The organism is Streptomyces sp. SID13666 (genome assembly GCF_010548325.1).
Lineage (GTDB): Bacteria > Actinomycetota > Actinomycetes > Streptomycetales > Streptomycetaceae > Actinacidiphila > Actinacidiphila fildesensis.
Genome location: NZ_JAAGLX010000032.1, coordinates 1 through 56,205 on the forward strand (window position 1 = coordinate 1; position 56,205 = coordinate 56,205).

Genomic DNA, 56,205 nt, shown 5'->3' on the forward strand with positions numbered 1-56,205 from the left:
CGGGTGCCGCGGGCGCTCCGGGCCCGGCCGGTGCCGATGGCGCTCCGGGTGCCGCTGGTGCTCCGGGCGCCCCGGGTGCCGCTGGTGCCCCGGGTGCTCCGGGCCCGGCCGGCCCCGCCGGGCCGGTCACCAGTCACCAGGTCGTCGGCACGCCGGTGAACACCCTGCTGGGCTCGGTCACCGCGACCGCGACCTGCCCGGCGGGCACGGTGCTGCTGGGCGGCGGGTACCGCATCGGCGGCCTGGTCACGCTGCAGGTCCTCGACAACAGCCGCGACGCGACCAACACCAACCAGTGGAACGTCACCGCCTTCGGCGCTCTCGGTGACACCATCACGGCCGTCGCGGAGTGCGCTCCGTAACGCCGGATCACGGTGTGAACGGCCCTTGAGGCCCATTCGCCGGCCCAGGTCACGAAGCCTCCGCGCTTGGTGACCCGGGCCGGCTTCGCTGTGCGGCGGGCGGTCGTCCGCGACGGCGGAGAACGCGAGGAGAACGCGAAAGGCCGCGCCGCCCGCCCGGGGAATCGGGAACGGACGGCGCGGCCTGTCACAGGGTGCGGGCAGAACGGGACCCAGGGCGGGTCCCTGGCGTCAGAACGCCTCTTCCGGCAGGTCCATCACGTCGAGCGTGACGGTCTCGGCCAGCGACCGCTGGACGCCGACGTTCGGCAGGATGTTGGCGGCGAAGAACTTCGCGGCCGCGATCTTGCCGGTGTAGAAGGCGGTGTCCTTCGCGCCGGCGGACGGCAGCTTCTCGGCGGCCACGGCGGCACCGCGCAGCAGCAGGTAGCCGATGACGACGTCGCCGGAGGCGAGCAGCAGGCGGGTGGAGTTCAGTCCGACCTTGTAGATGGACCGGACGTCCTTCTCGGTGCCGGCCAGGTCGGTCAGCATGGTGCCGACGATGGCCTCGAGGTCCACGGCGGACGTGGCGAGCTGCTCGCGGGCGGCGGCCAGCTCCTCGCCGCCGACGGCCTCGGCGAGGAACTTCTTGATCTCCTCGGACAGGGTGGTCAGCGCCTGGCCCTGGTCGCGGACGATCTTGCGGAAGAAGTAGTCCTGGCCCTGGATCGCGGTGGTGCCCTCGTAGAGGGTGTCGATCTTGGCGTCCCGGATGTACTGCTCGATCGGGTACTCCTGCAGGTAGCCGGAGCCACCGAAGGTCTGCAGGGACTGGGCGAGCTGCTCGTAGGACTTCTCGGAGCCGTAGCCCTTGACGATCGGCAGCAGCAGGTCATTGAGGCCGATGAGCGCCTTGGCGTCCTCGCCCGCCGCCTCCTGGACCGCGATCTGGTCCTGGACGGAGGCGGTGTAGAGCACCAGGGCGCGCATGCCCTCGGCGTACGCCTTCTGCGTCATGAGCGAGCGGCGCACGTCCGGGTGGTGCGTGATGGTGACCTTCGGCGCGGTCTTGTCCATGAACTGCGCGAGGTCCGGGCCCTGCACGCGCTCCTTGGCGTACTCCAGCGCGTTCAGGTAGCCGGTGGAGAGGGTCGCGATGGCCTTCGTGCCGACCATCATGCGGGCGAACTCGATGATGCGGAACATCTGGCGGATGCCGTCGTGCTTGTCACCGAGCAGCCAGCCCTTGGCGGGGTGCTGGTCGCCGAAGGTCATCTCGCAGGTGTTGGAGGCCTTGAGGCCCATCTTGTGCTCGACGTTCGTGGCGTAGGCGCCGTTGCGCTCGCCCAGCTCGCCGGTCTCCCAGTCGAAGTCGTACTTCGGCACGATGAAGAGCGACAGGCCCTTGGTGCCGGGGCCGGCGCCCTCGGGGCGGGCCAGCACCAGGTGGATGATGTTCTCGGACATGTCGTGCTCGCCCGAGGTGATGAAGCGCTTGACGCCCTCGATGTGCCAGGAGCCGTCCTCCTGCTCGACGGCCTTCGTGCGGCCCGCGCCGACGTCGGAACCCGCGTCGGGCTCGGTCAGCACCATCGTGGCGCCCCACTGGCGGTCCACCATGAGCTTGGCGACCTTGGCCTGCTCCTCGGTGCCCTCCTCGAAGACGACGCCGGCGAACGCCGGGCCGGAGGAGTACATCCAGATGGCCGGGTTGGAGCCGAGAATCAGCTCCGCGTACGACCAGATGAGGGAGGCGGGGGTCTTGGTGCCGCCGATCTCCTCGGGGATGCCCAGACGCCAGTACTCGGAGTCCATGTACGCCTGGTAGCTCTTCTTGAAGGTGTCCGGCACCGGCGCGGTGTTGTCCGACGGGTCGAAGACCGGCGGGTTGCGGTCGGCGTCGGTGAAGGACGCGGCCAGCTCGTTCTCCGCGAGGCGCGAGACCTCGCTGAGGATGGTCCTTGCGGTCTCCACGTCCATCTCGGCGAACGGGCCGGTGCCGTAGAGCTTGTCGCGGCCGAGCACCTCGAAGAGGTTGAACTCGATGTCGCGGAGGTTGGACTTGTAGTGGCCCATGACGACGGCTCCGTATCGCACTCGATCAGTTACGTGGCAGTACTACAGCAAGCAGTAATACAGAATGATGCTACCCGCCGGTAATAAGAAGCAACCCCTTCCCGCCCGGATGTGACGGGACACTCGCTAGTCTTGGGTACGTGTACGGCTACGACCAGACCTCGCATCCCGGCCCACCGCCCGGCGCTGCCCCGATGCCGGGGGTGTACCCCGAGCCGTCCCCACCCTCGCTCGCGGACGCCGTACGGGCCTTCACCACGGGTTCGCTCTCCGCCGAGGACTTCCAGGCGATCTTCTCGACGTCGAAGGTCTACTGCCCGCGCGGCGAGAACCCCGGATTCCTCGCGCTGCACGACACGCAGCAGCCGGTGATCCCGATGTTCACCTCGCTCAAGGAGCTGCGGCGGTACGCGGGCAAGGAGTCCAAGTACTTCGTCATCACCGGCGCCGAGGTGCTCGACCTGCTGCCGACCGGCTACGGCTTCGTGCTCGACATCGACGGCCAGCACCGGATGGTCTTCGACGCCAAGGCCGTCGAACAGATGGTCGAATTCACGATGCGCCGGATGTATGGCTGACGCGAGCTGATCCCACCCCGCTGAGCAGGGGGAATATCGCACGCCTTGCCGAATGTTCAGTATTCAACTAAGTTGGATCCAGAACACGAGGAGGACCGCCATGCCCGCCGTGACCGTCGAGAACCCGTTGACCCTGCCGCGCGTCTCCGCGCCCGCCGGTGCGGTGCCGCGTCCGGCGCTGGCCGTGTCCACCGCGCCGAGCGGTTTCGAGGGCGAGGGCTTCCCCGTCCGCCGCGCGTTCGCGGGCATCGACTACAAGAACCTCGACCCGTTCATCATGATGGACCAGATGGGTGAGGTGGAGTACGCGCCGGGCGAGGCGAAGGGCACCCCGTGGCACCCGCACCGCGGCTTCGAAACCGTCACCTACCTGATCGACGGCACCTTCGTGCACCAGGACTCGCACGGTGGCGGCGGCGTGATCAACGGCGGCGACACCCAGTGGATGACGGCGGGCAGCGGCCTGCTGCACATCGAGGCGCCGCCGGAGGAGCTGGTCGTCACCGGCGGGCTCTTCCACGGGCTGCAGCTGTGGGTCAACCTGCCGAAGAGCGACAAGATGATGCCGCCCAAGTACCAGGACATCGGCGGCGGCCAGGTCCGGCTGCTGACGTCCGCCGACGGCGGCGCGCTCATCCGGCTGATCGCGGGCGACCTCGACGGCCACGCCGGTCCCGGGGCGACCCACACCCCGATCACGATGATGCACGTCTCGCTGAACCCGGGCGCCGAGGTGACGCTGCCCTGGCGGCCGGACTTCAACGCCCTCGCCTACGCCCTCGCCGGGCGTGGCACCGCCGGCCCGTCGGGCCGCCCGTTCAGCACCGGGCAGACGGTCGTGTTCGGCAAGGGCGACTCGCTCACGATCAAGGCGGACGAGAAGCAGGAGTCGCGCAGCCCGAACTTCGAGTTCGTGCTGCTCGGCGGACAGCCGATCCGCGAGCCGATGATGCAGTACGGGCCGTTCGTGATGAACACCCACGCCGAACTGGCGCAGGCCTTCGACGACTTCCAGGCCGGCCGCCTCGGCCGGATCCCGGCGGGGGCCTGACCCCGGACCGGTGACCGCGAACCGGTGACGGCGGCCGGCCGACTACGGCCGGCCGTCTGACGCCGCGGCCTCGTGGATCTCGAACCAGATCGCCTTGCCGTCGCCCCGGGGATCGACACCCCAGGCGTCCGCCAGCTCCTCGATCAGCAGCAGACCGCGCCCCGACGAGGCCATCTCGCCGGGGCTGCGGCGATGCGGCATGTCGTCGCTGCGGTCGCCCACGTCGATGCGCAGCCGGCGCTTGGCGGGCACCCCCATCAGGCGCGCGGTCAGCACCGCGTCCTCGTCGGTGTGCACCAGCACATTGGTGATCAGCTCCGAGACCAGCAGCACCGCCGCGTCCACCTGGTCCGGGACGGTCCAGTCGTGCAGCAGCGCGCGGATCTCGTGGCGGGCCTCGCGGATCTGCCGCGGCGCGCTCTGCGAGATGGTCAGCACCGTCCGGCGCACCGGAACGTCGCAGCTCGGCCCGTCCAGGTCGCGGCGCAGCAGCATCAGCGCGATGTCGTCCTCGCGGCGGTCGGCGAGCGGCCCGGTGGTGTGGTGCGACGCCGGCCCGTGCACCGCCCGCACCAGATGGTCGGCGAGCGCCTCCAGATCGTCCGACGGCCCGGTCTCCAGGGCGGCGCGCAGCCGCTGCCAGCCGGTGTCCAGGTCGTGGCCGCCGGTCTCGATCAGCCCGTCGGTGCAGATCAGCAGTACTTCGCCGGGTTCCAGCACCAGCCGGGTCGTGGGGTAGTCGCTGTCGGGGGCGATGCCCAGCGGGAGGCCGCCCGCGGTGCGGCGGATGATCGTGGTGCCGTCGCCCATCCGGATGGCGGGCTCCGGGTGCCCGGCCCTGACCACGTCCAGGGTGCCGGTCGCCGGGTCCGCCTCCAGGTACAGGCAGGTCGCGAACCGGTCGTCGTCGCCGTGGTCGGGGTCGCTGAGCCCGGCGAGGAACCGTGAGGTGCGCGACAGCACCGCGTCCGGGTGGTGGCCCTCGGCGGCGTAGGCGCGCAGCGCGATCCGCAGCTGGCCCATGAGGCCTGCGGCGCGTACGTCATGGCCCTGCACATCGCCGATGACCAGCGCGGTGCGGCCGGACGGCAGATCGATCGCGTCGTACCAGTCGCCGCCGACCTGCAGCCCGCCGCCGGTGGGCACGTAGCGGGCGGCGACCGTCATGCCCTCGATGCCGGGACCCCGGGTGGGGAGCATGGTGCGCTGCAGGCCGTCGGAGAGCTCCCGCTCGGATTCGTGCAGGTGGGCGCGGGAGAGCGCCTGGGCGAGCATCCGGGCGACGGTGGTGAGGACGGAGCGCTCGTCGGGGGTGAAGGCGACCGGTTCACGGAAGGCCGCCATCCATGCGCCGATCGTGTTGCCCGCGACCACCAGCGGCAGAAAGGCCCAGGAGGAGCGGCCGAAGGGCTTGGCGAGCGGCCAGGTCGCCGGGAAGCGCTGTTCGTACGCCTCGGGGGTCGGCAGATAGACGGCCCGGCCGGTGCGGACCACCAGCGTGGCCGGGTAGTCGGTGGCCATCGGCATGTCCGTGAACGGGCCGTCGGTGCCGACGGAGTGGCCGTGGTGCCCGATGATCGCCAGCCGGTCGCCCCGGACGCCGAAGACGGCCAGTCCGTCGGGTGAGAACCCCGGCATCGACAGCGTCGCGGCGACCCGCAGCACCTCGGCCGTGCTGTCCGCCTCCGCCAGCGCCCGTCCGGCGTCCAGCAGGAAGGCCTCCCGGGCCCGCCGCCAGTCCCCGGAGTGCACCGCACCGCCCGAGGTCGCGGCGCGCGCCTCGTGCAGCGTCCCGGCCATCGTGAGCCGGCCGGTCGGCCGCATCCGGATGCGTACGGTCCGCAGGATGCTGCCGTCGTCGCCGATCACCCGCATCAGGGACTCCACCACGGTGCCCTCGGCGCGGGCGAGGGCGAGCCCGCCGTTCAGCGCCACGAAGTCCTCGGCGTGCAGGCACGCGCGCACGGCGGACGACCGGGACGTGACCGGGTCCGCGGGAAGCCCCAGCAGCGCCGCCGCCGTCGCGTTCATCGCCACGGTGCCGGCGGTCTCGTCCCAGTGCCACAGCCCCGTGCCGACGGCTGCCAGAACGTCCTCGGTGCGCATTCGGACATTTTATGAGGGTTTGGCCGACTCATACGAATGGGGGTGGACGTCCTGGCGCCGGTAGGCTGTGACGGGCCCCTTCCGGGCTCCTTCACCGAAATCCGACGACTTGGATGAACGATGCATCGGTACCGGTCCCACACCTGCGGCGAGCTGCGCGCCACCGACGTCGACACCGACGTCCGCCTGTCCGGGTGGCTGCACAATCGCCGCGATCTGGGCGGCGTACTCTTCGTCGACCTCCGGGACCACTACGGCTTCGTCCAGCTGGTCGTCCGGCCGGGTTCGCCCGCGTACGAGCAGCTCAGCAGCCAGTCCAAGGAATCCGTCGTCCGCGTCGACGGCCGGGTGCTCGCGCGCAGCGCGGAGAACGTGAACCCGGACCTGCCGACCGGCGGGATCGAGATCGACGTCACCTCCTTCGAGGTGCTCGGCGCCGCGGACCCGCTGCCCTTCCCGGTCTTCCCGGAGGACAACGCCAACGAGGAGGCGCGGCTCACCAACCGCTTCCTGGATCTGCGCCGGCAGCGCATGCACAAGAACATCATGCTGCGCTCGGACGTCATCTCCTTCCTCCGCAAGGAGATGACCGCGCTCGGCTTCAACGAACTGGCCACCCCGATCCTGTCGGCGACCTCCCCCGAGGGCGCCCGCGACTTCCTGGTGCCCTCGCGCGTGCACGCCGGCAAGTTCTACGCGCTCCCGCAAGCCCCGCAGCAGTTCAAGCAGCTGCTGATGATCGCCGGCTTCGACCGCTACTTCCAGATCGCGCCGTGCTTCCGCGACGAGGACTCCCGGGCCGACCGCTCGCCCGGCGAGTTCTACCAGCTCGACATCGAGATGAGCTTCGTCGAGCAGGAGGACGTCTTCGGCGTCATCGAGAAGGTCATGACCGACCTCTTCACCCAGTACGGCGGCGGCCGTGAGGTCACCTCGCCGTTCCCGCGCATCCCGCTGCGCGAGTCGATGCTCAAGTACGGCAACGACAAGCCGGACCTGCGCGCCAAGCTCGAACTCGTCGACGTCTCGGACGTCTTCGCCGGCTCCGGCTTCAAGGCCTTCGCCGACAAGCACGTCCGCGCGCTGGCCGTGCCGGACACCGCGGCCCAGCCGCGCAAGTTCTTCGACCAGATGGGCGAGTACGCGGTCGAGCAGGGCGCCAAGGGCCTGGCCTGGGTCCGCGTCGGCGAGGACAACGCCCTCACCGGCCCGATCGCCAAGTTCCTGACCGAGGACGACGTCAAGGCGCTGCTGGCCGCCGTCGACGCCAAGCCCGGCCACGCGATCTTCTTCGGCGCCGGCGAGTTCGCCGAGGTCTCCAAGATCATGGCGGCCGTCCGCGTCGAGGCCGCCAAGCGCGCCGGCCACTTCGAGGAGAACGTCTTCCGGTTCTGCTGGGTCGTCGACTTCCCGATGTTCGAGAAGAACGAGGACACCGGCGCGATCGAGTTCTCCCACAACCCGTTCTCCATGCCGCAGGGCGGCCTGGAGGCGCTGGAGACCAAGGACCCGCTCGACATCCTCGCCTGGCAGTACGACATCGTCTGCAACGGCATCGAGCTGTCGTCCGGCGCGATCCGGAACCACGAGCCCGCGGTCATGTACAAGGCGTTCGAGATCGCCGGCTACGACCAGGCGACCGTGGAGAAGGAATTCGGCGGCATGCTCCGCGCCTTCCACTTCGGCGCCCCGCCGCACGGCGGCATCGCCCCGGGCGTGGACCGCATGGTCATGCTGCTCGCGGACGAGCCGAACATCCGCGAGACGATCGCCTTCCCGCTCAACCAGCACGCCCAGGACCTGCTCATGGGCGCGCCGAGCGAGGTCGAGGAGAGCCGGCTGCGCGAGCTGCACATCCAGCTCCGCAAGCCGCAGCCGAAGGTCTGACCGGCGGCCCCCGGTCCCGGACGCGTTCCGTCCGGGACCGGGAGCAACCCGGAAGGAGTGCCATCGCGTTCCACTGATGTGGAAGGGCCACGATGGCGAGCAGACGATGCTGACGCCCCCGGACTCCGAGGAGTTCGTGGCGGCGCGCGGCCCGAGGCCGCTGCGCGTCGCCTGGCTGCTGACCGGCGACGCCCATCTCGCGGAAGACCTGCTGCACGCGCCGACGGCGATGGGCGCAGCCGTGGGCGGAGGAGCCGGGTATCGCGCGTCCGCTCCCGGGAACTCCCCGACCGGGCGGCCGGGCGGGACTACAGCGCCAGCTGACGGCGGAGGGCGTCGTCCAGCGATTTCAACGTCACGGACGGCACCGGTCCGCGACGTCGTACCAGCCGCTCCACGGCCACGGTCCGTACCTGCTCGCACTGGGCCTTGGCGTCCTTGACGAGTCCGGACCGCCCGGCATCCAGGAAGACTTGGAAGGCGTAGACCCGGTCGGTGTTGGAGGTGACCGGGACCACCGTGATCACGCCGCGGCCCTGGGTCTCCACGGACCGGTTCGCGGCGTCGTTGGAGACGATCACAGCGGGCCGAGCCTTGATCGCCTCGCTGCCGCGGACCGGATCCAGGTCCACGAGGAAGATGTCACCGCGCCTCATGGACCACCCCGTCGGCCGTGGCCGCCTCCCAGAGTCCGGCGTCCTCCGAGCCGTCCCACTCGTCCCAGGCGGCGGCCTATTCGTCTTCGAGGCGTGCCGTGCGCAGCATCTCGATCGCTGCGTGTATCACAGCGGACCGCGATTCGGCGGCGGTCGCCGACGCATACGCATCGACGAACGCCACATCTGCCTCGGGCAGGCTGACACTGATCTTCATGACCATCGGTACTACTCGGCGGTGTCCGGGTTGCCGCCGAAGCGCTCGCGGTAGGTGTCGAGGTCCTCATCGGTGATCTTGGCGAAGAGCACCGGCGGGACGGTGAACGGGATGCCGGGCGCCAGGAAGGAGAGGGACTTGGCCTCGTCCTGGCTGACCCAGGTCCGGTTGTCGTCCGGAAGGGCGAAGGCGCTGCGCATCGCGGCGGACGAGGACGGGATGAATGGCTCGGAGACCACCGCGTACAGGTGGATGAGGTTCATCGCGGTGCGCAGGGTGAGCGCCGCGCCGTCCGGGTCCGTCTTGATCTCCATCCAGGGGGCCTTCTCCTCCAGGTAGGAGTTGCCCGCGCTCCACAGGGCGCGCAGCGCGGCCGCGGCCTTGCGGAACTGGAGGGTGTCCAGGTGGCCCTCGTACTCGGCCAGCAGCCCGGCGATCTGCTCACCGAGCTTCGCCTCGGCCTCGCCGGCCGCGCTGCCCGCCGGCACGTCGTCACCGAAGCGCTTGCGGGAGAAGGACAGGACGCGGTTGACGAAGTTGCCCAGGGTGTCGGCGAGGTCCTTGTTCACGGAGGAGGAGAAGACCTCCCAGGTGAACGACGTGTCGTCGGACTCCGGGGCGTTGGCGATCAGGAAGTAGCGCCAGTAGTCGGCCGGCAGCAGGTCCAGCGCGGCATCGGTGAAGATGCCCCGGCGCTGGCTGGTGGAGAACTTCCCGCCGTAGTACGTCAGCCAGTTGAAGGCCTTGACGTAGTCGACCTTCTTCCACGGCTCGCGGGTGCCCAGCTGGGTGGCCGGGAACATCACCGTGTGGAACGGGACGTTGTCCTTGGCCATGAACTCGGTGTACCGGACGTCGTCCGCCTCGTACCACCAGGACTTCCAGTCCCGGGTCTCCCCGTCGGGAGCGGCGTCCGCCCATTCCTTGGTGGAACCGATGTACTCGATCGGGGCGTCGAACCAGACGTAGAAGACCTTGCCGTCCGCGGCCAGCTCCGGCCAGGTGTCGGCCGGGACCGGAACGCCCCACTCCAGGTCGCGGGTGATCGCGCGGTCCTGGAGGCCCTCGGTGAGCCACTTGCGGGCGATGGAGGAGGCGAGGGTGGGCCATTCGCCGCCCACCTCGTCGATCCACGCCTCGACCTCGCCGGCCAGCTTCGACTGCAGGAGGAACAGGTGCTTGGTCTCGCGGACCTCCAGCGCGCTGCTGCCGCTGATCGCGGAGCGCGGGTCGATCAGGTCCGTGGGGTCCAGCACCCGGGTGCAGTTCTCGCACTGGTCGCCGCGGGCCTTGTCGTAACCGCAGTGCGGGCACGTGCCGACGATGTAGCGGTCGGGCAGGAAGCGCTCGTCGGCGAGCGAGTAGACCTGGCGGATCGCGCGTTCCTCGATGAAGCCGTTGGCCTGGAGGCGGCGCGCGAAGTGCTGGGTCAGGTCGCGGTTCTCCGGGGAGGAGCTGCGGCCGAAGTAGTCGAAGCGCAGCGCGAAGCCGTCGTAGATCGCCTTCTGCGCCAGATGCTGCTCGGAGCAGAAGGTGTCGACCGGCAGCCCGGCTTCCTTGGCGGCGAGTTCGGCGGGGGTGCCGTGCTCGTCGGTGGCGCAGATGTAGAGGACGTCGTGCCCGGTCTGGCGCAGGTAGCGGGCGTAGACGTCGGCCGGGAGCATCGACCCCACCATGTTGCCCAGGTGCTTGATCCCGTTGATATAGGGCAGGGCGCTGGTGATGAGGTGTCGAGCCATTGCAGGCTGCTCCCAATTCGTTACGCGGGGTGAGTGATTGATCTACGGACCGTCAATATCGTATCCGACCCCCCGGGCACCCCTTCTTGTTTTCCTCTGGGGGCGGCATCGGGCGGGCAGGCGGCAGGCGCAGCCCGGGAGTACCGCGCGGGGGGACGGCCCGGAACATGCGGGGCCGGCGCCCCGTTGTTGATCACGGTGGGTGACTGCACGTGCGCATGCACGTGCACATGCACGTGCTGGTGCAACCGGTTATCATCTGGCTTACCCAGTAGGGCAGTTACGGGGAATTTGGGGAGCGTCTTATGAGCCGGACACACAATGGCATGGCCTCGACAGATCTCCAGGGAGTCGTCTGGCAGAAGAGTTTGCACAGCAACGCGAACGGCACGTGCGTTGAGCTGGCGCAGCTGCCCGGCGGTGAGGTGGCAGTACGCAATTCACGCTTTCCGGACGGACCGGCGTTGATATATACGCGGGCCGAGATCGAATCACTGATTCTCGGGGTCAAGGATGGCGAGTTCGACCACCTCATGTGACCGTATATGAACCTATAGCGACGGGTCTTCGGCCATTCCGATCGGTGAATGGAAGAGGGCCCAGACGACTTTTCCCGCCCCGGTGAGCGGATGCCAGCCCCAGGTCTCGCTGTAGGACTCCACCAGGTGCAGCCCCCGTCCGGACTCCGCGACGAAGTCGGGCGTCCTGGCCACCGGACCGATGGCGCTGGGGTCGCGTACGGCGCAGACCACCCGTGAGGTCCAGCGCACCAGACTGAGATGGACCGGGGCACCGCCGGTGCCGGGGGGCACGCCGTAACGCAGCGCGTTGGTGACGAGTTCCGAGGCGACCAGCTCGATGCTCTCGAAGAGTGGTGCCAGATCCCAGCGCTGAAGTGTCGACCGGGTGAATCTCCGGGCGTCGCGGACGGCTTCGAAGCGTCCCGGCAGCTCGCACGTGGCGCCGCTGGACGCGGCCAAGCCCCCGGGGGCGAGCACTCCATCCCATAACGGCTCAAGCACAGTTGCGGCCTCAGTCCTCATGCGCGCCCACTGGGTATCTGCACGAACCCCATGGTCCCCAACGCCCACACGGTATGCAAGGGCGAATGCACGTGCAGATGCAAGGAATGATGCACGTGATGTTGCTGTGTGACCGGGTGAGTACTCAACGCAGCGCAACCGTGGCAGACTGCTGACGACCTAGGGGCGGAGCGTGACGTAAATGACCACAGGGCAGCCGGGAGGCGGGTCCATCGTGCGACGTATTCTGCTGGGAGCTCAGCTGCGGCGGCTTCGCGAAGCGGGAGGAATCACCCGTGAGGCCGCCGGTTATTCGATCCGCGCGTCCGAATCGAAGATCAGCCGCATGGAGTTGGGACGCGTGAGCTTCAAGGAACGGGATGTTGCCGACCTCCTGACCCTCTACAACGTGGTCGACGACGAGGACCGCGCGGCCCTCCTCGGGCTCGTACGCGAGGCGAACGTGGCCGGCTGGTGGCACGGGTACGGGGACGTCCTCCCGGCCTGGTTCCAGACGTATGTGGGTCTCGAGGAATCCGCCTCACTGATCCGGACCTTCGAAGTGCAGTTCATCCACGGCCTGTTGCAGACCGAGGACTACTCCCGTGCGGTCGTCGAGCTCGGCCACCCCGGCGCGGCAAAGTCCGAGATCGAACGCCGGGTCGGCCTGCGGATGGAGCGGCAGAAGCTGCTGGTCTCGGAGCGGGCACCGCACTTCGTCGCCGTCATGGACGAGGGCGCGCTGTACCGGCCGTTCGGCGGACGGGACGTCATGCGCGGGCAGTTGAGCCATCTGATGGAAGTCGCGCAGCAGCCGAATGTGACGGTCCACGTCCTGCCGTTCGAAATCGGCGGCCATGCGGCGGGTGGCGGTGCGTTCACCCTGCTGCGATTCCCGGAGTCCGACCTGTCGGACCTCGTCTATCTGGAACAGCTCACCAGCGCGCTGTACATCGACAAGCGTGAGGAAGTGGACTTCTACGACAAGACCATGGAAAGGCTCTGCGTGGACAGTCTTTCCGCCGAGCGTTCGCTCGAGCGACTCCGCAAGATCCATCAACAGGCTTGATACGAAGGTAATATGACGCCGCATCACTAACGCGTGCCGCATCGGCCACCGCGAAAGGGATAAAGTGTCGTACTTCTCCGAGTTGGCTCTTCAGTACATCGACGGTGAGTGGCGCTCCGGCTCCGGCTCCTGGGACATCGTCGATTTCAATCCCTACAACGGGGACAAACTCGCCTCGATCACGGTGGCGACGAAGGCCGAGGTGGACCAGGCGTACCGGGCTGCGGAACGCGCTCAGACCGCCTGGGCCGAGACCAACCCGTACGCCCGCCGGCTGGTCTTCGAGCGCGCGCTGAAGGTCATCGAGGAGCGCGAGGCGGAGATCACCGAGGCGATCATCGCCGAGCTGGGCGGCACGTATCTCAAGGCCGGCTTCGAGCTCGCCCTCACCAAGGACATGCTGCGGCAGTCGATGCAGCTCGCGCTGCACCCCGAGGGGCGGATCCTGGCGTCCCCGGTGGACGGCAAGGAGAACCGCCTCTACCGGAAGCCGGTCGGCGTCGTCGGGGTGATCAGCCCGTTCAACTTCCCGCTCTTCCTCGGTCTGAAGTCCATAGCCCCGGCGCTGGCGCTCGGCAACGCCGTGGTGCTCAAGCCGCACCAGAACACCCCGGTGGTCGGCGGCACGCTGATCGCGAAGATATTCGAGGAGGCGGGCCTGCCGGCCGGTCTCTTCAACGTCGTCATCACGGACATCGCCGAGATCGGCGACAGCTTCATCGAGCACCCGGTGCCCAAGGTCATCTCCTTCACCGGTTCCGACCACGTGGGCCGGCACGTGGCCACGGTCGCCGCCTCGCACTTCAAGCGGACGGTGCTGGAGATGGGCGGCAACAGCGCGCTCGTCGTCCTGGACGACGCCGACCTGGACTACGCGGTCGACGCCGCGGTCTTCAGCCGCTTCGCCCACCAGGGCCAGGTGTGCATGGCGGCCAACCGGGTGCTGGTGGACCGCTCGGTGGAGCAGGAGTTCACCCGGAAGTTCGTCGCGAAGACCGCCTCGCTGATCGTCGGCGACCCGGCCGACCCGGCCACCCAGATCGGCCCGCTGATCAACACCCTCCAGGCCGAGCGCATCACGGCCGAGGTCGCACAGGCCGTCGAGGCGGGCGCCACGGCGCTGCTGCTCGGTGAGGCCGACGGCGCCGTCGTGTCACCGACCGTGCTCGGCGACATCCCCGCGGACGCCGCGATCCTGCGCCGTGAGCTGTTCGGCCCCGTGGTCCTGGTGGTGCCCTTCGATGGTGAGGAGGAGGCGGTCCGGATCGCCAACGACACCCCGTTCGGGCTCAGCGGCGCCGTCCACACCCGGGACATCGAGCGTGGTGTGCGCTTCGCCCAGCGCATCGACACCGGCATGATGCACGTCAACGACGGCACCATCGCGGACGAGCCGATCGTGCCCTTCGGCGGCGAGAAGGCGTCCGGTGTGGGGCGGCTCAACGGCGATGCCACCGTGGACGCGTTCACGACCGTGAAGTGGATCTCCATCCAGCACGGACGCAGCCGGTTCCCGTTCTGACCCGCGCTCCGATGGCTTTCTGACCAGCACTCCGACGTCCGGTAGCCCGGCTCATCACGGTCGTCAGATCGATCTTCACTCCAACGGGTGAAGATACGTATCTGTTCCGGGCTACCGCCTCCCGTGTGCGAATTCCCGCCGGATACGGTGACCGTAGGTCACCCAGGCCCCGGTGGTCGCTCGCACGGTCGACCGCGGGAGGGGACACCGGTGCAGGATGATGCCCGCAGTGATCCGCCGATCGGCCCGCCGAATCTGGTCCCCCCGGCCAATCGGTATGCGCGCACCTACCGGATCGACGCGTTCACCGTCGTGGAGCTGCGCGGTGAACTGGACATCGACACCGCGCGGTTCGTGGCTCCGCATCTGGATCTCGTCTCCGGCGGTCCGCCCCCGCTCCGGGTCGTCGTCGATCTGTGCCCGCTGGAATTCGTCGACTGCTACGGCCTGTCCCTGCTCTGCCGTGCCCGCCGCCGTGTCCAGGTCCGGGGCGGGGAGCTGAGAACGGTCTGCGACCGCCCGTCGACGCTGCGGCTGCTGCGGTTGACCGGACTGGCCGAGGCCTTCCACCCGGTGCCGAACCTCGCGCGCGCCATGGGGGGTTGAGCGCAGCTCGCCCCGGTAGCGGGTCCTGAGGAATGGTGTTTGCCTGAGATGGTCCGAATTGGACACCTTTCAGGAGGAAATGGCCATGTCCAAGCACACAGCCCGCAGCGCCCACTCCAAGGGCATGAGGCATACCGAGCAAGTGGACGCCGCGCAGGCGAAGCACCGCGCCAACGAGGTGCGGGAGAACCTGGACGCTTTCGAGTACACCGAGAGCCCCGAGGCGGAACGGCAGCACGCGCACGAGCCCCAGGAGTAGCGGCCGGTGCGTGAGGGGCGGGCCCGCGACAGGGCCCGCCCCTCATCCGGTCGGCGGACATCCGAGTGCGGGAGCGGACAAACCGGGTGATCCTGTGCCGGACAGCTCAGCGGGCGATCGGAGGGTCATCAGCATGGCGTCGATGGATGTTCCGGCCGGCGGGAGAGACGCGGCGAAAGCCGCTTCGCCGGCCACCAGCGCGGCGCGGGTGCCCGGCAAGCAGTACATGTCGTGGCTGACGCTGGCGTTCATGACCACCAGTTCGGTGGCGAGCCTGCGCGCGGCGCCGTCCATGGCCGTCTACGGCCTCGCCGCGGTCTTCCTCTACGTCGTGCCCGCGATCGTCTTCCTGATCCCGACGGCGCTGGTCTCGGCCGAGTTGGCGTCGGGCTGGAACGGCGGTGTGTACCGCTGGGTGAGCGAGGGGCTGTCGAAGCCGATGGGCTTCCTGGCGGTGTGGTGCCAGTTCGCGATGACGATCTTCTACTACCCGAGCCTGCTGGCCTATGTGGCGAGCACCTTCGCGTACATCATCGATCCGCGGCTGGCGAGCAACGGCCTCTATGTGGCCATCGTGATCGTGGTGCTGTTCTGGACCGGTGTCTGGGTCTCCTCGCGCGGCACGAAAGCCGTGGCGGGCCTGGCGAGCGGCGGCCTGATCATCGGCACCCTCATCCCGGGTGCGGTACTGGTGATCCTCGGCTTCGTCTTCCTCGGCCAGGGCAATCCCTCGGCCGCGCCGATGGACGCCTCGCACATCCTGCCGCAGTGGACCGGACTGGCGAGCCTCGTGCTGATCGTCAACAACTTCCTGTCGTACTCCGGCATGGAGATGAACGCGGTGCACGTCTCCTCGCTGCGGAACCCGGACAAGGAGTTCCCGAAGTCGATGTTCACCGCGATGGGCCTGGTCCTGCTGATCTTCATCCTGCCGGCCCTGGCGGTCAGCTGGGTCGTCCCGGCCCATGACCTGAGCCTGACGGCGGGGGTCATCCAGGCCTTCGACGCCTTCTTCTCCTACTTCAACGTCGGCTGGCTCACGCCGGTGTTCGGCGTGATGCTCGTCGCGGCGGCGCTCGGCGGCATGCTGACCTGGCTCGCCGGACCGTCCAAGGGGCTGCTGCTGATCTCCCGGCAGGAGGGCTATCTGCCGCCGTTCCTGCAGCAGCTCAACAGGTTCGGCGTCCAGCAGAACATCCTCGTCGCGCAGGGCCTGATCACCACCGTCATCGCGCTGCTCTACGCGTTCATCCCCAACGTGTCCAGCGCGTACTGGATCTTCTCCGTCATCACCACGCAGATCTACCTGATCGTCTATCTGCTGATGTTCGCGGCGGCGATCCGCTTGCGGAAGACCCAGCCGGACCATCCACGCGGCTACCGGGCGCCCGCGCTGCACGTGCTGTGCGTCGTCGGCCTGCTGTCGTCGCTCGCGGCGCTCGTCATCGGCTTCGTGCCCTCCTCGCAGTTCGGCGGCGGCAGCGTCCTCGCCTACGTGGGCATCGTCACGTCCGGGCTCCTCCTGCTGGGGCTGCTGGTGCCGTACCTGTTCTACACACTGCGCAAGCCCAGTTGGCGCCAGCACGTGGACGAGAACCCGGCAGAGGCGGGAGTCGACGCATGAAGGGCACCGCGGGGAACATGAAGCGCACCCTGATGGCGTCCGAGCACCGGTGGATCTACATCGGCTCGATCGTGCTGCTGGTGGTGTTCGCCGTCATCGGGATCATCCAGTACACGACCCTGCGCGAGACGGCCAAGGCCAACGACAAGGCCGACCAGCTCTCCAAGCAGCTCGCCGACGCCGGCTATCCGGTGCCCGACCACGACCTGATCGTCCGGACCCTGGGCGACGACGGCGCGTCGCTGTGCAGGGACCCGGGCAACGCCCTGGTCAAGGCCCAGGCGAAGGCGGCCCTCGTCAACGGCGCGAGCGGTCCCGGTACGCGCCCGGTCATCGCCGACAGCGAGGCGATCAGCGCGGCCTCGCTGGCCGTCTCCGTCTACTGCCCGGACAAGCTCGGTGAGTTCGAGAAGGCGTACGGCGGCCTCAAGTACGACGACACCGTCAAGAAGTGACCGCCGCCGCAACCCCGCACCCTCCAGGAGCCGTGTGATGTCCGACGACCTCAAACAGCGCATCAGCGGCCTGATGCCCCGCGCCAAGGCCGATCTGACGGAGCTGGTCGCCATGACCTCGGTGGCCGACCCCCGCCAGTACCCGGTGGAGGAGTGCCACCGCACCGCGCAGTGGGTAGCGGACGCCTTCACCGAGCTGGGCTTCACCGACATGCGGCTGGCCGACACCATCGACGGCAGCAAGGCCGTGCTCGGCCACCGGCCGGGCCCGCCCGGCGCGCCGACCGTGCTGCTCTACTGCCACTACGACGTGCAGCCGCCGCTCGACGACGCCGCCTGGACCAGCCCGCCCTTCCGGCTCACCGAGCGCGACGGGCGCTGGTACGGGCGCGGCACCGCGGACTGCAAGGGCAACATCGCCATGCACCTCACGGCGCTGCGGGCGCTCGGCGACGACATCCCCGTCACGCTGAAGTTCATCGCCGAGGGGTCGGAGGAGCAGGGCACCGGGGGCCTGGAGGACTTCGTCCCCAAGAACGCCGAGGAGCTGCGCGCCGACGCGATCCTGGTCTGCGACACGGGCAACGCGGCCGTCGGCGTCCCCGCCGCGACCGTCACGCTGCGCGGGCTCGCGAACGTCGTGGTCACCGTCACCGCGCTGGACTCCGAGATGCACTCCGGGATGTTCGGCGGGCCCGCCCCCGACGCGCTCGCCGCGCTCATCCACATGCTGGCGTCGCTGCGCGACAGCCGGGGCAACACCACCGTCGACGGCCTGGACAACACCAGGACGTGGACCGGCGAGGGGTACGACCCGGAGCAGTTCCGCACCGACGCGCACATGGTGGAGGGCACCGAGCTGCTCGGTGACGGCACCGTCTCCGACATGCTGTGGGCCCGCCCGGCCCTCACCGTCCTCGGTATCGACTGCCCGCCCGTCGTCGGCTCCTCCGCCGCGATCCAGGCCACCGCCGCCGCCCGCCTCAATCTGCGGGTGCCGCCGGGCACCGACCCGCGCACGGCGCAGGACGCGCTCGCCGCGCACCTGGAGAAGGCCGCGCCCTGGGGGGTGCGGGTGGAGATCGAGCGGGAGTCGTCCGGTGCCCCCTTCGAGGCCGTCACGACGGGGCCGGCCTACGCCGCGCTGGGCGCGGCCATGGAGGAGGCGTACGGCAAGCCCATGACGACCCTCGGGCAGGGCGGCTCGATCCCGCTGTGCAACGTCTTCGCGGACACCTACCCCGATGCCGAGATCATCCTGATGGGCGTCGAGGAACCGCTGTGCCTCATCCACGCGCCGAACGAGAGCGTCGACCCGACCGAGATCGCGAACATGGCGCTGTCCGAGGCGCTGTTCCTGCGGAGCTTCGGGAAGAAGGAGTAGCCGCGGCGGGAACGGATCACGCCGCGGAGCCGGCCACGGTCGGCGGTACCGGCGGGGCCGGGGTGCCCAGCCGGCGGGCCACCGGCTCCTCCTGCGCGATCACATGGCCGACGCAGATACCGATCGTGATGACGGTGAAGAGCACGATCAGCCAGGACAGCAGGACGAAGAGCGACCCGAACGGGCCGAACTGCCGCAGGCTGCGGTCGACGGCCCCCGGCATGTAGATCGCCGACCACGCGACGACCCCCAGGACGCCCGCCGACACCAGCATCGCCCCCGGCAGCAGCGGCAGCCAGGGGATCCGGGAGCCCAGCAGGAAACGCTGGGTCCACCACCACAGGAGCGTCCCGGAGAGGAGCTGCAGCGGGACGCCGAGGGCCGTGCCCACGCCGAAGCCGTCGTGCAGCGGGCCCTGGAGCAGCAGGTCGACGAGCCAGACCGCGAGCCAGACCACCCACCGCCACGCGACCAGCCGGGCGCCGGCCCTGGGCATCCGCCAGGCCCGTTCGCAGGTCCGCTGCAGGGCGCGGCTGCAGGCCGTCGCCGAGAGGAGGGTGACGATGATGCCGATGATGCCGATGGAGTTGGTCTCGGTGGTGTCGTCGGCCGCGTAGACCTGCCGGACCTGGTCCAGCGCGTCGTGGTGCAGCCCGAGGACGGAGTGCAGCGAGGAGACGAGCTGGTCGCGGACGCCCTGGGGCGCGAACGCGGCGATCACGAAGAGAGCGGGCAGGGCCCCCAGGAAGGCCTGGGCGGCCAGCCGGGTGGCGCAGTCCAGGACGTTCACCGCGGTGAACTCGTGGACGAGCCGCCCGATGAAGGGGGCCCTGCGCAGTACCCGGTCGAGCACGGTCACGGGCGAGGGGGGTCCTCGTAGTACCGCTGCTCGTAGACGCGCTCGGATTCGTAGCGGCGGTCGGTACGCCGGCGGCGGCCGAAGGCCAGCAGCATGCCGATGAGAAGGCTCGCGGCTCCGCCGAGCATGCAGATGGTGCCCAGGACGCCGATGTCGATCCACCGGGTCTGCCAGGTGATCGCGTATCTCAGGATCGCCCCGATGATGATGAGGGCGAGCCCACCGGCTGCGGTCATGTCGAGGTCCCTTCCGGGGCATGGACGGCGTCGGTCGTCACCGGCTCTCCGCCCAGCCTGCGGGGCCCGGCCTCCGCTGTCCTGTCGGGAGCCGTCACGTTGGGCCGTTGGGGGACCGGAATGTCATAGTCTGAATGCAGACAAATACTCCCAAAGTTATGCTGGCGATCCGATTCCGGTAGCGGACTCGGACACCGCACCCAGGAGAGGACGGACCGTGGGAATCGGACCCGTCGAATACCTTGTCGTCGCATTTCCCGGCAGCCGGTTCACCGGCCGCATCGCACCCGCGCTCGCCGACATCGTCGCGTCCCGCACCGTACGGATCCTCGACATCACCTTCGTCCGGCGGGAGGAGGACGGGACGATCGAGTGTGTGGAGCTCCAGGACCTCGACCCCGACGACCTGGTCGCCTACGACCCGGTGGAGGGCACCATCGCCGGGCTCTTCAACGACGCGGACATCCAGGCGCTCGCCCGGAGCGTGCCGCCGGGCAGCTCGGCGGCGCTCATCGTCTGGGAGGACCTGTGGGCGGTACCGCTCACCGATGCCGTCCGCGGTGCCGGCGGGATCACCGTGGCCCACGAGCAGATCCCGGCGGAGATCGCGGAGCGGGCTCTCGCGGAGGCCCGCTGACCGTCCGCCCGCCGGTCCGACGACTCGGAAAGGACGTCCTGACATGCCGTTTCGCAGAGGAGCCATGAACCGCAGGGGGCCCGGGCTGCTGGGTGCCGTCGCGCGCACCGCCGTGGTGGCCGGCACCGCATCCGCCGTCAGCGGCCGGGTGCGGCAGCACCAGCAGGAGAAGTTCGCCGGGCAGGAGGCCGAGCAGGCCGCGCAGGCCCAGGCGGCGCAGCAGCAGCCCGCCGCGCCGGCGGCGCCCGCCGACGACACCATCAGCCGTCTGGAGCGGCTGGCGGGACTGAAGACCCAGGGAATCCTCACGGAAGAGGAGTTCGCCGCCGAGAAGGCGAAGATCCTGTCGGGTTGACCGGCGGGAAACGCGACACCCCGGAGTACGGATATGCCCGAACAGGACCGGCCGCCCGACGGCGGCGAGCTCCCGGGCACCGGCACGCCCCGTACCGGTCTGGCCGAACGCCTCGCCCTGAACCACATGGGCAGTTTCGACTGGGACCTCAGGATCGGCACCCTGGAGCTGGACCCGGCCGCCCTGGAGGTCTTCGACCTGCGGCCGGAGGAGTTCAACGGCCGGCCCAACTCCCTGTACAGCCGGGTGACGCCCGAGGACGGCGCCCGGCTCGACGCGGTACTCAACCGGGCCCTGCACGAGCGGGCGTCGTCGTACGGCATGTACTTCCAGGCGTTCCTCCGGGACGGCACACCGCGCTGGACGCACACCCAGGGCCGCATCCTGCGCGACGAGGACGGCAAGGCCGTGCGCGTCATCGGCATCGTCCGTGACGCCACCGCCGAACTCACGCACTCCACCTTGCTGCGGACCCTGGAGGAGGACCGCAAACGCCAGACGTCCATGGTGGAACGGACCACGCAGGCCCTGTCGCGCGCCGTCACCGTCGACGACGTCACCGCCGCGCTGACCGGCAGCGGCGGGCTGGAGCGGTTCGGGGCCGACGGCCTCGCGCTGGGGCTGGTCGACGGCAGCATGCTCAAGATCATCGCGCTCACCGGCCGGTCGATGGAGGTCCTGTCCGACCTGCGGCTCACCCGGATCGACGACGACCTCCCGCTGTCCGAAGCGATCCTGAAACAGCGCCCGCGGTTCGTCAGCTCGCTGTCGGAACTCGCCGACCGCTACCCCCGGCTGCGGCCCTACACAGGGGAGATGGAGATCGAGGCGGCGGCCTACCTGCCGCTGGTGGCCCAGGCGCGCTCCATCGGCGGCCTCTGCCTGTTCTACCGGGACCGCACCCACTTCACCGCCGAGGACCGCAACCTCTGCCTCGCCCTCGCGGGCATCGTCGCCCAGTCGCTGCAGCGCGCCATGCTCTTCGACCAGGAGCGCGAGTTCGCCACCGGGCTGCAGGCCTCGATGCTGCCGCGGCGGATCCCCGAGGTCACCGGTGGGGAGATCGCCGTGCGCTACCACGCGGCCTGGAGCGGCCGGGAGGTCGGCGGCGACTGGTACGACGTCATCCCGCTGCCGCAGGGCCGCATCGGTGTCGTCGTCGGCGACGTCGAGGGCCACGACACCCACGCCGCGGCCATGATGGGCCAGCTCCGGATCGTGCTGCGCGCCTACGCCGCCGAGGGCCACGCCCCTTCCACGGTGCTCGCGCGTGCCTCGCAGTTCCTCGCCGAGCTCGACACCGAACGCTTCGCCACCTGCACCTACGCCCAGGTCGACCTGGCCACCGGCGACGTACGCGTGGTGCGGGCCGGCCACCTCGGGCCGCTGATCCGGCACACCGACGGGCGGACCGGCTGGCCCAACGTCCGCGGCGGACTGCCGCTCGGCCTGGCCACCCACTTCGAGGACCACGAGTACCCGGAGACCCGGCTGGACCTGGTGCCGGGGGAGACCCTGCTGCTGTGCACCGACGGGCTCGTCGAGCAGCCGGGCAAGGACATCGGCGAGGGCATGGACGAGCTCGCCGACGCCGTACGGCACGGACCGAACGGCGCGGCCGCGCTCGCCGACCATCTCTCGGACGGCCTGTGGGCCCGGCCGGGCGCGGAGGACGACATGGCGCTGCTCCTGCTGCGCCGGGCGCCCGACCCGGGCACCGCCAAGGCCCCGCGCATCCACCAGTACGTCCACCAGGCCGACCCGGAGGGGTTGGCCGAAGCCCGCGCGGTGCTGCGCCAGGCGCTGTTGGACTGGGGTGCGGGCGAACTGGTCGACGATGTCGAGCTGGTGGCCGGCGAACTCCTCACCAACGTCCTGCTGCACACCGAGGGTGGTGCCGTGATGACGCTGGAGATCGTCCCCTCGGTACGGATCAAGGGGCCCCACCGGGTGCGGCTGGCCGTCCAGGACCGTTCCAGCGTCTGGCCGCGCCGCAGGACCCCGGGCGAGGCCGCGACCTCGGGCCGCGGTCTGCTGCTCATCGACTCCCTCGCCACCCGCTGGGGCGTGGAGCCGCGCGGGGAGGGCAAGTCGGTGTGGGCCGAGTTCCGGTGGCTCCCGGCGGAGGACCGGGGGGAGACGGGTTCCCCGGCACCCTGACCCCGGCGCGGTGGTTCCCGGCTGTCGGCGTCAGAAGGCCGTCGGCGTCAGAAGGGTTCGTGCACGCCGGGCGGCAGGCCCGGCAGTCCCGACGGGCCCGCCCGCTCCTGGAGGTACAGGGCGCGGAGCACGATCTCGGTCGCGAACCGGGCGTCGGGATCGGAGAGTTGGTCGCCGAAGGCACGGTCGAGGATCCGCATGCGGTAGCGCACGGTCTGCGGGTGCACTTCGAGGAGTTCGGCCATCTGGGCGGCGGTGCCGCGGGTGGTGAGCCACGTGCGCAGGGTGTCGACGAGCCGGGTGCGCTGGGTGGGGGTGAGGCCGACGAGCGGGCCGAGGTGCTTCTTGCTGAGCTGGTTGATCAGGGCGGGGTCTCCGAGGAGCCATAACGGCAATAAGTGGTCCTCGCACAGCACCACCGGCCGGTCGTCGATGATCCCGGCGTCGGCCAGTGCGAGGGTCTGCCGCGCCCAGCGCAGCGAGTCCGCCGCGTCCCCGAGCGGGGTGGTCAGCCCGACCGCCGCCCGGCTGCCGGTCAGCGCGGTGTCGAGGGCCGCGCGCCGGACGTCGTCGAGCGGGCCGGGGACCAGCAGATGGGGTTCGGGTCCCGACAGGTCGACGAGGATGTCGCGGTCCAGGGCCGCCCGCGTCAGCTTGGACTCCGGGCCCAGGGCGACGAGCGTCACCTCGTCCGGCAGCGGCCACGCGGCGTGCTCGGCGAGTTCGGCGATCGCGGCGAGCGAGACGGACGGGGTGGCCAGAATCAGCCGCAGCACCCGGCGGCGGCGGTTGTCCGGTTTCTCACCCAGCTCGGCCATGGCTTCCAGATAGCCCTCGCGGGAGAGCGACGCGAGCTCGCCGACATAGGCGAACAGCGAGTCGGCGAAGGTCATCATGACGGAGGGCGGGAGCTTGTAGCGCTCGGAGACCTTCATCGCCCGGCGCAGCCCGACCCGGGCGCCGATCCGGTACGCGGCCTGCAGGCTGTCCAGGCTGCGGCCCTCGTACGCCTCGAAGCGGCCGAACCTGCGGCACATGTCGTCGCGGAGCGTGGAGGTCGTGGAGGGGGCGGCGATCTGGTCGACGAAGGTGGCGATGTTCTGCTCGATCCCGATGCGTATCGCCTGCCCGTAGGGCCCATCCAGAATGTGGGAGTACTCCGGTAACGCCCCGATGATCTCGGCGGACATCTCCTGGAAGAGGCTGGGCAGTTCGGGCCACATGATCGCCGCGAGCTCCTGCGGGATCGGTCGCAGCGGCTCGGCCGGTCCCGCGGCCCGTCTCGCTCCGGACACGCTCGTCCCCCCTCAACTAGGCGGCGCAGGGTGGGGCATCGGACATGCCGGGAGTGACGTACGACACGTCGTAGCTCGTCGAAACATAGACCAACGGCGGCCGGAGCGCAGCACCCAGGGGCCGTAAACGTGCACGGGGCATGTGACCGGCGGCCGGTCCCCGGGGTGCGTGCGTGCTCACTTCCGGACAGTTCTCAGCCGGAATTTATTGCTCCAGAGATAAGAAAATACTCGGGAGTAAGGTCGTTCTCCCAATCTCTGACTGGAGTATTGCGCCACCCTGTTACCGATGCGTAACGTGCCCATTCGCAAGGGCAGCCGAATTCATTCGGTGCCGCGTTCCAGGTATTGAGCCGCAGTCGCAATCCCCGCCTGAACAGCGTGGATCGCGGTTAATCAGGTACGCCAACTCCTTGAAAGGATCAGCCCGTGCGCAAGCTGACCAAGAGCACCATCGTCGTCGGTGCGGCCCTCGCCGCCGCCGTCGGATTCTCCACCTCTCCCGCCTCCGCGGCCGGCACCTGGACCGTGACCGGCGGTGGCTCGTTCACAGCGGTGGCGACCAGCCCGATCCTGACGGACACCAACACCGGCACCCAGCTCAAGTGCACCAAGTCCAACGCCGCCGGCAGCGCCGCGAACGGCACCGGGCTCTCCGGTACCGCCATCGCGAGCATCTCCTCCGTCACCTGGACCAGTTGCTCGGGTCCCGCCGGCATCTCCTTCACCGTCACCGCCCAGGGCCTGCCCTGGAAGCTCAACGCCGCGACGTACTCCGCGGGCGTCACCACCGGCACCATCACCGGCGTCAAGGCCCACATCAGCGGTCTGTGCAACGCGGACTTCAACGGCCCGACGGCCGGCAGCACCGCCACCCTCACCGGCAAGTACACCAACTCCACCCATGTGCTGACGGTCAGCGGCGGGAACCTGAAGGCGTACAACGTCTCGGGCATCTGCCTCGGTCTGATCAACAACGGCGACAGCGCCGTCTACAGCGCCAACTACGTCCTGAGCCCCGCCACCCTGCAGATCACCTCCCCGTGAGCCAACCCGCTGTGCGGACCCCGGCCCGGAGCCACGGGCCGGGGTCCGCGCCGCGGAGCGCGCCCCAGCGGCGCCCGGCTGCTCACCGGTACTCAATGGAATACAAAGCTCCGCTCCGCATTTATCACTCAGTGACAAGAAATCCGATGGCCGCGAGATCGCGGAACATTCCTGTGTTCGATCACTTGTCCTCGTTATTACCCGCACGTAGTGTCCTGCGTCCCGACCGAGTTCGTGATTCCCCGCAGGTATGCGCCGAGCCAGTCCGAGGAGTGCCGCAATGAGGGGTGCAGGTGTTCCACGCCGTACGGTGCGGCTGGCGGGCCTCGCGGCGGCGGCGCTCGTGGCGGGGCTGTTGTCCGGATCCGGCTCCGCGGCGGCCGGACGGGACGGACCGCTGACGATGGCCTACCAGTGCGCCTTCCCCGGCGGCGATCAGCCGGTGCACGTCGTCCTGACCCAGCTCTTCCCGGACACCGGGGCGGTCAACAGGCCGATCCAGCCCGGTGATCCGACCATGGCGGTGACGGTGCCCCGCGCCGCCGTCGACGGGCTCGTGCCGGACACCACCGGAACGCTGGCCGGCACCGGAAGTCTCACCGCCCGTGTCACCCAGGGCACTTCGGCCGCCGACGCCCCCTGGCCGGGACTGCGGGCCCCCGCCGTTGCGGTGGCCGGCAAGGACGACCTGGTGCTGACGTTCAAGGGCGAGGTGCCGCCGGTGACCGTCACCGCGGCGGGCGAGGTGAGCTTCGGCGCGGGTGCGCTGGCCCTGGAGCTCACACCGGGCAAGGCCGCCGCGACGGACGCGACGCCGTCGCCCGTACCGGCCACCGCCGCCCCCGTGAAGGTGGCGTGCACTCCGGAGGCCGGGCAGAACACGCTGCTGGGCGCGGTGCCGGTGCCCGTTCCGGACCCCACCCCGTCAGGCTCCCCTTCATCCTCACCCTCTTCATCGGCACCGGCCTCACCGTCCTCCCCCACGACGCCTTCCGCCCCCGGTACGTCACCGGGTACGTCGGCGGGTACCTCACCGGGTGCGTCGCCCAAGCCGGGCGCGCCGCACAACAGCACCATCAAGGTCGAACCGCCGGTGCATTCCGGCACGTACGACTGCGACGTACTGCCCAAGGGGAAGCTGGACTTCGATCACATTCCGCTGAAGGACGAGCAGGATGCCGGCGCGACGGTCACCGAGACCACGTTCGATCTCGGCTCGTGCGCCTACGCGACCGGATTCTCCAACGTCCACAAGCTCAGCGGCGCCGCCGTCATCAATGACGCGCACAGCGCCAAGGGCCCGTCCCTGACCTACATCAACATGAACGTGCGGATGGCGGTACAGCCGAATCCCCCGCAGTACTACGAGTTCGACTCGCTCGGTTCGATGACGCTGCCGGTCGCCGATTCCACGTTCCTGACCTACGGATTCGTGCCCACGACGGCGAAGATGGCGCTCACGCCCGATCCGGTGAAACCGCTGCTGACCATCGTCACGACGGGTACCAACTTCGTCGAGCAGAACGTCATCACCACGATCCACGGATATCAGTGGCTCCGGCTCTACGACGTCAGGATCAACGGCACACCGCTCGATGTGGGACCCAACTGCCGCACCAGGGCGCCGATCCAGCTGGCGCTCGTCGGGCTGCAGGACGCGCACATGCCCGGCGGCGGTGACGGCAAGCCGGACTACACCATTCTCGACGGCGGGCCGCTGCACCAGGAGAACCTGACGATCCCCGCCTTCACCGGCTGCGGCACCCACGGCGAGAACCTCGACGCGCTCTTCACCGCGGCGGTGTCCGGGCCGGGGAACTCGCTCAACCTCAACCAAGGCACGCTCTGCGCGCCCTGGGCCGGACTCGGCTGCGACGCCTCGACCGGTACCGAGATCCAGATCCCGCCGCTGCCGCACCGCTGACCAGTCCGCCACCGGCGCCGCGGACGGCGCCGGCCAACCATCCCGGGAGGTGCAATGGGAATCGAAGTGGTCGTCGAAGGCCTCACCAAGTCGTTCGGCAGTCAGACCGTCTGGCAGGACGTGACGCTCACTCTGCCGCCCGGTGAGGTCAGCGTGATGCTGGGCCCCTCGGGTACCGGAAAGACCGTGTTCCTGAAGTCGGTGATCGGGCTGCTCAAGCCCGAGCGCGGGCGGGTCATGGTCAACGGCGTCGACATGGTGAACAGCCCGGAACGCGATGTGTACGAGGCGCGCAAGCTCTTCGGCCTGATGTTCCAGGACGGCGCGCTGTTCGGGTCGATGTCCCTCTTCGACAACATCGCCTTTCCGCTCCGCGAACACACCAAGAAGAAGGAATCCGAGATCCGCCGCGTCGTGATGGAGCGGATGGACATGGTCGGACTCCTGGGCGCCGAGGGGAAGTTACCCGGCGAGATATCCGGCGGCATGCGCAAGCGCGCCGGACTGGCCCGCGCGCTGGTGCTCGATCCGCAGATCATTCTCTGCGACGAGCCGGACTCCGGGCTCGATCCGGTCCGCACCGCGTACATCTCGCAGCTGCTCATCGATCTGAACGCGCAGCTCGACGCGACGATGCTGATCGTCACGCACAACATCGACATCGCCTCCACCGTGCCGGACAACATGGGCATGCTCTTCCGCCGCCGGCTCGTCGCCTTCGGCCCGCGCGAGGTGCTGCTGACCAGCCAGGAACCGGTGGTGGCGCAGTTCCTCGGCGGGCACCGGGCCGGTCCGATCGGGATGTCGGAGGAGAAGGACGAGGCCACGATGGCCCTGGAGGAGCGGCACGGCGTCACCGGGAGCAGTTCGGTGCCCCGCACCATCGAGCCACAGCTGGAGCCGACCCCCGGGCTGCCGGTCCGGCGGGCGGTACTGCGCCGCAGGGAGCGGGTGCTCGGTCTGCTGGACACGCTGCCGCCGGCCGCGCGGCACGCGATCGAGTCCAGCTTCGACCGCACCGGGCACGTCGTCGCCGGGCAGGCCGCACCCGCCGGCCGCGCGGGCGGAGGGCCGTCATGACGGCTCCCCCGCTGGATCCGCCCCTGGATCCCGCACCCGCGCCGCAGCCGGCGGCGCCTCCCGTGCGGCGGCCGGTCCCGGGGCTGGGCGCGCTGCGCGAGACCGGCCGGCTCTTCTCGCTCGCCGTGTCGACGGTCGGTGCGATGTTCCGCAGACCGTTCCAGGTCCGGGAGCTGATCGAGCAGTTCTGGTTCATCGCGAGCGTGACGATCCTGCCCGCCGCCCTCGTGTCGATCCCGTTCGGCGCGGTGATCGCGCTCCAGGTCGGGTCGCTGACCCAGCAGCTCGGCGCCCAGTCGTTCACCGGCGGCGCCAGCGTGCTCGCCATCATCCAGCAGGCGAGCCCGCTGATCGTCGCCCTGCTGATCGCGGGCGCGGGCGGTTCCGCGATCTGCGCGGACCTCGGGTCGCGCAAGATCCGCGAGGAACTGGACGCGATGGAGGTCATGGGCGTCTCGCCGGTGCAGCGCCTCGTCGTCCCCCGGGTGCTGGCCGCGATGTTCGTGGCGGTGCTGCTCAACGGACTGGTCTCGGTCGTCGGCACGCTCGGCGGCTACTTCTTCAACGTGATCATGCAGCACGGCACGCCGGGCGCGTATCTCGCCAGCTTCTCGGCCCTCGCCCAGCTCCCCGACCTCTACATCAGCGAGCTGAAGGCGCTGATCTTCGGCTTCATCGCGGGCATCGTCGCCGCCTACCGGGGCCTCAATCCGCGCGGCGGTCCGAAGGGCGTCGGCGACGCGGTGAACCAGTCGGTGGTCATCACCTTCCTGCTGCTGTTCTTCGTGAACATGGTGCTCACGGGGATCTATCTGCAGATCGTCCCCGCGAAGGGATCCTGACCGATGGCCCTTCTCGACAAGGACGCGCCGCAGGACGCCCCCGTCCCGCCGGACCGGAGCGGACCGGCCGCGTACCGCCCCGGCGCCCGGTCCGACCGCTGGTTCGGCTGGCTGGACCGGCTCGGCGACCATCTGATCTTCCACATCACCGCGCTGCTGTGGATCCCCAAGACCCTGCGCCGCTACCTCAAGGAGATCCAGCGGCTGCTGGCCGAAGTGGCGTTCGGCAGCGGCGGGCTCGGGGTCATCGGCGGCACCGTCGGCGTGATGATCGCGATGACGCTCTTCACCGGCACGGTCGTCGGACTCCAGGGCCACGCGGCGCTCAACCAGGTCGGCGCCGCCGCGTTCACCGGCTTCGTCTCGGCGTACTTCAACACCCGGGAGATCGCACCCCTGGTGGCGGGCCTCGCGCTCTCGGCCACCGTGGGCGCCGGCTTCACCGCGCAGCTCGGCGCGATGCGCATCAACGAGGAGGTCGACGCCCTGGAGGGGATGGGCATCCGCAGCATGCCGTACCTGGTGACGACCCGGATCATCGCGGGCGTCGTCGCGATCATCCCGCTCTACGGCATCGGCCTGGTCAGCTCGTACCTCGCCTCACGGCTGGTCACGGTCTTCGTGAGCGGCCAGTCGTCGGGCACCTACGACCACTACTTCCACACGTTCCTGTCGCCCGACGACGTCCTGCTGTCGTTCCTCAAGGTGATCGTCTTCAGCGTGACGGTGATCCTCGCGCACTGCTACTACGGCTTCCACGCCGAGGGCGGCCCCGCCGGGGTCGGGGTGGCCGTCGGCCGGTCGGTGCGGAACGCGATCGTGGTGATCAGCGTGACCGACTTCTTCCTGAGCCTGGCCATCTGGGGCACCACGACGACGGTGCGGGTGGCCGGATGAACGCCCTCACCGTGCGACGCCGCTTCGCGGGAGTGGTCTTCCTGCTGGTGCCCGCGCTGCTCATCTGGCTCTCGGTGGCGATCTACGACAAGGAGTTCTCCGACGACGCGACGGTGACCGTCAGGACCGGCAGCGTCGGCAACGCGATGCACCTCTACGCGGACGTGAAGCTGCGCGGGGTGGTCGTCGGCCAGGTGCGCGGCATCACCGCCGACGGCGACGGCGCCCGCGTCACGCTGGCCATCCAGCGGGACAAGCTGAAGGGCATACCGGCCGACGTCACCGTGCAGATGCTGCCGACGACGCTGTTCGGGGAGCGGTTCGTGGCCCTCGTACCGCCGGCGCGGACCGCCTCGGGCCCGAAGCTGCTGGCCGGCAGCACCATCGCGCAGGACCGCTCCAGCAACGCCATCGAGCTGGAGCAGGTGCTCGACAACGTGCTGCCGCTGCTGACCGCGGTGCAGCCGGAGAAGCTCTCCGCCACCCTCAGTGCCGTCTCGCAGGCCCTGCAGGGCCGCGGTACCAAGCTGGGCGACAGCTTCGTCACCCTCGACGCCTATCTGGCGAAGCTCAACCCGAACCTGCCGACGCTCAACCGGGACATCCAGGAGTTGGTGAAGGTCAGCCGCGTCTACGGCGACGCCGCCCCCGACATCCTGCAGGCGCTCACCGACTTCACGACGACCAGCGGCACCATCGCCGAGCAGCGCGCCAACCTCAGCACCCTGTACGGGTCGACGACCAGCACCTCCCAGGACCTGACAGCGTTCCTGCGGCAGAACCAGGACACCATCATCCGGCTGTCGGCGGACAGCAGGGGAACGCTCCAGCTGCTCGGCGAGTACGCGCCCTCGTTCCCCTGCACCCTGCGCACGCTGGCCAACTTCGTGCCGGCGATGGACAAGGCGCTCGGCAAGGGCACGAGTGAGCCCGGACTGCATGTCACCGTGCGGACCGTGCCCTCCCGGGGCAAGTACCTGCCCGGCAAGGACAAGCCGTCGTTCACGGCGAGCACCGGGCCCAACTGCTACCCGGTGCCGTACCTCGGCCGGCCGACCCGGACGGACGACACGGTGGCGCCGGGGCTCACGGGCCCGACGGCCACGGCGCCCCCGACAGCCACGACGGGCCTCACCGTGACCGGTGCGGGGAGCGGGAACGGCGGTCTGGGGCTGCCCAACTCGCCGCAGGAGAACGAACTCGTCAACGAACTGCTGGCACCGGCGATGAACGCCTCGCCGCAGTCCCTTCCCGACTGGAGCAGCCTGCTGGCCGGACCGGTCTTCCGCGGGGCGGAGGTGAGTCTCAAGTGAGGCGCCGGAGCATCGCGGGCCCGCTCATCAAGTCGATCGTCTTCATCCTCGTGACGGCCCTGGCCACCACGGTGCTGGCCTTCAGCATCGCCAACACCGGGATCGCGGACACCGTCGGCTACAAGGCGCGGTTCACCGACACCACCGGGCTGATCACCGGCGACAGCGTGCGGATCGCCGGGGTGAAGGTCGGCCAGGTCGAGGACATCCGGGTGGTGGACCGGCGGCTCGCCCAGGTGACGTTCTCGGTCGAGAAGGGCCGGGCGCTGCCCGCCTCGGTGACCGCGTCGATCAAGTACCTGAACATGGTCGGCCAGCGCTACATCGACCTGCAGCAGGGCACCGGGCCGATGGACCGGGCCTTCACACCCGGCTCCACCATCCCGCTGGACCGCACCTCGCCCGCCCTCGACCTCACCCAGTTGTTCAACGGGTTCCAGCCGCTCTTCGAGGGGCTGTCGCCCAAGGACGTCAACCAGCTCGCCGGGGAGATCATCCAGGTGCTCCAGGGCGAGGGCGGCACCGTCAACAGCCTGATCAGGAACGTGGGTTCGCTGACCACCACCCTCGCCGCCAAGGACAAGGTCATCGGCGAGGTGATCGACAACCTCACCACCGTCCTGACCAGCGTAAACACCCGTGAACAGGGCTTCAACGAGCTGGTGGGCACCCTCCAGACCCTCGTCACCGGCTTCGCGGGCGACCGGCAGCCGATCGGGGACGCGATCACCGCGATCTCCCAGCTCACCACCAGCACGGCGGGGCTGCTGGACGACGGCCGGGCGCCGTTGAAGGAGGACATCCGCCAGCTCGGCCGGCTGTCGTCCAACCTGGCCGCGAGCACCCCGCAGATCGAGAACTTCCTGCAGAAGACGCCCGTCAAGATGCGGACGATCACCCGCCTCGCGTCGTACGGGTCCTGGCTCAACCTCTACCTCTGCGAGGCCAAGGTGTCGGGCGTGACCACTTCGGACGGCAGCAAGGCGCCGACCGGTATCGCGATCACCGAAGCGCGGTGCAGGTCATGAGCGGGCGGGTGGCGCGGCTGCGCCGGCGGGCGGCGGGGCGGCGCCCGAAGCCGATGGCGGAGCGCAACCCCGTCACCGTCGGCATCGTCGGGCTGCTCGTCCTCGCCCTGCTGGGCGTGGTCGTCTACAACGCCGACGCGCTGCCGTTCATCGGGGGCGGCACCACGTACACGGCGGACTTCACCGAGGCGGCGGGGCTCGACCCCGGCAACGAGGTGCGGGTCGCCGGGGTGAAGGTCGGCAAGGTCACCGGCGTGGGACTCGACGGCGGCAAGGTGAAGGTGACCTTCAAGGTCAAGGACACCTGGATCGGCGACGCCAGCCGGGCCGCGATCGGCATCAAGACGCTGCTCGGCGAGAAGTACCTGGCCCTGGATCCGCTCGGCTCCGCCGCGCAGAACCCCGGCCGGCGCATCCCGGCCACCCGCACCACCTCCCCCTACGACGTGACGCAGGCGTTCAACGGGCTCGGGCAGACCTTCGGGGAGATCGACACCGCGCAGCTCGCCAAGAGCTTCGACACCATCTCCGCCACGTTCAAGGACACCGCGCCCCAGGTGCGCACCGCCGTCACCGGGCTCTCCGCCCTGTCGAAGACGATCTCCGACCGCGACAGCCAGCTGGCCAAGCTGCTGGCGGGCAGCAAGCAGATCACCGCGACGCTGGCCGGACAGCAGAGCAGGTTCGAGAAGCTGATCACGGACGGGAACCTGCTGCTGGGCGAGTTGCAGAAGCGGCGGGACGCCATCCACGGGCTGCTGACCGGCACCCAGGACCTCGGCACCCAGCTGACCGGCCTCGTCGAGGACAACAACAAGCAGCTGGAGCCCACCCTCAGCGCGCTGAGCCGGGTCACCACCGTGCTGCTGAAGAACCAGAAGAGCCTCGACGCCGCCCTCGCCGCGATCGGGCCCTACTACCGGCTGGTCGGCAACACGGTCGGCAACGGCCGTTGGTTCGACAGCTACCTCTGCGGGCTCGTCCCGCGGAACTACCTGCCCGCCGGCACGCCTCCCACCACCGGATGCATGCCACCCAAGTCCCAGGGCGGTCGCTGATGACGGCACACCTGTCCAGAAGGCGCCGGATCGCGCTCGGCACCGTCCTGCTGCTCGTCCTGGTCGCGGTCGCCGGTGGCGTGTACGTGTTCGGCGGCAGCGGCGGCAAGCGCATCACCGCCTACTTCGACCAGGCCGTCGGCGTGTACCCCGGCTCCGATCTGCGGGTCCTGGGCGTGAAGGTCGGCAGCATCGACTCGGTGACCCCCGAAGGCCGCCAGGTGCGGGTGAACCTCACGCTGGACAAGGGCGTGAAGGTGCCGGCCGACGCGGGCGCCGTCGTCGTGGCCCCCAGCATCGTCTCCGACCGCTACATCCAGCTGAGCCCCGCGTACACCGGCGGCGCGCAGATCGGCGACCGGGCGACGATCCCGTCGAGCCGCACCGCCGGCCCGGTGGAGGTCGACCAGCTCTACGAGAGCATCACCAGGATCAGTGACGCGCTCGGCCCCAAGGGCGCGAACTCCACGGGCTCGCTCTCCGCACTGCTCGACACCGGCGCCGCGAACCTCGGCGGCAACGGCAAGCTGCTCGGCGACACCATCGAGCAGCTCGGCAAGGTCACCAAGACGCTCTCGCTGAACAGCGGCACCTTCTTCGACACGATCACCTATCTGCAGTCCTTCACGACGATGCTGAAGAACAACGACGGCAACGTCCACCGGGCCGCGCAGCAGCTCTCCGAGGTCACCGGCTTCCTCGCCGAGGACAAGGAGAACCTCGCCGGCGCGCTGAAGCAGCTCGCCACCGCTCTGGGCGAGGTGAAGGGCTTCATCCACGACAACAGGACCCGGCTCAAGTCGGTCGTCGACCAGCTCGCGCCGCTCACCCAGTCCCTCGTCGACCAGCGGGCCTCCATCGCGGAGGCGCTCGACACCGCGCCGCTCGCGGCCGACAACGTCCTCAACGCGTACGACCCGGCGCACCGGACGATCGACGGCCGGGCCGACATCAACGAGCTGAGTTTCCCGCTGCCGACCGTCGGCACCGTCTACGGCACGCAGGGAGCGACCCGGTGAGACGTACGGACCGGGCCGCCGCCGCGCTGGCCCTCACGCTCGTCCTGGCCGGCTGCTCGGCGCCGGGGCTCGGCGGGATCGACAGCCTGCCGCTGCCGGGCGGCGCCGACCTGGGCAGCCATCCGTACACCGTCACCGCCGAGTTCGCCGACGTCCTGAGCCTCGTCCCGCAGTCGGCGGTCAAGGTCAACGACGTGGCCGTGGGCCGGGTCACCGCCATCGACCTCGCGCCGAACGGCTGGACGGCGAAGGTCACGATGCGCGTCAACGGCAAGGTCGTGCTGCCGGCCAACGCGTACGCCCACCTCGAACAGTCCAGCCTGCTGGGCGAGAAGTTCATCCAGCTCGCCGCCCCGGACCGGCGGACGGGCGGGGAGACCGGCACCGGCCGGCTCGGCGACGGCGCCCGCATCCCGCTCGACCACACCAACCGCAACCCGGAGGTCGAGGAGGTGTTCGGCGCGCTGTCGATGCTGCTGAACGGCGGCGGCGTCAACCAGCTCAAGACGATCACCGTGGAGCTCAACAAGGCCCTGCAGGGCAACGAACCGCAGGTGCGTTCCATGCTGACCCGCGTCAACGCCCTCGTCACGGACCTGGACGGCCACAAGCAGGACATCACCGCGGCGCTCGACGGCGTCAACCACCTCTCCGCGACCCTCGCCACCCGCGATCGGCAGATCGGCACGGTGCTCACCGGGCTCAGCCCCGGCCTGAAGGTGCTGGAGGAGCAGCGCGGTTCGCTCGTGACGATGCTCCGCTCGCTCGACACCCTGTCCGATGTCGCGGTCACCACCGTGAACAGGAGCAAGGACGACATGGTCGCCGACCTCAAGGCGCTCGCGCCCACCCTGCAGCGGCTCGCCGACTCGGGGAAGGCGCTGCCGGACTCGCTCCAGGTGCTGCTCACGTACCCGTTCACGGACGAGGTGCTCAGCGGTGTCAAGGGCGACTACCTCAACGTCTACCTGGACATGACGGCCGCGCCGGGCACGCAGATCGTCCCGGAACTCGACTTCGCCGACAATGTCTACCCGCCGCCGACCAGCGACCCGGGCGAGGACGTGGGAGGCACGGACGCGGGGACGGACGCGGGTACGGATGCCGGGACCGACGCCGGAACGGATGCGGGCACGGACGCCGGAACGGATGCGGGCACCGACGCAGGCACCGACGCCGGTAGCGATACCGGTGGTACGGACGCGGGTGCCGACGTCGGCGGGACGGACGGCGCCAGGTCGTCGCTCTTCCCGCTGCCGTCCGTCGGACCGGTCAGGACCGTGCCGTCGCCCTCAGCGGGGGGCCACTCATGATCACCCTCGGCACCCGGCTGAAGAACGTCGCCTTCCTCGTGATCGCCGTCCTCGTCCTCGGCTTCATCGGCGCCCGGTACGCCGACCTCGGCCACTACTTCGGCATGCGCGGCTACTACGTCGTCAAGGTCCAACTTCCGGAGGCCGGCGGCCTGTTCACCCACTCCAACGTCACCTACCGCGGAGTCTCCGTCGGCCGGGTCGGACCGATCACGCTCACCGACGACGGTGTGGAGGCCGAGCTGCGGATCAACGACTCGGCGCCGCCCATCCCCTCCCGGCTGCAGGCCCTGGTCGCCAATCTGTCCGCGGTCGGCGAGCAGTACATCGACCTGCGCCCGACGGCGGACGGCGGGCCGTATCTGGCGGACGGCTCGCGCGTCCCGGTGTCCGACACCCGTACCCCCGCGCCGGTGACGAACCTGCTCACCAGCGTCGACACCCTCGCCTCCTCCGTGCCGCTGACATCGCTGAAGACCGTGGTCGACGAGTTCGGCAAGGCGTTCCAGGGCCAGGGGGACAACCTGCAGTCCCTCGTCGACAACAGCACCGACTTCATCCAGGCCGCGAACCGGGCCGAGCCCACCACCACCAAACTCATGATCGACGGGGCGACCGTGCTGGGCACCCAGGCGCAGGAGGGCGACGCGATCCGGTCGTTCGCCATCAGCGCCAAGGACCTCGCCGCCCGGCTGAGTGGCTCCGACGCCGATCTGCGGCGGCTGATCACGGCCGCGCCTGAAGCCGCGACGCAGATCAGCGCGCTGCTGCGGGACCTCGACCCCAGCCTCAGCGTGGTGCTCGCGAACCTGCTGACCACGTCGGACGTGGCCGTCACCCGCCAGCACGGCATCGAGGAGCTGCTGGTCCGGCTCCCGGCGGTGGCCGCGGCCGGTGCCACGGCCATCAACGGCAAGGGCGCCAACCTCGGGATGTCGGTGACGTTCTTCTCCCCGCTGCCCTGCACCGCCGGATACGGGGGGACCACGTACCGCAACGGCCTCGACCTCAGCACCGCGCCGGCCCTCAACACCGGGGCGCGCTGCACCGCTTCACCGGGCAGCGGCATCAACGTCCGTGGTTCCGCCAACGCCCCGAAGGGCGGCGTGCCGGCCGCGACCCGGCCCGGTGCGCTGCTGCTGGGCACCGACGCGGGCGGCACCCTCCCCGCGGCCCTCGGCCTGCCGTCCCTGCCGGCCGCCGGCCCCTCCGGCATGAGCGGACTGCTCGGACTGGAGCCGCGCCCATGACCGGCCGACGGATGACCCTCCCCACTCCGCGGATGACCCTTCCCACTCCGCCGACGGTTCCTGCGGCGGTCAGAGGAGCCGTCGCCTGGGCGGTGGCTGCGGCGATCGTGGTGTTCTGCGCCTTCGCCGGCTGGTCGTACCGGCAGGCGCGGACGGACGAGTCGCTCGCCTACGCCAAGGCCCGCGACGCCGTCCTCGCCGAGGGGCGGCAGAACATCGTCCGTCTCAACAGCATCGACGGCACCGATGCCCAGCACGTCCAGGCCGGTCTGCGGCAATGGCTCGACGCCACCACAGGGCCGTTGCACGACGAGATGGCCCGCACCAACGCCAAGAGCGACACCTCGCTGCGACAGGCCGGCACCAGCGCCCGCTGCACCGTCACCGACGCCGCCGTCACCGAACTCGACACCCGGTCGGGCACGGCCAGGCTCATCGCGACGGTGCAGGTGGCGGTGACCCCGCGCGGCGGCGCGCCCACCACCGACCGCAAGCGCTTCGAGGCCGGGCTCGCCCGTACCTCCGGGGGCTGGCGGCTCACGGCGATCAACGCGGTACCCGTCGGTGCGGGCTGATCCGGAGAGAGGGCGGCGAACGTGAGCACCACAGAAGACACCAGGACCGAGCCCGCCGACGAGGCGGAAGAGACGGTCGGGAGGGCGGATGCGGTCGAGGAGCCCGAGGACGCGCCCACACCGGGCCTGCGGCGTCGCGTCACCCCGGCGGCCGCGATCGTCGCCGGGCTGCTCGCCGTACTGCTGCTGACGGGTGTCGGACTGCTGATCCGGACCTCCCAGCTGACGGACCCGGAGGCCACGTCCAACACGGCGCTCACCGACACGGGAGCCACCAGCCGGGTCATCGGCGATGTCAGCAACACCCTCGGCAAGGTCTTCTCGTACACGCCCGAGGACACCCAGGCCACCGAGCTGGCGGCGAGGGAACTGCTCGCCGGAACGGCGGCCGGACAGTACGAGGCGCTGTTCGGGCAGGTCAAGCAGCAGGTGGCCGCGCAGAAGCTGACACTCACCACCCATGTGGTGCGGGCCGGGGTCACCCGGCTCGACGGCGACAGCGCGCAGCTCCTCGTCTTCCTGGACCAGACGGCGGAGCGCAAGGGAAAGAAGGCCACCACCGCGGCGGCCCAGCTGTCGGTGACCGCCCGGTTCCACGACGGGCACTGGCAGATCACCGACATCACGTCCCGGTAGGGGAGAGGCAGATGGCAGGTACGAAGACGTGGAACCCGCTGCTGGTGGCAGCCGTCGCGCTGGCCGTCCTCGCGGCGGCCGCCGCCGGCTGGGGCGGTTGGGCCTGGTACGGGGCGGCGCACGACGACTCCGCCGGGTACGCGCAGACCCGTGAGCAGGTGCTGGCCGCCGGTGAACAGGGCGTGCAGAACATGAACACCCTCGACCACAAGAACCTGACCCAGGGCCTCGACACCTGGCAGAACTCGACCACCGGGGACCTGCGCACCCAACTGGTGCAGGGCAGGGCGGAGTTCGAGAAGCAGGTGCGGCAGGCGCAGACGGTGACCACGGCGAAGGTGCTGTCCGGCTCGGTGACCGAGCTGGACGTCCGGGCCGGAAAGGCGAGCGTGATGGTGGCGCTGCGGATCACGGTCACCGCGCCCAAGAGCCAGCCGTCGGCCAAGGAGAGCCGGCTGCTCGGCGAGCTGACCCGTACGCCCGACGGCTGGAAGCTCAGTGCCCTCGGCCAGGCGCCGGTCGGGGAGACCGCCCCCACTCCGCAGCCGTCCGCCGCCGGTTAGAGGACCCGAGAGGACCCGCGTACATGTCGACGACCCGCCACCTCATCAACCGGCAACGCCGCCTGGCCGCCGCACCGCCCGCGAACCGGACGCGCCCGGGACCGCCGCCCGCGCCCGAGCAGGACAAGCCCGGACAGAAGCCGGAACAGAAGCAGAAACGGGATCGGAAGCCCGCGCAGAAACCGTCGGTCAAGAAGCCCGGCCGGGGCCGCGGCGGCAGCGTGCTCCACCGGGTCGTGGCGGCCCTGGGCCTGCTGACGGTGCTGCTCGGCGGGTTCGCCGGCTGGGCCGCCATGGAGGTGGCCACGCTCCACGACACCGCGGCCACCCGTAACACCGCCCTCACCGACACCGCCCGCACCAGCGAGGTCAAGGGCATGGTGACGCAGGCGGTGAACTCGGTCTTCTCCTACAACTACGCCGACACCGCACGGACGGACCAGGCAGCGAAGAAGCTGCTGACCGGCAAGGCGGTGCAGCAGTACGCGGACATGCTCGCCCAGGTGCGCAAGCAGGCGCCGGTGCAGAAGCTCGTCCTGACGACGACGGTCACCGACAGCGGGGTGGAGCTGATCGACGGCGACCGGGCCCGGGTGCTGATCTTCGCGGACCAGCGGAACACCCGTACCGCGCCGAAGGAGGAGACGACCTACGCGGCGGCGATGTTCGCCGTGGACGCCGTCCACCAGGACGGTGTCTGGAAGATCGGCAACATCGACACCTTCAACCGCTGACCGGCGGGCCGTCGGGGCCCGGCCGGTATCGTTGAGCGCGATGTCCCGTCGCGAAGTGGTGAACGAGCCCATCGACCCCGATGTCGATCTGCGCGTGCCGGCGCAGCGCGACGAGCTGATGCGCCACCAGGTGTCGGTACTCGGCGTGATCTCGCTGGGCGGTGCGGCAGGCGCCTGCGCCCGGTACGGCGCCGCGCTGCTCTGGCCCACGCCCGTCGGCGGCTTCCCCTGGACGACGCTGCTGGTCAACACCGTCGGCTGCGCCGTGATCGGGGTGTTCATGGTGCTGATCAGCGAGGTGTGGACCGCGCACCGGCTGGTGCGGCCGTTCTTCGGGACCGGGGTGCTGGGCGGCTTCACCACCTTCTCCAGCTACGCCGTGGACATCCGAAACCTGCTGGAGCAGGGCGAGGCCGGGACCGGTCTGGCCTATCTGGCGGGGACGGCGCTCGCCGCCCTGGCGGCCGTGTGGACCGCCGCGGTGCTGACCCGCCGCCTGGCGGTCCGGGGTGAGGCGCGGTGAACTGGCTGCTCGTCATCGCCGGCGCCGCCGTCGGCGCCCCGCTGCGCTATCTGACCGACCGTTGCGTCCAGGCCCGGCACGAGACGGCCTTTCCCTGGGGAACGTTCACCGTCAATGTGGCCGGCTGCCTGGTGCTCGGCATCGTCGCCGGCGCGGTGACCGCCGGGGCCGCCTCGTCCTCCGTGCAGCTGCTGCTGGGCACCGGCTTGTGCGGGGCGCTGACGACGTACTCGACGTTCTCCTTCGAGACGCTGCGGCTGGCCGAGGACGGGGCCCGGTTCTTCGCCGCCGCGAACGTGGTGGTGAGCATCACCGCAGGGCTGGGCGCCGTCTACACCGGTGTGGCCGTCGCCCAGACGCTCTGGGCATGACGCGCGGCGTCGTCCCTCACAGCCAGTTGCGCCGCCTGAAGACCATGTACAGCCCGACGCAGACCACGCCCATCAGCCCGATGGCGAACGGGTAGCCGAAGACCCACTTCAGCTCGGGCATGGTCTCGAAGTTCATGCCGTAGACCGTGCCGATCAGGGTCGGGGCGAAGAGGATGGCCGCCCAGGACGAGATCTTCTTGATCTCGTCGTTCTGGGCGTTGCTGGCTTCGGCGAGCTGCTTCATCTCCTCGTTCTGGGCCTGGGTGACCAGGGTGGCGTTGACGGCGAGGATGTCCGCGATCATCTGCCGGAAGCCGTCCACCCGCTCGACGACGGTGGTGGCGTGGTCGTCGACGTCCCGCAGATAGCGCCGCAGCTCCTCGTCGGTGCCGTACTTCTCGAATCCGGCGGTCAGCGCCGAGAGGATGTTGAGCAGCGGGCGGGTGGCGCGCTGGAACTCGACGACCTCGCGGGACAGCTCGTAGATACGGCGGGAGACCTTCGGGTCGCCGCCGAAGACCTCGGTCTCGATCTCGTCGATGTCGTTCTGCAGGCCCGCGATGACCGGCGCGTACCCGTCGACGACGGAGTCGAGCACGGCGTAGAGCACCGCCTCGGGCCCCAGCCGCAGCAGCTCGGGATCGGCCTCCAGCCGGGCGCGCACGGTCGACAGGTCGGGCGACTGGCTGTGCCGGACGGTGAGGACGAAGTCCGGGCCGACGAAGAGGTGCAGCTCGCCGAAGTCGACCTCCTCGGCGTCGTCGAGGTAGCGGGCGGCGCGCAGCACGACGAAGAGGGTGTCGCCGTAGCGCTCCAGCTTCGGACGCTGATGGGCGACGACGGCGTCCTCGACGGCCAGCTCGTGCAGTCCGAACGCGGCCGCCGCGGCCAGCAGCTGGTCCTCCGCCGGCCGGTAGAGGCCGATCCAGGCCATGGCGTCCGGGGTGTCGGGCAGCTTCCGATAGGCCTCGGTGAGGGTGGCAGGGGTGTCGATCCGGTGGCCGTCGCGGTAGAGCGCCGCGTCGATCACGCTGTTCTCCACGGGACCGGCCTCCGCCGTCTCGTCCGCCGGGTGCCGGGGCTCCATGGAGCGCTCGGGGGCCGCGTCAGCGGCCTGGTTGCGCTGGTCTCGCTTGTGCGGGCGCAGTGCCCGGGGACGCCGGTCCGACATGGCGGGCTCTTTCCTGGCGGAGCGGATCTGCTCGGACGGGCATCACGCTACGGCGGTCCGTCGCGGATCCACGGTAGCCCGGGGCGCGGGCCCCGGAGCGGGGTCGTTGGCCCGTCCGAGTGGTGTTCATACGAAAAGCGGCGCGGATCCCGAGATCGCCGTGCCCCGTCCACATGATGAGGGACATACGCAGACCAACCGATCGAAAGCGAGGGGCCGTGGCCACCACAGCAAGCACCGCAACCGCCGCAACTGCCGCAACCACCAGGGTCGCGCAGTTCTGGACCGTCCTCCTCGGCGTTCTCGCCGGGATCCTCACCGCGCTGCGGCTCACCGCCCCGGCCCGTGCCGCCCGTCGCGAGGTCGTGGCGTCCGAGCGGACCGCGCCGGCCGTCCCGCTGTCGCCCCTCGCGGCCTTCGCCGGGAGCGCGCCCCGCGGCGAACGGTCCCTGCCGCCCACCATCAAGCAGCGCATCCGTGCCGAGGCCCACGGCGCCTCACCCGTCTCCCGGACGCGCACCGCGGGCCTCGGCGACACGCACCTCACCCCCGCCGCGGACGCCCCCGCCCTGGTCCCGGCTGACGACGACCGCTTCGACCGCCTCCCCTGCGCGGCCTGATCCACCGCAGGACCGACACCGTTCGACCGTCTCCACCCGTACGTCCGAACCGACCCTCCTGATCCACCACACCACTTGTCGTGTCGAGACCGCCTCTCCGGAGCGCGGGAATCTCCACGACGGAGAACCCAGGACCTTGATATTCCGAGCCCAGCCCCACCCGGCCTGCCGGACGAGGGTGCGTGCCTGGTAGGCATGGCCCGTGCGATTCGAGACAGTGCCGATGCCGTCGACCGTCCGGGCCAGGCCGCGTGACCTCCGCGGCTATCCCGTTCCGGCCATCACCCCGTGGGACGGGGACGAGCCGCAGTTCGCGCTGACGGACTACGGCCGCAGCGCCGACTGCGCCCGCATGCGGCGGTGTTCGGTCTGCGACACGCTGATGCCGCCAGGACCGGTGTGGCGTGTGGTGGGTGCCGCGGAGAGCGCCGCGATCGCCGACGCGCTGGCCGCCGGGCGCCCGTACCGCAATCTCGCCCCCACCCTGGAGGGCCCGGGGCACCGCGCCTGCATGCTCTACGCCTCGATGGTCTGCCCCTACCTGGCCCGTCCGAACGCGCGCCGCGGGCTGTCGGCACAGCAGCCGGACGAGCTGACCGGACATGTCGTCCGGGGCGCGGTACGGGGTGCGACGGGCGCGGTGGTGGGCTTCGGCGACTACGAGTTCGCCGTCACCGGCACCCAGGTGCTGTTCCGCTTCCTCGACATCGTCGAGTTCCTGCCGCACGACACGTCCGACGCGCACCTCGAAGAGCTGCGCGCCGAACTCGCCGCCCGGGACCGGCCCGGAGCACCCGGGGATCAGCCGCGGTAGGACGGCAGCCCGGTGTAGGTGGACACCAGCTTCGGCGCGGCGGAGCTCTTCGTGGAGAGCGTGACGATGCCGGCCGGCGTCCTGGCGGCGATGGTGCTGCCGTCCGGGGCCCAGGCGGGCTCGGTGTAGTCCGTGGTGGCGTACGGCGTCAGGTCCTTGAAGACCGGGCCGGCGTCCGTCGGGCTCTCCAGGAACAGGTGGTCGTGACCGCCGACCGAGCGGACGAAGACGACCTCCTCGTGCTCGGAGTGCGACATCGCCGGCTGCGAGCCGTGCGTGAGCGCGGATCCCTGCTGGCGGACGTAGTCGTCACGGATGAAGACCTCGCCGGTGCCGGAGTTCGCGTACACGGCGCCGCCGTGGGTGCCGCCCGCGCTCGGCCAGACGTTGCCGGTCTGCGGGACGGGCTTCACCCCGTCGCCGGCCTCCCAGCCCAGACCGAGCTTCTTCGGCGTCCCGTTGACGGCGCTGGAGGGGACGCTGTCCAGCTCGGAGACGCCGCTCTTCCGGACCGCGAAGAGGATGTTGCTCCGCCCGGACAGCTCCGGAATCGAGTCGTACGCCGTCACCTGCCACGTCGGGTGCGACCAGTTCTGCCCGCCCGGGTTCCGGGCGACGGTGACGCGTCCGGTGCCGTTCGGGTTGGCGACGGCGAGGTTGCCGGCGCCGTCGATGAACGCGGCCTTGCGGCCGTCCGGCGACCAGGCCAGGTCCCTGACGGCGGTGCCGAAGTCCACCCTGGTGCCGTTCATGACCACGTACCGGGTGCCGTCGCTGATGGTCAGTCCGCTGTTCGCCGTGCCGTTCAGGACCGGCGCGCGCGTGCTGCCCGCCGTGGTGGGCGTGCCCGTGGGGGTGGAGCCGCCGGTCGGAGTGGTGGAGGCACCGGCGCTGGGAGCGGTGCCGGCCGACGGGGTCGCACCGCCGGCCGGAGCGGCGGAACTGCCGCTGCTCGGGGTGCCGGTGGCGGCCGGCGGAGTGGTGACCGCCCGCGCGCCCGACGTCGGGCCGCAGCCGGTGAGCAGTGCCGCGGTGGCGGCGGTGAGGGTGGCGGTGAGAGCGACGGCGACGGCGGTGCTGCCACGGGTACGAGCGGACATGAGCGGTTCCCCCCAGGGACGTTGATAGGAGAAGAGTGGCGATTCAACGTCCGTGACGTGTGTGACCGGTGTCACGGACGTGCAACAGCGATTCCGGGATTCATGGGTGTGGGACCGATGGACCCGGGTAGGCGGGTGCCATTGCCGGTTGCTCCTGGGAGGATGAGGAACATGACAGCGCTAGTGAACTCGGACGACACAGCTGTGGTCGATGTCCAGGCCACGGGCGGCTGTGCCTCGTCGATGACGGAACTGCCGTGGATCGAGGAGGCGGGCAAGGTCGCGCCGAAGGATGCGCGGGCCCTGTCGAAGCTCTTCTTCGACCGCCTGCAGAGCCTGGAGGAGGGGACGCGCGACCACCAGTACGCGCGGAACACCCTCATCGAGCTGAACCTGTCCCTGGTCCGGTTCGCCGCCGGCCGGTTCCGCAACCGGTCGGAGGACATGGAGGACATCGTCCAGGTCGGGACGATCGGCCTGATCAAGGCGATCGACCGGTTCGACCTGTCGCGCGAGGTCGAGTTCACCACGTTCGCCATTCCGTACATCACCGGCGAGATCAAGCGCTTCTTCCGGGACACCAGCTGGGCCGTCCACGTACCGCGGAGCCTCCAGGAGCGCCGGATCGCGCTGGCGCAGGCCAAGGACGCGCTCTCCCAGCGGATGGACCGCTCCCCGACCACCGCGGAGCTGGCCGAATACCTGGACCTGACCCCGGCCGAGGTGAACGAGGGGCTGGTGGCCAGCAACGGCTACACCGCCGGCTCCCTGGACCTCCCCGCGGGGGAGAACAACGAGGAGGCCGCGGGCAGTTCGTTCGTCGACCGGCTCGGCGAGGACGACCCGGGCATGGAGGCGGTGGAGAACCTGCAGGCTCTCAAGCCGCTGATGGCGGAACTCGGCGAGCGGGACCGCGCGATCCTGCGGATGCGCTTCGGCCAGGAGATGACGCAGTCCGAGATCGGCGCCGAGCTCGGGGTCTCCCAGATGCATGTGTCCCGGCTGCTGACCCGGACGCTCAGCCGGCTGCGTACCGGGCTGCTCACCCAGGCGTAACACGTCGGAACGTCAGCGCGAAGGTCCCCGCCGGCACTGTCCGGCGGGGACCTTCGCGCTGTGACGGCCGGGGCGGTCAGCCCTGGAGGGAGCCGATCGGGACGAAGCAGTGCGCGGACCCGGCCAGCATGGTCTCGTCGCCCACGAAGGACTTGAGCACCTCCTCGCTGACCGGCTTCCCCGGCGCCGCCTCCGGCCACGGCCGGGTGGCGAACATGAAATACACCATGCCGCGGTCGCGGGCCGCGTCCACCCACTGCTCGGGAACGGGGCAGGCAGCGTGCAGGTACGGCATGGTCAGGACGGCCTGGCCGCCCTCGACGAGGAGCTTCACGGGGGCCTTGGGCACCTGGGCGATGTCCAGGATGGTCCCGCCGATCGGCAGGCCGACCTCCTCGATCGCCGCGGTGATGGCCGCCTCCGCGGCCTCGGGGCCGCCCTCGACATCGCCGAGGGAGTAGGCCAGGAGGAACGCGATGTCCCGTTCGTCCTCGATGTGCTCGCCGGCCCAGGGGATCACCGCGAGGGTGCCCATCTGGCTCTGCCGGGTGATGTCCGGAGCGGTGCTGGTCTGACTCATGGCAACGGACTGTAACGGCGGGCCGCGCCCGACCGGGCCCGCATGTCACCTGAGAGAGCGAGTCCTGACCGCTAAACCCACCGAACGAGGTCGTGTCGATCGCACATGCGATACGACGGTATGTCCGTGGAAGGGGTGCGATGCACCGCCCCCGGCCGTGACCGGTGGGGCCCGTGGTCGTTGGACAGGGCGCATCACCCCCGCGCGAAGGCTCCGGAGCGTCCAAGCTTCGGAGCCTTTGGTGTCGGGGCCGTCCTCACCGGCGGTGACGTTCACCAGTTCAGCTCAACCTGCGTGACTATGCGGCATACATACGCGTTGCGCAGGGCGTCAATGCCGCAGGTCCTGCGGTTTGGGTTTCACCATCAAGGAGATTTCGATGTCGCGTATTGCCAAGGCAGCCGCCATCACCGCCGCGGCCGGTGCCGTTCTGGCTGCGGGCGCCGGCATGGCTGCCGCCGACGCCGGTGCCCAGGGTGCTGCGGTCGGTTCCCCCGGCGTTCTGTCCGGCAACCAGGCCCAGATCCCCGTTCACGTGCCCGTCAACGTCTGCGGTAACTCCGTCAACGTGATCGGTCTCCTGAACCCGGCGTTCGGCAACCACTGCGAGAACGTCTCGGGCGGCTGGTAGTCCCGGTTCTCAACAGCTGTAGGGCCACTGGACCGGACGACGACCGGCCCGGCACAGCGGGCCGGCGGGACGCAGACCGACCGTCCCGTCACCTGTCCGTCCGGCGGCCCGGGGCGAACACCCCCATCCCACTGGTGCGGCCCCCCGCGATGCCTTCGCGGGGGGCCGCACTCGTGCGTTCGCCCGCCGGTCCCCGGTGCGGGTCAGTTCTCCTCGTACCGGTAGATGTTCTGCAGGTTCATGACCTCGGACGGCTTCGTGTTCCACGGCGGCATGGGCTCGTTCAGACTGACGACGCGGCCGTGCTGCGGGTCGGAGGCGGCCAGCGGCCGGGCCGGCAGATAGCCCGACTTCGGGTACTTGCGCTGCCAGCGCAGCCAGATGAGGTCGATGAAGGCGTGGTGCAGCCAGAAGACCGGGTCGTTGGGCGAGGTGGCGCCCGTCATGTGGCCGCCGACCCACTGGTGGACCCGGTTGTGGAGGAGTCCGCCCTGCGTCTCGCTGACCGTCCACCCCTCGATCCTGTTGCGGAAGCCCTTGGTGGTGGCGGTGGAGTTCCACGGGGAGGTGTCGTAGACCGATTCCGCGATCGCCTTGTCGAGGTCCGCCTTGGTGGGCAGCCCGATCGGACGGTCCGGGCGGCCGAACTGCCGGGTCAGATACTTCTCGTCCGTGACGGCGACGGTGATCGGCCAGTTGCCGTTGACGTAGGCGAAGGGGCCGGTCATGACCTGGCCGTCGGACCGCCGGCCGTCACCGCCCAGGAAGTCGGACGCCCAGATCGAGGAGGTCTTCGCGTTGTCCCGCGTCCAGTCCCAGTAGGGCAGGGTGACGCTGGAGTCCACGGACTGCAGCTTGCGCTCGAACTCCAGGATCAGCCGGCGGTGCCACGGGAAGAACGAGGGCGTCATGTGGCCGACCCGGAGCCCGGTGTCGCCGTCGGAGACGTAGTACTGACCGTGTATGCGGACGAAGTCGTCGTAGATGCCCTTGCTCTTGAGTTTCAGGACCGCGCGGACGAACTTCGCCCGCTGGGCGCTGGTCATGTTCTTCTGGTTCTGGCGGGTGTACACCGTGTCGGCCCTTCTGCGGTCAGTGGTGGTAGGCGCCGCCGGCGAGCGACAGCTTGGCTCCGCCGATCACGTCGACCGCGCCGCGGGCCGTGTCGAGCGGGGTGGCGTACGGCTGGTAGTGGTTGGCCACACTCAGGTAGGTGCCGTCCGCGCGCCGCATGACATGGAGCTGCCGGCCGTCGATGAGGATGACGACAGGGGACCCCTCGGTCGTGGCGGCGTCGGCCGTGCCGGTGGGCACACCCTGGATGCGGCGGCCCCGGTAGACCTCGTCGAAGGCTCCGGCGGCCGCAGCAGGGGCGGGCCCCGCCCGGTCGCTGCCGGCGTCGGACCGGCCGGACCCGGTCTTCCCCGCGTCGGACTCCCCGGCCGTGATGATCGGGTGCAGTACCGCCGTCGTGCCGGTGACGGCGACGGCTGCGGTGAACGCCGCCCGGAGCACCCGGCGGCGCGTGTGGGCGGACGGCGACGCTTTCCCGCCGCCGTTTTCCTTGGCTTCGCTCATGCTCGGCTCTCCTCGATATCGGCCGACAGGGCCGGACCTGTGAGGAGCGGCGGTATCGCGCCGCATTCGCCCGGACGGGCGGCGCCGACTGTCCGTCAGCTATGCACCATCATCCTGCTCCCGGCGTGAGGCGCTCGCTCATCCCGGCAGCCGGAGTACAGAACTCCATTCGTGCGGGTGGCGTTTGCCTCCGACCCGTGACGAACGTAAATCCGATATACGGCGGCGGAAGTCAACCAGGGACCCGGTATTCACCCGATCTGACGATCCGACGGATTCACCGGCGGTTCTGACCGGCGCACGTTTCCTAATGGACTATCAGAAGAGGCCCGCTCGCCCGGCTGCTCATACTTTCTGAATTACCGTCCGGAGAAAGTGCTCCGTGTCGGTAACGTCGCAGGAGGAGCAAACATGGCCCACCGACGCCAGAGGCTGACTGGTGCATGTGTCGGAGCGGTCACCGCCGGCCTGCTCATGCTCGGGATGACCCACACCGCCGTCGACGACATGCGCGTCGCGGCGGACGCCACGGATCCGGCACCGCCGTCACCGGCCGCCGGACCGCCGGGTCCCGGGCCGGCCGGGGCCCTGCGCCCCGCGTCGACCGCCGGATACACGCCGATGGGGGCCTTCACGTCCTCCGGTGCCGACGGTGTGCAGCGGATCGCCGATCTGCAGCAGTGGCTGGGCGGTACCCATCTCACGGTGGGTCACACCTATCTCCCCGGCGAGAGCTGGGACAACATCGAGGGCGAGCCCGAGCTGCTGCAGCCGTGGGCGCAGTGGAGGAAGGCGGAGCCGGACCGGCTCTTCGTCCTCAACGTGCCGATGCAGGAGCGCAACGAGCAGCACATCTCCGACAGCCAGGTGCGGTCGCTGCTGCGCTCCGGCGCGGCGGGCCGGTTCGACAGCCACTTCACGGAGCTGGCGCGGCGACTGGTCGCGCTGGGTGTGCCCGACACGGTCGTCGTGCTGGGCTGGGAGATGAACGGCACCACGTACACCCACCGCTGCGGTCCGGATCCGGAGTCCTGGAAGACGTACTGGAACCGCATCGTGACGGCGATGCGCGCCGTTCCCGGCCAGCGGTTCCGGTTCGACTTCACGCCGAACCGCGGCCAGGACGCCATCGGCTGGACGTCGTGCTACCCGGGTGACTCCACCGTGGACATCATCGGCATGGACTCCTACGACCAGCCGCCGGGCGACTCCTTCTACGACCAGGTCGAGGAGCCGTTCGGTCTCCAGGCGCAGGTGGACTTCGCGGCCGCGCACAACAAGGCGATCTCCTATCCGGAGTGGGGACTCTTCCGGAACGGCGACAACGCGGACTACATGCGGATGATGCTGCAGTGGATCAACGATCACCGGCCGGTCTACCAGACGCTCACCGACTACTGTCCGCACGGCGTGTGGCAGTGCACGGACAACCCCAAGTCGTCGAAGGTCTTCCGCTCGACGAACTTCGCCCGTGTCGAGCCGACGCCGACGCCGGTACCGACCCCTGTTCCGACGCCGACGACAACGCCTGCACCCACGCCGTCGACCACGCCTACGCCGACGCCCACGCCGAGCGGGACGCCGACGCCGAGCGGGACAACGACGCCGGGCGGGACAACGAGTGTGCCGCTGACGTCCACGCCCGCGGACGTGCCGTCGCCGACGCCGACGGACGGCGCGACCCCGGCGGAGTCCCCGACCGTTCCGGTGAGCCCCGCGCCGGGTGACGCCACGACGCCACCCGCGACGGTGACGCCGCCCGCGACGGTGACGCCGCCCCCGACCGTGACCCCGACCGTCACCCCGGCCGCGACTCCGGATCCGGCCGTGGCGGAGACCCCGTCCGCCGCACCGGTTCCGGCCGACGCGACGGCGCCGGTGGTCGCTCCGGCGGCCCCGCCGACCGCCGATCCGGTGGTGGCGCCGGAGCCCGCGCCCGGGCTGAGCCCGGCGCCCGCGCCGAGTCCCGCCGCGACGCTCACCCCCCTGCCGGCTCCGGGTCCCGATCCGGCCGCCACCGGCGCCACGGCACCCGCGCCTGCTCCGACCGTCATGGTTCCGGTGCCGGTGACCCTCCCGACGATCGGTGCGCCCTGCACACCGACGCCGGATCCCGGCTTCAGCCCCGCCCCCAGCCTGTCGCCCGCACCGGTTCCGACGTCTCCTGTTCCGACGTCTCCCGCTCCTGCGCCGACTACGTCGCCGACGTCGCCCGCGACACCGGGGCCGGTCGTCCAGGTGGCCGGACCCGTGTGCACGGCGGTTCCGGTGGGGCCCTTCAAGCCCGCTCCGACGCTCAGTTCACCCCCGGCGCCCGCCGAGGTGTGCCTGCCACTCGACATGGGAGACGAATTCAAGCGCCAGTTCGGCACCGGAAAGCTGTGCTTCCGCGTCGAATGGCAGACCCCCAAGAAGAGCTGACCGTAACGCGACGCGCCCGGCGGCCTGCCGCCGGGCGCACGCATGGAAAATCGGTTGGGCTAGTGGAGTGAAATCGCGGAACCAAACCGGAGATGGGCAGTTGATCAGTTCGCTTCAATGACAGGAACATAGTTTCAAGAAGGGCGAACCGTGCTTAAGAAGTTCATGGCCAGTGCAGCAGTTGCCGTTTCCATCGTCGGTCTCTCCGCCATGGCTGCCCCGCAGGCGCTGGCCATCGGTAACGACGAGGGAGCCTCCACCACGAACGGTAACGGGGCGGAGCAGAGCTACGGCAACACCCACACCGACGGTGTGATGAGCCCCCAGGTCGGCCTCGTCCAGGGCACGCTCAACAAGCCGTGTGTCGGCCTGCCGCTCAAGGCGAACGTCGGCTCGCTCGTCGGCCTCGTGCCGATCACGGCCCAGGACATCAACGTCCTGTCGTCGCCGCAGAACCAGCAGTGCACGGAGAACTCCTCGCAGATCAAGGGCGACGAGCCGCTGTCGCACATCCTGAGCCAGATCCCGGTGCTCTCGGGCAACGGCGTCGGCAACGGCTGACAGCTGACACCTCATCGCATGGCGGTGGCCGCGTACTCCGTACGCGGCCACCGTCGCGTTCTCCGGCGCTTCCGCTTTTCCCGGGGCACCCGGTTGGCTCACGTGGCCGCCGACAATCCCTTCGCGGCTGCCCCGGACGCCGAATGCACTGTGTCCAGGGGCTGTTCACGGCCGGTCCCGGCCGGAGGGGGAGCGCGACACGCCGGGTGCCGGTAGTTGACAGGTTGCGGGGCCGCCGTTCGCTTTCGACGGTTGTGGAGTACACCCGTCTGTTCAGCGAAGGGAAAACATCTTCATGCGCACCCACCGGACGACCGGCGTGATCGTCTCCACCGCCCTCGTCGGCGCACTCGCATTCGGCACTGCCGGAACGGCATTCGCGTCCCCCGACGTCGCTCCCACCGGTACCTTCACCGGTCGCACCGCCCCGGCGGCTCCTGATCCCGCCGCACTACTCGCCCAGGTCACAGCCCTCGGCAATGTCGGCGCCGTCCTGACGCCGGTGACGGACCTGGTCAAGGCCGTGCTCGCGGCCCCCGGCAACAAGCTGTCGGCGGAGGACGCCACGAAGCACGCTGACGCGGTCAAGGCCGCGATCGCCGCGGCCAAGGTCCCCGCGGCGCCGGCTGTCCCGGCCGCGCCCGCAGCGCCCGCCGCCCCGGCCGCCCCGGCCGTTCCTGCGGGTCCCGCCGCGCCTGCCGTGCCGGCCGTGCCGGCCGTCCCCGCGCTGCCGGCCACCCCCGCGCTGCCCGGGGTTCCGGCGCTGCCCGGTGTGTCGATGCACGGCGTCAGTGCCGCGGACCGCTCCGCACCGCGTGCGGCCGACGTCGCGGGTGACGCGCTGGCCGGTCTGCAGACGGCCGTCGACAACCTGCTGAAGGCGGCCACGTCGGGTGACGTGGCGGGTGTCCTGACCAGCGCGCTCGCGACCGTCACCGGCCTGGTCAACTTCCTGGTCGCCACGGTCCTCGGCGGTGCGCTGCCGGCGCCGGACCTGCCCGGCCTGCCGAAGCTCCCGGCGCTGCCGACCCTCCCGGTCCCGCTCCCGCCGCTGCCGCTCAACGACCTCCCCGGCTGACGCGGTCAGGACCCCGACGACCTGCGGCACGCGGATGGACGCGCGCCGCAGGTCGTGGTCATTTCCGGGGCGGGTGCCGGCGGAAGGTCGCCTCAGACCCGCTTCGCCCGCCAGGTGTTCAGCCGCGACCGCCAGCTGCGCACCACCGGCAGATAGCGGCGCACCGCCGCGGCCGCCCGGTCCCGGAGTGCGGCCCGTGCGACCTGGAGCCGGAGGGCGGGCGCGAACAGCGGCGACGTCATCAGCAGCCGCTGGTTGGCCACGAGGTCGGGGCACCAGGGCAGCTTGTTCGCCTCGTTGCCGCGCAGCAGGCTCAGCGCTCCGCCGCCGCCCGATGCGGTGGCGTGACCGGCGCCGTTCCTGATCAGCATGGTGGTGAGATCGGCCTTGGTGGCGCGCAGCCGGGGGTCGGCGCCGAAGAGATAGCCGCCGACCAGTTGCGGGGAGAGCATCTTGAGGTCCGCCGCCAGCACTTCGCCGTCCAGCCGGTACTCGGTGATGACGGCGTCGCCGCCGGCCACCATGTGCTGCCCGGCCCGCTTGAGGTGCGCGGCGAAGCGCGGCCTGGCGTGCTCCGGGGTCACCCCGCGTCCCTCCCACTGCAGGATGTGGAGGCGCAGCAGGTTCTCGACGGCCGTGGGCACCTCGTGCTCGGGGACGACGCGCTCCTCGATGCCCAGGGCGTCGAGTTTGCGTACGTAGGCCCGGGTGCGCTGGCCGCGGGAGGTGGACATCCGGGTGATCAGCTCGGCCAGCGGGACACCGGGCAGCTCCATGCAGACGGAGTCCGCCAGCCGCCGCTTCGGTCCCTGCCAGCACTCGTGGAGCCGTTCGGCGGCGGCGCCCGGCCGTACCTCGCGCAGGTCGATCAGCGCGCCGCGGGCCGCGCGGCGCAGTCCGGTGGCCATCGCGGTGACGGCGGCGTCGGTGGCGTTGTCGTCGAGCAGCACGTCGGAGAAGTCGGTGATGCTGCCGCCCAGCGGCACCAGGACGGGCAGCGGCCGGTGGGTGAGCATCAGCGGGGCGGCGCCGATGAGCTCCCCGTCCTGCCGGACGAGCAGCACCCGCAACCGGCGGGGCCGCCCGTACGACGTCCACCAGGAGTGCAGCCAGGAGTGGCTCTGGAACGGGGTGGCGGTCCGGCAGTGCCGGTGCAGGCGTCCCCACTCCTCGCGCAGCGCGGCGAACTGCAGCGGGTCGCGGCACATCGTCACCGAGCGGACGGCCGCGGTGTCGCCCCCGGTCATCACGCCATTTCCTTGACCGACGGACGGCTGCCGTGGGCCGGGGCGGGAACAGCGGCGTGCGCGGCCGCCCGGCGGCCGCGGTTGCCGGGCCGGACCAGCAGGACCAGCGCGCCGACCAGGCCGCCGGCGCTGGCGCCGACGGCGCCGGACAGCGCCGTCGAGGGCGACGCGGCCGCGGCGGGGACGGCGGCCGGGGAGAACATCAGCAGCCGCACCCCGGTGTTGGCGGCGTTCCGGTTGCCGGTGGCCGTCAGGGAGTTCGCCACGGCGTTGGCGATGTCCGAGGCGTCGCGGGCGCGGGACCCGGTGCCGGTGATCGCGATCATCGGCGCGTCGGGCGAGGTGGCCACCTGCACGTTCTCGCGCAGCCGCGCGAGAGGTACGCCCGCGTCCTCCTGCGCGTCGGCCAGCACCGTGGAACCGGTGATGACGCGGCCGTAGGCCTGTGCGAACCCGAGGGCGGTGGCCGGGTCGGAGTGCTGCGGCACGACGATGACGTAGCTGGTCGCGGAGTACTGCGGCGGGGTGGCCAGGCCGTAGCCCAGGCCGCCGGCCAGCCCGATGCCGATGCACAGCGGCAGCGGCCACCAGCGCGGCAGCCGCCGCGACGCGTCCCGCAGCCGGGTCGGCGCGCCGGGGGCGTGGGTGGGGGTCTCGTCCATGGGATCGCTCTTTCTGTGGGCTCTGGTCAGGGCCGGGCGGCCCGGGCGGCGGCGAGCGCGTACAGCTCGGCCAGCCGGCCGGCGGTGCCGGCGATGTCGTAGTGGCCGACGGCGGACGGCACCGGGAAGCGGTGCTGTCCGGCCTCCTGGTGCTGCCGCAGGGCGGCGGCGAGCGCGTCGGCACCGGCGCCGATACGCCGTGCGCCGGGTGCGTCCGCGGCGGGCAGGTCGTCGATGGCCGGGCAGGTGACGTACAGGACGGGCAGCCCGGCCGCGAGGGCCTCCAGCACGGCGAGCCCGAAGGTCTCCTCGCGCGAGGCGGAGACGAAGAGGTCGACGGTGGCGAGCAGCGCGGGGAGGGCCGGCGCCGGGTCGCGGCCGTCCCCGCCGCCGGTTTCGCCCAGCAGATGGATCCGGTCGGCCGCGCCCAGCCCGGCGGCCAGCCTCAGCAGGGCGTCGCGCTCGGGTCCCGCGCCGGCCAGCAGCAGCTGGGCGCCGGGGCGGCCGGCGACCGCGCGCACCAGCAGGTCGAACCGCTTGCCGGCCACCAGCCGCCCCACGCCGCCCACCACGAAGGCGTCCTGCGGGAGCCCGAGGCGGGTCCTGGTGGCCGCCCGGACCGCGGCGTCGAAGCGGAACGCCCCGGCGTCGATGCCGTTGGGCACCGTATGGATCCGCGGCCCCGGGATGCCCCAGGCGCGCAGCCGTTCGGCGACGGTGTCCGAGACCGCGACGGTCGCGCTGCCGAGTTTCTCGGTGCCCCGGTACAGGGCGCGGGTGCCGCGGGTGAGGGGGCGGCCCTCGATCGTGGTGGTCCCCAGGGAGTGCTCGGTGGCGATCACGGTGCGCACCCCGGCCAGCCGGGCGGCGATCCGGCCGTAGACGCAGGCCCGGTAGAGGTGGGTGTGGACGAGGTCGTAGCGCCCGGCGCGGATCAGCCGGGTGAGCCGGGGCAGTGCGGTGAGGTCCCGGTTCCCGGTCATCCCCAGATGGGTGACGGGTGTGCCGTCGGCGCGGATGCCCTCGGCGACCGGACCCGGGTGGGTGAGGGTGATGACCTCGCAGGACAGCGGCAGATGCCGCAGCAGCAGCCGCAACTGCTGTTCGGCCCCGCCGATGCCGAGCCCGGTGATGATGTGCAGGACCTTCATCGGCCGTCCTGCTCGACCCGGGGTTCCGAGGGGACCGGCGAGCCCTCGGCGACACGCGCGTCCGGCACTTCAGGGGCGTCCGGCACGTCAGGGGCGTCCGCGGAATCCCGAGGGCCGGCGGTGCGGGCGTACGGCAGCGCGGCGTAACCGCCCTCGAACGGCAGCGGGCGGCGGCGCAGCAGGTGTTGCAGCCGCTTGAGGTGGAGGCGCCCGGCGGTGTCCCGCTCCCCGACGTAGGCGCGGGGCAGCGCGTGCGTCCCGGTCAGCGGCCCCGCTCCGACGGCGCAGCCGTACGCGTAGCCGGCCGCGCGTACGGCGTTGACGACGCGGGCGTCCAGCTTGCCGTACGGATAACAGAAGCCCTCGGGGGCCTTCCCGGTGATCTCCTGGAGCCGGTCGCGGCTGCCGCGCACCTCGGCGGCCAGCACGTCGTCGGCGGTGGCCGTCAGGTCCAGATGGACGAGGCCGTGGGAGCCGACCTCCATACCGGCGGCGGCCGCGGCGCGGATGCCGTCCTCGGTCAGCAGTGGTTTGCGCGGCCCCAGTTCGTCCCAGTCGTTGCTCCCGCTGAGCCTGCCGGGCAGGACGAAGACCGTGGCGGAGTGCTCGTACCGGCGCAGCAGCGGTACCGCGTGTTCCACGAAGTCGGCGTAGCCGTCGTCGAAGGTCAGCCCGACGAGCCGCTTCCCGCGCCCGTCCGCGCGGGCGCGCAGCAGCTCGGCCACGCCCACCCCGGTCAGGCCGCGGCCGTTCAGCCACCGCAGCTGCCGTTCCAGCCGGTCGGGGCTGACGGTGACCTGGTACGGATCGTCGGCGCACTCCCCGACGGAGTGGTACATCAGCACCCACGGCGCTGTCCGGCGGCCTCGTCCGGACAGCGTGTCGGAGGCGGCGGAGCGGCGCGGAGGGACGTGGACGGGGGAGATTTCAGCGGACATGGGGCAGCTTCCGTTTCACGGTGGCGAGCAGGTGCGGGACTTCCGGCACCCGTACGGCGGCGGCGGCCGCGGTGAAAATGGCCGGTACCACGAGACAGCAGACGGTGGTGGACAGGAGTGGTCCCGGCAGCAGGCGGGCGGTCGCCCAGCCGGCCGTAGTGGCGGCCGCGGCGGCCACCACGAGCCGGCCGAGACCCGCCGCGACCGTGCGGGCCCTGATGGCGATCACCTGCGCGCCGAGGCCGCGCAGCAGCAGCACGGCGGTGGCCGTGATGCCCGCGGCGTTG

At 70.5% G+C, this 56,205-nt stretch carries 54 protein-coding genes and 5 pseudogenes (1 of these 59 only partly in view); 40 read left to right on the forward strand and 19 right to left on the reverse strand.

From position 1 onward, the window contains the following. Positions 1–362 (forward strand): annotated as a pseudogene (locus G3I60_RS44725) (hypothetical protein); the annotation flags it as partial. Between the two features lie 231 nt (positions 363–593). Here the strand turns inward: G3I60_RS44725 and G3I60_RS30910 are convergent. Further along, complete coding sequence (locus tag G3I60_RS30910) at positions 594–2,420, reverse strand: acyl-CoA dehydrogenase (RefSeq protein WP_138351253.1); 1,827 nt, start codon at positions 2,418–2,420, stop codon at positions 594–596. 194 nt (positions 2,421–2,614) lie between these two features. On the opposite strand from G3I60_RS30910, the gene G3I60_RS30915 reads away from it, so the two are divergent. Together G3I60_RS30915 and G3I60_RS30920 are read left to right on the forward strand one after the other, a co-directional pair. After that, positions 2,615–2,998 (forward strand): SseB family protein, encoded by a 384-nt coding sequence (locus G3I60_RS30915; protein ID WP_203674324.1) that lies wholly within the window; start codon positions 2,615–2,617, stop codon positions 2,996–2,998. A 100-nt stretch (positions 2,999–3,098) separates the two neighbouring features. Beyond that, a complete protein-coding gene (locus G3I60_RS30920; RefSeq protein WP_138351255.1) occupies positions 3,099–4,049 on the forward strand; it encodes a pirin family protein in 951 nt (316 codons plus the stop codon). A gap of 42 nt (positions 4,050–4,091) precedes the next feature. On the opposite strand, the gene G3I60_RS30925 is transcribed toward G3I60_RS30920, so the two are convergent. Next, positions 4,092–6,155: a SpoIIE family protein phosphatase gene (locus G3I60_RS30925; protein WP_164294660.1), complete on the reverse strand. Its 2,064-nt coding sequence runs from the start codon at positions 6,153–6,155 to the stop codon at positions 4,092–4,094. A 120-nt stretch (positions 6,156–6,275) separates the two neighbouring features. Between G3I60_RS30925 and aspS the strand changes: the two genes are divergently transcribed. Together aspS and G3I60_RS45840 are read left to right on the forward strand one after the other, a co-directional pair. Next, positions 6,276–8,042, forward strand: coding sequence for an aspartate--tRNA ligase (gene aspS, locus G3I60_RS30930; protein WP_138351257.1), 1,767 nt, complete (start codon positions 6,276–6,278; stop codon positions 8,040–8,042). 106 nt (positions 8,043–8,148) lie between these two features. After that, positions 8,149–8,256: pseudogene (locus G3I60_RS45840) on the forward strand (SigE family RNA polymerase sigma factor); the annotation flags it as partial. A 94-nt stretch (positions 8,257–8,350) separates the two neighbouring features. Here the strand turns inward: G3I60_RS45840 and G3I60_RS30935 are convergent. The 3 genes from G3I60_RS30935 to metG all read right to left on the reverse strand — a co-directional run bounded on the left by G3I60_RS30935 (position 8,351) and on the right by metG (position 10,654). Beyond that, on the reverse strand, positions 8,351–8,698 hold the full coding sequence (locus tag G3I60_RS30935; protein ID WP_164294659.1) for a type II toxin-antitoxin system PemK/MazF family toxin: 348 nt from the start codon (positions 8,696–8,698) through the stop codon (positions 8,351–8,353). Between the two features lie 76 nt (positions 8,699–8,774). Then, complete coding sequence (locus G3I60_RS46910; RefSeq protein ID WP_343241980.1) at positions 8,775–8,915, reverse strand: hypothetical protein; 141 nt, start codon at positions 8,913–8,915, stop codon at positions 8,775–8,777. A gap of 11 nt (positions 8,916–8,926) precedes the next feature. Then, positions 8,927–10,654, reverse strand: coding sequence for a methionine--tRNA ligase (gene metG, locus G3I60_RS30945; RefSeq protein WP_138351259.1), 1,728 nt, complete (start codon positions 10,652–10,654; stop codon positions 8,927–8,929). Between the two features lie 305 nt (positions 10,655–10,959). On the opposite strand from metG, the gene G3I60_RS30950 reads away from it, so the two are divergent. Further along, on the forward strand, positions 10,960–11,193 hold the full coding sequence (locus G3I60_RS30950; RefSeq protein ID WP_138351260.1) for a DUF397 domain-containing protein: 234 nt from the start codon (positions 10,960–10,962) through the stop codon (positions 11,191–11,193). 12 nt (positions 11,194–11,205) lie between these two features. Here the strand turns inward: G3I60_RS30950 and G3I60_RS30955 are convergent, their stop codons facing one another. Further along, positions 11,206–11,697 (reverse strand): ATP-binding protein, encoded by a 492-nt coding sequence (locus tag G3I60_RS30955; RefSeq protein WP_164294658.1) that lies wholly within the window; start codon positions 11,695–11,697, stop codon positions 11,206–11,208. 181 nt (positions 11,698–11,878) lie between these two features. Between G3I60_RS30955 and G3I60_RS30960 the strand changes: the two genes are divergently transcribed. The 7 genes from G3I60_RS30960 to G3I60_RS30990 all read left to right on the forward strand — a co-directional run bounded on the left by G3I60_RS30960 (position 11,879) and on the right by G3I60_RS30990 (position 18,595). Next, positions 11,879–12,745, forward strand: coding sequence for a helix-turn-helix transcriptional regulator (locus tag G3I60_RS30960; protein ID WP_164294657.1), 867 nt, complete (start codon positions 11,879–11,881; stop codon positions 12,743–12,745). A gap of 64 nt (positions 12,746–12,809) precedes the next feature. Continuing rightward, positions 12,810–14,267: an aldehyde dehydrogenase family protein gene (locus G3I60_RS30965; RefSeq protein ID WP_138351263.1), complete on the forward strand. Its 1,458-nt coding sequence runs from the start codon at positions 12,810–12,812 to the stop codon at positions 14,265–14,267. Positions 14,268–14,477: 210 nt separating this feature from the next. Further along, complete coding sequence (locus G3I60_RS30970; protein ID WP_244809299.1) at positions 14,478–14,873, forward strand: anti-sigma factor antagonist; 396 nt, start codon at positions 14,478–14,480, stop codon at positions 14,871–14,873. A gap of 85 nt (positions 14,874–14,958) precedes the next feature. Next, the gene (locus tag G3I60_RS30975; protein ID WP_164294656.1) at positions 14,959–15,132 is read left to right on the forward strand and encodes a hypothetical protein; all 174 of its coding nucleotides are present in this window, start codon (positions 14,959–14,961) and stop codon (positions 15,130–15,132) included. Positions 15,133–15,265: 133 nt separating this feature from the next. Continuing rightward, on the forward strand, positions 15,266–16,756 hold the full coding sequence (locus tag G3I60_RS30980) for an APC family permease (RefSeq protein WP_164294655.1): 1,491 nt from the start codon (positions 15,266–15,268) through the stop codon (positions 16,754–16,756). Further along, positions 16,753–17,211, forward strand: a complete 459-nt coding sequence (locus G3I60_RS30985) for a hypothetical protein (protein WP_239070464.1) — start codon at positions 16,753–16,755, stop codon at positions 17,209–17,211. Before G3I60_RS30980 ends, G3I60_RS30985 begins: the two co-directional genes overlap by 4 nt. Before the next feature lie 37 nt (positions 17,212–17,248). Next, positions 17,249–18,595 (forward strand): dipeptidase, encoded by a 1,347-nt coding sequence (locus G3I60_RS30990; RefSeq protein ID WP_203674310.1) that lies wholly within the window; start codon positions 17,249–17,251, stop codon positions 18,593–18,595. Positions 18,596–18,611: 16 nt separating this feature from the next. On the opposite strand, the gene G3I60_RS30995 is transcribed toward G3I60_RS30990, so the two are convergent. Together G3I60_RS30995 and G3I60_RS31000 are read right to left on the reverse strand one after the other, a co-directional pair. After that, positions 18,612–19,454, reverse strand: a complete 843-nt coding sequence (locus G3I60_RS30995; protein ID WP_164294653.1) for a YhjD/YihY/BrkB family envelope integrity protein — start codon at positions 19,452–19,454, stop codon at positions 18,612–18,614. Then, positions 19,451–19,690 carry a hypothetical protein gene (locus G3I60_RS31000; protein ID WP_138351266.1) on the reverse strand — a complete coding sequence of 80 codons (240 nt, stop codon included), beginning with the start codon at positions 19,688–19,690 and terminating at the stop codon, positions 19,451–19,453. Before G3I60_RS31000 ends, G3I60_RS30995 begins: the two co-directional genes overlap by 4 nt. A gap of 217 nt (positions 19,691–19,907) precedes the next feature. Between G3I60_RS31000 and G3I60_RS45845 the strand changes: the two genes are divergently transcribed. From G3I60_RS45845 to G3I60_RS31015, 3 genes are all read left to right on the forward strand, one after another. After that, entirely contained in the window at positions 19,908–20,327 is a 420-nt protein-coding gene (locus G3I60_RS45845; protein WP_187144953.1) for a DUF6325 family protein, read from the forward strand. A gap of 64 nt (positions 20,328–20,391) precedes the next feature. Continuing rightward, positions 20,392–20,682 carry an SHOCT domain-containing protein gene (locus tag G3I60_RS31010; RefSeq protein WP_164294652.1) on the forward strand — a complete coding sequence of 97 codons (291 nt, stop codon included), beginning with the start codon at positions 20,392–20,394 and terminating at the stop codon, positions 20,680–20,682. 33 nt (positions 20,683–20,715) lie between these two features. Beyond that, positions 20,716–22,842: a SpoIIE family protein phosphatase gene (locus G3I60_RS31015; protein ID WP_164294651.1), complete on the forward strand. Its 2,127-nt coding sequence runs from the start codon at positions 20,716–20,718 to the stop codon at positions 22,840–22,842. A 47-nt stretch (positions 22,843–22,889) separates the two neighbouring features. Here the strand turns inward: G3I60_RS31015 and G3I60_RS31020 are convergent, their stop codons facing one another. Next, entirely contained in the window at positions 22,890–24,137 is a 1,248-nt protein-coding gene (locus G3I60_RS31020; protein WP_244809300.1) for a helix-turn-helix domain-containing protein, read from the reverse strand. Positions 24,138–24,566: 429 nt separating this feature from the next. On the opposite strand from G3I60_RS31020, the gene G3I60_RS31025 reads away from it, so the two are divergent. The 17 genes and pseudogenes from G3I60_RS31025 (at position 24,567) to crcB (ending at position 40,310) form a co-directional block, all read left to right on the forward strand. Then, on the forward strand, positions 24,567–25,184 hold the full coding sequence (locus G3I60_RS31025) for a hypothetical protein (protein WP_138351269.1): 618 nt from the start codon (positions 24,567–24,569) through the stop codon (positions 25,182–25,184). A gap of 280 nt (positions 25,185–25,464) precedes the next feature. Beyond that, positions 25,465–27,108, forward strand: coding sequence for a DUF6801 domain-containing protein (locus G3I60_RS31030; RefSeq protein WP_203674312.1), 1,644 nt, complete (start codon positions 25,465–25,467; stop codon positions 27,106–27,108). Positions 27,109–27,162: 54 nt separating this feature from the next. Then, a complete protein-coding gene (locus G3I60_RS31035; protein ID WP_164294650.1) occupies positions 27,163–28,188 on the forward strand; it encodes an ABC transporter ATP-binding protein in 1,026 nt (341 codons plus the stop codon). Next, entirely contained in the window at positions 28,185–29,030 is an 846-nt protein-coding gene (locus G3I60_RS31040; protein ID WP_164294649.1) for an ABC transporter permease, read from the forward strand. The genes G3I60_RS31035 and G3I60_RS31040 overlap by 4 nt, the downstream gene beginning before the upstream one ends. A gap of 3 nt (positions 29,031–29,033) precedes the next feature. Continuing rightward, positions 29,034–29,927 (forward strand): ABC transporter permease, encoded by an 894-nt coding sequence (locus G3I60_RS31045; RefSeq protein WP_138351272.1) that lies wholly within the window; start codon positions 29,034–29,036, stop codon positions 29,925–29,927. Continuing rightward, a complete protein-coding gene (locus G3I60_RS31050; RefSeq protein WP_164294648.1) occupies positions 29,924–31,240 on the forward strand; it encodes an MCE family protein in 1,317 nt (438 codons plus the stop codon). Before G3I60_RS31045 ends, G3I60_RS31050 begins: the two co-directional genes overlap by 4 nt. Beyond that, positions 31,237–32,268 (forward strand): MCE family protein, encoded by a 1,032-nt coding sequence (locus G3I60_RS31055; RefSeq protein WP_164294647.1) that lies wholly within the window; start codon positions 31,237–31,239, stop codon positions 32,266–32,268. The genes G3I60_RS31050 and G3I60_RS31055 overlap by 4 nt, the downstream gene beginning before the upstream one ends. Further along, positions 32,265–33,326 (forward strand): MCE family protein, encoded by a 1,062-nt coding sequence (locus tag G3I60_RS31060; protein ID WP_138351275.1) that lies wholly within the window; start codon positions 32,265–32,267, stop codon positions 33,324–33,326. The genes G3I60_RS31055 and G3I60_RS31060 overlap by 4 nt, the downstream gene beginning before the upstream one ends. After that, positions 33,326–34,345, forward strand: a complete 1,020-nt coding sequence (locus tag G3I60_RS31065; RefSeq protein WP_232484888.1) for an MCE family protein — start codon at positions 33,326–33,328, stop codon at positions 34,343–34,345. Before G3I60_RS31060 ends, G3I60_RS31065 begins: the two co-directional genes overlap by 1 nt. 26 nt (positions 34,346–34,371) lie before the next feature. Beyond that, a pseudogene (locus G3I60_RS31070) lies at positions 34,372–35,352 on the forward strand (MCE family protein); the annotation flags it as partial. Between the two features lie 302 nt (positions 35,353–35,654). Then, complete coding sequence (locus tag G3I60_RS31075; RefSeq protein ID WP_164294646.1) at positions 35,655–36,908, forward strand: MCE family protein; 1,254 nt, start codon at positions 35,655–35,657, stop codon at positions 36,906–36,908. Next, positions 36,905–37,483 (forward strand): hypothetical protein, encoded by a 579-nt coding sequence (locus G3I60_RS31080; protein ID WP_239070466.1) that lies wholly within the window; start codon positions 36,905–36,907, stop codon positions 37,481–37,483. Before G3I60_RS31075 ends, G3I60_RS31080 begins: the two co-directional genes overlap by 4 nt. A gap of 21 nt (positions 37,484–37,504) precedes the next feature. Continuing rightward, complete coding sequence (locus G3I60_RS31085) at positions 37,505–38,119, forward strand: hypothetical protein (RefSeq protein WP_138351278.1); 615 nt, start codon at positions 37,505–37,507, stop codon at positions 38,117–38,119. Positions 38,120–38,130: 11 nt separating this feature from the next. Further along, positions 38,131–38,682 carry a hypothetical protein gene (locus G3I60_RS31090; RefSeq protein WP_164294645.1) on the forward strand — a complete coding sequence of 184 codons (552 nt, stop codon included), beginning with the start codon at positions 38,131–38,133 and terminating at the stop codon, positions 38,680–38,682. Between the two features lie 23 nt (positions 38,683–38,705). Continuing rightward, a complete protein-coding gene (locus G3I60_RS31095; RefSeq protein WP_164294644.1) occupies positions 38,706–39,416 on the forward strand; it encodes a hypothetical protein in 711 nt (236 codons plus the stop codon). A gap of 40 nt (positions 39,417–39,456) precedes the next feature. After that, the gene (locus G3I60_RS31100) at positions 39,457–39,939 is read left to right on the forward strand and encodes a CrcB family protein (protein ID WP_164294643.1); all 483 of its coding nucleotides are present in this window, start codon (positions 39,457–39,459) and stop codon (positions 39,937–39,939) included. Further along, entirely contained in the window at positions 39,936–40,310 is a 375-nt protein-coding gene (crcB, locus tag G3I60_RS31105) for a fluoride efflux transporter CrcB (protein ID WP_138351282.1), read from the forward strand. Before G3I60_RS31100 ends, crcB begins: the two co-directional genes overlap by 4 nt. Positions 40,311–40,326: 16 nt before the next feature. On the opposite strand, the gene G3I60_RS31110 is transcribed toward crcB, so the two are convergent. Then, the gene (locus G3I60_RS31110) at positions 40,327–41,481 is read right to left on the reverse strand and encodes a magnesium and cobalt transport protein CorA (RefSeq protein ID WP_164608036.1); all 1,155 of its coding nucleotides are present in this window, start codon (positions 41,479–41,481) and stop codon (positions 40,327–40,329) included. 218 nt (positions 41,482–41,699) lie between these two features. Between G3I60_RS31110 and G3I60_RS31115 the strand changes: the two genes are divergently transcribed. Together G3I60_RS31115 and G3I60_RS31120 are read left to right on the forward strand one after the other, a co-directional pair. Continuing rightward, on the forward strand, positions 41,700–42,101 hold the full coding sequence (locus tag G3I60_RS31115; protein WP_164294642.1) for a DUF6344 domain-containing protein: 402 nt from the start codon (positions 41,700–41,702) through the stop codon (positions 42,099–42,101). A gap of 202 nt (positions 42,102–42,303) precedes the next feature. Beyond that, positions 42,304–42,915 carry a hypothetical protein gene (locus G3I60_RS31120; RefSeq protein ID WP_269282987.1) on the forward strand — a complete coding sequence of 204 codons (612 nt, stop codon included), beginning with the start codon at positions 42,304–42,306 and terminating at the stop codon, positions 42,913–42,915. Here the strand turns inward: G3I60_RS31120 and G3I60_RS31125 are convergent. Next, positions 42,903–44,015 carry a PD40 domain-containing protein gene (locus G3I60_RS31125; RefSeq protein ID WP_164294641.1) on the reverse strand — a complete coding sequence of 371 codons (1,113 nt, stop codon included), beginning with the start codon at positions 44,013–44,015 and terminating at the stop codon, positions 42,903–42,905. The genes G3I60_RS31120 and G3I60_RS31125 overlap by 13 nt on opposite strands. A 243-nt stretch (positions 44,016–44,258) precedes the next feature. On the opposite strand from G3I60_RS31125, the gene G3I60_RS31130 reads away from it, so the two are divergent. After that, positions 44,259–45,071, forward strand: a complete 813-nt coding sequence (locus G3I60_RS31130) for an RNA polymerase sigma factor SigF (protein ID WP_239070474.1) — start codon at positions 44,259–44,261, stop codon at positions 45,069–45,071. Between the two features lie 76 nt (positions 45,072–45,147). On the opposite strand, the gene G3I60_RS31135 is transcribed toward G3I60_RS31130, so the two are convergent. Continuing rightward, positions 45,148–45,651, reverse strand: a complete 504-nt coding sequence (locus G3I60_RS31135; RefSeq protein ID WP_138351287.1) for a DUF5949 family protein — start codon at positions 45,649–45,651, stop codon at positions 45,148–45,150. Positions 45,652–46,030: 379 nt separating this feature from the next. Between G3I60_RS31135 and G3I60_RS31140 the strand changes: the two genes are divergently transcribed. Beyond that, positions 46,031–46,282 carry a chaplin gene (locus G3I60_RS31140; protein ID WP_138351288.1) on the forward strand — a complete coding sequence of 84 codons (252 nt, stop codon included), beginning with the start codon at positions 46,031–46,033 and terminating at the stop codon, positions 46,280–46,282. Between the two features lie 203 nt (positions 46,283–46,485). Here the strand turns inward: G3I60_RS31140 and G3I60_RS31145 are convergent, their stop codons facing one another. Continuing rightward, positions 46,486–47,355: a tyrosinase family protein gene (locus G3I60_RS31145; protein ID WP_138351289.1), complete on the reverse strand. Its 870-nt coding sequence runs from the start codon at positions 47,353–47,355 to the stop codon at positions 46,486–46,488. A gap of 19 nt (positions 47,356–47,374) precedes the next feature. Further along, on the reverse strand, positions 47,375–47,860 hold the full coding sequence (locus tag G3I60_RS31150; protein WP_164294639.1) for a tyrosinase family oxidase copper chaperone: 486 nt from the start codon (positions 47,858–47,860) through the stop codon (positions 47,375–47,377). Between the two features lie 621 nt (positions 47,861–48,481). Here G3I60_RS31150 and G3I60_RS45850 point away from each other — a divergent pair. The 3 genes and pseudogenes from G3I60_RS45850 to G3I60_RS45855 form a co-directional block, all read left to right on the forward strand. Beyond that, positions 48,482–49,435 (forward strand): annotated as a pseudogene (locus G3I60_RS45850) (glycoside hydrolase family 26 protein); the annotation flags it as partial. A gap of 996 nt (positions 49,436–50,431) precedes the next feature. Further along, entirely contained in the window at positions 50,432–50,842 is a 411-nt protein-coding gene (locus G3I60_RS31160) for a rodlin (protein WP_164294637.1), read from the forward strand. 295 nt (positions 50,843–51,137) lie between these two features. Further along, positions 51,138–51,920 (forward strand): hypothetical protein, encoded by a 783-nt coding sequence (locus tag G3I60_RS45855; RefSeq protein ID WP_239070467.1) that lies wholly within the window; start codon positions 51,138–51,140, stop codon positions 51,918–51,920. Between the two features lie 92 nt (positions 51,921–52,012). Here G3I60_RS45855 and G3I60_RS31175 read toward each other — a convergent pair whose 3' ends face one another. From G3I60_RS31175 to murJ, 5 genes and pseudogenes are all read right to left on the reverse strand, one after another. Then, complete coding sequence (locus G3I60_RS31175; protein ID WP_138351293.1) at positions 52,013–53,167, reverse strand: GNAT family N-acetyltransferase; 1,155 nt, start codon at positions 53,165–53,167, stop codon at positions 52,013–52,015. Continuing rightward, a complete protein-coding gene (locus G3I60_RS31180) occupies positions 53,167–53,829 on the reverse strand; it encodes a lipopolysaccharide biosynthesis protein (RefSeq protein ID WP_164294635.1) in 663 nt (220 codons plus the stop codon). The genes G3I60_RS31175 and G3I60_RS31180 overlap by 1 nt, the downstream gene beginning before the upstream one ends. Before the next feature lie 26 nt (positions 53,830–53,855). Further along, on the reverse strand, positions 53,856–54,980 hold the full coding sequence (locus G3I60_RS31185) for a glycosyltransferase (RefSeq protein WP_164294634.1): 1,125 nt from the start codon (positions 54,978–54,980) through the stop codon (positions 53,856–53,858). Positions 54,981–55,141: 161 nt separating this feature from the next. Continuing rightward, a pseudogene (locus tag G3I60_RS31190) lies at positions 55,142–55,819 on the reverse strand (polysaccharide deacetylase family protein); the annotation flags it as partial. Positions 55,820–55,907: 88 nt separating this feature from the next. Then, positions 55,908–56,205 carry the final stretch of a murein biosynthesis integral membrane protein MurJ gene (murJ, locus tag G3I60_RS31195; protein ID WP_164294633.1) on the reverse strand. The gene runs 1,418 nt beyond the window's last position, so only the last 298 of its 1,716 coding nucleotides appear in the window; its start codon lies off the right edge, out of view — the gene reads right to left on this strand; its stop codon occupies positions 55,908–55,910.

Coding starts and splice junctions, on each gene's coding strand:
- G3I60_RS45855 (WP_239070467.1), top strand. CDS start 51,138: ATGCGCACCCACCGGACGACCGGCGTGATCGTCTCCACCGCCCTCGTC.
- G3I60_RS31040 (WP_164294649.1), top strand. CDS start 28,185: ATGACGGCTCCCCCGCTGGATCCGCCCCTGGATCCCGCACCCGCGCCG.
- G3I60_RS31010 (WP_164294652.1), top strand. CDS start 20,392: ATGAACCGCAGGGGGCCCGGGCTGCTGGGTGCCGTCGCGCGCACCGCC.
- G3I60_RS31175 (WP_138351293.1), bottom strand. CDS start 53,167: ATGACCGGGGGCGACACCGCGGCCGTCCGCTCGGTGACGATGTGCCGC.
- G3I60_RS30990 (WP_203674310.1), top strand. CDS start 17,249: ATGTCCGACGACCTCAAACAGCGCATCAGCGGCCTGATGCCCCGCGCC.
- G3I60_RS30975 (WP_164294656.1), top strand. CDS start 14,959: ATGTCCAAGCACACAGCCCGCAGCGCCCACTCCAAGGGCATGAGGCAT.
- metG (WP_138351259.1), bottom strand. CDS start 10,654: ATGGCTCGACACCTCATCACCAGCGCCCTGCCCTATATCAACGGGATC.
- G3I60_RS31110 (WP_164608036.1), bottom strand. CDS start 41,481: ATGTCGGACCGGCGTCCCCGGGCACTGCGCCCGCACAAGCGAGACCAG.
- G3I60_RS31060 (WP_138351275.1), top strand. CDS start 32,265: ATGAGCGGGCGGGTGGCGCGGCTGCGCCGGCGGGCGGCGGGGCGGCGC.
- G3I60_RS31065 (WP_232484888.1), top strand. CDS start 33,326: ATGACGGCACACCTGTCCAGAAGGCGCCGGATCGCGCTCGGCACCGTC.
- G3I60_RS31090 (WP_164294645.1), top strand. CDS start 38,131: ATGGCAGGTACGAAGACGTGGAACCCGCTGCTGGTGGCAGCCGTCGCG.
- G3I60_RS31150 (WP_164294639.1), bottom strand. CDS start 47,860: ATGAGCGAAGCCAAGGAAAACGGCGGCGGGAAAGCGTCGCCGTCCGCC.
- G3I60_RS31035 (WP_164294650.1), top strand. CDS start 27,163: ATGGGAATCGAAGTGGTCGTCGAAGGCCTCACCAAGTCGTTCGGCAGT.
- G3I60_RS30915 (WP_203674324.1), top strand. CDS start 2,615: ATGCCGGGGGTGTACCCCGAGCCGTCCCCACCCTCGCTCGCGGACGCC.
- G3I60_RS30985 (WP_239070464.1), top strand. CDS start 16,753: ATGAAGGGCACCGCGGGGAACATGAAGCGCACCCTGATGGCGTCCGAG.
- G3I60_RS31185 (WP_164294634.1), bottom strand. CDS start 54,980: ATGAAGGTCCTGCACATCATCACCGGGCTCGGCATCGGCGGGGCCGAA.
- G3I60_RS30910 (WP_138351253.1), bottom strand. CDS start 2,420: ATGGGCCACTACAAGTCCAACCTCCGCGACATCGAGTTCAACCTCTTC.
- G3I60_RS31075 (WP_164294646.1), top strand. CDS start 35,655: ATGATCACCCTCGGCACCCGGCTGAAGAACGTCGCCTTCCTCGTGATC.
- aspS (WP_138351257.1), top strand. CDS start 6,276: ATGCATCGGTACCGGTCCCACACCTGCGGCGAGCTGCGCGCCACCGAC.
- G3I60_RS30920 (WP_138351255.1), top strand. CDS start 3,099: ATGCCCGCCGTGACCGTCGAGAACCCGTTGACCCTGCCGCGCGTCTCC.
- G3I60_RS31080 (WP_239070466.1), top strand. CDS start 36,905: ATGACCGGCCGACGGATGACCCTCCCCACTCCGCGGATGACCCTTCCC.
- G3I60_RS30935 (WP_164294659.1), bottom strand. CDS start 8,698: ATGAGGCGCGGTGACATCTTCCTCGTGGACCTGGATCCGGTCCGCGGC.
- G3I60_RS30955 (WP_164294658.1), bottom strand. CDS start 11,697: ATGAGGACTGAGGCCGCAACTGTGCTTGAGCCGTTATGGGATGGAGTG.
- G3I60_RS31100 (WP_164294643.1), top strand. CDS start 39,457: ATGTCCCGTCGCGAAGTGGTGAACGAGCCCATCGACCCCGATGTCGAT.
- G3I60_RS31130 (WP_239070474.1), top strand. CDS start 44,259: ATGACGGAACTGCCGTGGATCGAGGAGGCGGGCAAGGTCGCGCCGAAG.
- G3I60_RS31140 (WP_138351288.1), top strand. CDS start 46,031: ATGTCGCGTATTGCCAAGGCAGCCGCCATCACCGCCGCGGCCGGTGCC.
- G3I60_RS46910 (WP_343241980.1), bottom strand. CDS start 8,915: ATGAAGATCAGTGTCAGCCTGCCCGAGGCAGATGTGGCGTTCGTCGAT.
- G3I60_RS30925 (WP_164294660.1), bottom strand. CDS start 6,155: ATGCGCACCGAGGACGTTCTGGCAGCCGTCGGCACGGGGCTGTGGCAC.
- G3I60_RS31030 (WP_203674312.1), top strand. CDS start 25,465: ATGAGGGGTGCAGGTGTTCCACGCCGTACGGTGCGGCTGGCGGGCCTC.
- G3I60_RS30980 (WP_164294655.1), top strand. CDS start 15,266: ATGGCGTCGATGGATGTTCCGGCCGGCGGGAGAGACGCGGCGAAAGCC.
- G3I60_RS31015 (WP_164294651.1), top strand. CDS start 20,716: ATGCCCGAACAGGACCGGCCGCCCGACGGCGGCGAGCTCCCGGGCACC.
- G3I60_RS31045 (WP_138351272.1), top strand. CDS start 29,034: ATGGCCCTTCTCGACAAGGACGCGCCGCAGGACGCCCCCGTCCCGCCG.
- G3I60_RS30960 (WP_164294657.1), top strand. CDS start 11,879: ATGACCACAGGGCAGCCGGGAGGCGGGTCCATCGTGCGACGTATTCTG.
- G3I60_RS31180 (WP_164294635.1), bottom strand. CDS start 53,829: ATGGACGAGACCCCCACCCACGCCCCCGGCGCGCCGACCCGGCTGCGG.
- G3I60_RS31095 (WP_164294644.1), top strand. CDS start 38,706: ATGTCGACGACCCGCCACCTCATCAACCGGCAACGCCGCCTGGCCGCC.
- G3I60_RS30950 (WP_138351260.1), top strand. CDS start 10,960: ATGAGCCGGACACACAATGGCATGGCCTCGACAGATCTCCAGGGAGTC.
- G3I60_RS31135 (WP_138351287.1), bottom strand. CDS start 45,651: ATGAGTCAGACCAGCACCGCTCCGGACATCACCCGGCAGAGCCAGATG.
- G3I60_RS31125 (WP_164294641.1), bottom strand. CDS start 44,015: ATGTCCGCTCGTACCCGTGGCAGCACCGCCGTCGCCGTCGCTCTCACC.
- G3I60_RS31000 (WP_138351266.1), bottom strand. CDS start 19,690: ATGACCGCAGCCGGTGGGCTCGCCCTCATCATCATCGGGGCGATCCTG.
- G3I60_RS31050 (WP_164294648.1), top strand. CDS start 29,924: ATGAACGCCCTCACCGTGCGACGCCGCTTCGCGGGAGTGGTCTTCCTG.